Below are 54614 nucleotides of genomic sequence, written 5' to 3' on the forward strand. Positions count from 1 at the left end.
GTGTATCACTGCTGTTTTCTTATTAAACCCAACTCTGCATTTTTAAGCTGCTTCAATTTATTTGAGTGTCAGGAACATATAGTGTCTCCTTTATGTCTCGTTGTCGGTTAGTTTTGAGTGAAACGACCGCCGCGGGAAAGCCATATCCTATGGAGTAACCCCGAAAGAAAAGTAAAAAATTAAAACAACTGTCAATTATGCTGAAAAAATCACTCCCTCTAATCCTGGTTGTACTCACTTTTGCTTGTAAAAAAGATGTAAAACCCAAAAACCCGTATGTTGGCACGAGTTGGACAGCCACAGACGACATCGCCGAATTTTTGTACGGCCCCACCTGCACTACTACTATCGAGTTTATGTCTGGTGATAAATGCCAGCAAATCGATATCCGCAAAACGAAAGGTTTTGGCTCGGGTACTAACACCCAGCAAGGTACTTACTACGTAAAGAATGACTCTGTTTACTGGAAGATTGACAAAACCCAGATTGGTGGAATTGCCGTTGGCGGCGTGCTGAATACCAACATGGGCAAAGTAGCTGGCGGAAAAAGAGTTTATACCCGAGACAAGTAAGGCATTGCCCCTTGTGCATTGACGGCAAATGGGCGAGGGGCAATTATTTTTGCCTGAATGTGCTGCCGGGTAGCTTTTTATGATTATTTACTACATTAAACCGGTAAGCGAATTTTAACTGATTATCAGGTATTATATCTGGTGCATTTGGCTTGCTGCGTGCATGGGCTGTGTTTTTTTATGCGTTCTAAGAACGCCATCTAAGGGGATTAGGTTTTTGAGGGGGAATGGGGGGGGGACATAATCAATGATTTTACTCACAGTTTACAGGTGTAGCAAAGGCCCCAAGCCGCACGCAGTGCGGCTCTACCCGAATCAACTCTACCCGAATCAACTCTACCCGAATCAACTCTACCCGAATCAACTCTACCCGAATCAACTCTACCCGAATCAACTCTACCCGAATCAGCAAATCAATAATCAACTGATAGTTACTTCAAAAAAATCACTCGCATTGCATCTTATTTGCACTTATCTTATTTAGTTTTGTATGTTTCCATAAGTGTTGATTCATGAAAAAAACTACCAGAAAAATCGTGTATATCGTACTTGCGCTTCTAGTGGTTATCCTGCTGGCCGGGGTGGCGCTGGCTTATCTGCCTGCTGAATCTAAGACCAATCATAAGGGTATTTCGCCTGCCGAGGCTGCGTCTTTAAGAAAGGGTTATACGGCCCCGCATGAGCTGCTGACTGCCACCGACGGTGAAACGCTGTTTATGAGGCGATGGAACCCGGATAGCATTGTGCCTGCCAAAAAAGACCTGGCAGTGCTTATTTTTCATGGCATTACGGCGCATAGCGGTGCGTATGACCTGGCCGGAAAAACGCTGGCAGCCGGGGGCTATACCACTTTCGGGCTTGATTACCGCGGGCATGGGTTATCTGGTGGTAACAGAGCCGATGCGCCTAATAAAGACCGATACATTGCTGATTTGGTAGAGGCTATTCAATTTGTAAAAGGGCTGGGGTTTGCTAAGGTGTTGGTAATGGGGCATAGCCTGGGGGTGGTGTCGGCTATTGTTTCGGCCAATGCGGCATCTCAGGAAATGGCAGGTTTAATATTGCTTTCGGCGGCTTATGAGCGCAAAAAAGAGGGCGAGGTAGTGCAGCCGTCGTTACTGCAAAAGGCCCGGATTGTGGCCAGCTCTATTTTACGGCCGTCGCACCAGGCGGTGGAATACTACCGCGAGGGCATGACGGTTGCCCAAGACCCGCTGTATAATTATGCCTACACGCTGCGGTTTGTAACCATGATACCCGTAAAAGAACTGAAAATAGAAAAAGACCTGCACCTGCCGATAATGGTAGGCATTGGCGATAAAGACGAGCTGTTTACGGTAGAAAAAGCCAGAGAGTTTTATGATACCATACCCGGCAAACAGAAAGCATTTGTGGTGCTGAAAGATACGTATCATGCCAAAATTCCGGTTGAGGCATGGGAGAAGTGTGTCAGCTGGCTGGATATGTCGTTCGTGAAGTAGGGACTGGATTTGCGATAGAATTTGGTAGAGCCACATTGCATGTGGCTCCAGGCCTGACTGTTCAGCGGCTCTCAATATTGATTAAATGAATGGCATGTTAATTCATTTATTGTATGATGTTGTCCCCTGAAGACGGATGCAATCCGTCTCTACCAATTTCTTATAAAATATTCTAACCTTACTTTGCCGAATAAATCGCCGTCAAATAGTCTTTTACTGAACCCGGTTTTCTGCCTAATAATGTATCCAAATCGGTTTCGGTTGAATCAAACTCTCCTTGTTTAAAGGCTTCGGCAAAACCTACCGATATGGCCACTACCTCTTCAGGCAAACCTGCGCCGCTTAGCACTTGTTTATAAACGGCCGATTCCGGACTTACGTAGCCTAACTCTTTACCTGCTGCTTCGCCTATGAAACGGGCAATGTCATGAAAAGTAACGGTTTCGGTGTTTGAAATACGGTAATCCTGGTTTTCGTGGCCGGTGCCTGTCAGTACGTTGGCGGTGGCTTCGGCCATGTCGCTTCTTAATGTAAAGGCCACCGGGGTATCGCCGGCAGGGAAAAACACGCCTGTTTCGGTAACATTAGGCCCCAGAAACATGGGCAGGATATCGGCATAAATATTATTGCGAAGAATAGTATAGGTGATGCCGCTCTCTTTCAGTGCATTTTCGGTAAACAAGTGCGATTGCGCCACCAAAGCAATGGGCGATGTTTCGGTTTCGTTTTTACGTATAAAACTGGTGTACACCACATGGCCTACGCCTGCTTCTTTGGCCGCCTTTACTACGTTTTCGTGTTGTTTAATGCGGTTCACTACGTCGCTGCCTGACACAAACAAGAGTTTGTCTACGCCCTTGAAGGCCTCAACCAGAGAGCCGTAGTTGTCATAATCACCGGTTACGATACGCACACCTTTGGCTTTTAAGTCGCCTGCTTTGGCTTCGTCTCTTACCAATGCGGCTATTTCGTTGGCTGGTGTGCCTTTTTTTAAAAGGAAGTCGATAGTTGTGGCACCGAATTGTCCGGTTGCGCCTGTTACTAAAATCATGTTCTTGAAAATTTTCTTTATAAAATAATTATGTTGCTGCAAAAGTATATATATTTGCTATATAAAATATAGTGATATACTTTTGTATAGTGCTATACAAAAGTATAGTAAAGAAAAAAATCAGGAAATGGTACCTACAACAATAATGGATTTTGCCGATGTAAAAGCCTGCCCCGAGCAGTTTGTGCTGGCGCTAAACGACACCCTGAATGTATTGACCGGAAAATGGAAGATGCCTATTCTGGGTTCTTTGCTGTTTGGCATTAAACGATTTACGGAGATTCAGCGGAATATACCCAAAATTACACCCCGTATGCTTTCTAAAGAACTGAAAGAACTGGAGCTGAACGGCATGGTGAAGCGGGTGGTGTATGATGCCACCCCGGTGCTGGTAGAATATGAGTTGACGGAGTCTGCACGTAAGTTGTCAGACGTGATTGACAGTATGCTGATGTGGGGGCTGAACCACCGCCGGGCTACCATGACCAACAACTAGGTGCCGGAAGTTTTTCTTCTGCACTTTGTAGGGTGCTGTATCATTTATATACAAACTTGTAAGTAACCAGGTTGTCTTCGTACACTTCAACGGGGTAGCCATCGGTGCTGTAACTGAATGTACGTTCAAAACTGACTTTCCCGGTGGCCTTAATGACATTGTTAGGGCTTTTGTTGAAGGCGCTTATCCATTGCGGGCGATGGTTGATTTTATAATATGGATTGATTTTGTCGTCATAAGTATAATAAGTTGATGCTCCGCCGGGGTCGGTTTGTTTGATAAGATTGCCCCTGGTATCATACTCATAAGTGGTCACGTAAGCGCTGCCGTTACTGACAACCGCCTGCTTTACTACCTGCCCTTTGGCGTTGTACGTGTATTCGGTAGTTGAGCTGGCTCTCATTACTTTCAGCAACTGCCCGGCGTTGTTATACTCAAATGTTTCTTCTGATTTCATGCCTGCCGCCGGGTCACACAAAGCCATACTACTTGAATACAGACTACGGAGTGTGGTAAGCAGCCGCGATACCCTTCCATTTTTATATTCGTAGGTGTATTCGTCGGTTGGGTTGGTTTCGCAGCCAATAAACAGGTTTTCTTTTACCAGTAAATGGTTATTGTATTCAAATTTCTGGTTGGGTTTGTTGTTGGCTGTAAGCGCTACCAGTTTTTTTTCTCCGGCTAAAGGATTTGGCTCAGCTGAGGGTTTGGCGCAACCAAGAGCCAGTGAAATAACAGAAAAGACAAAAAGCTTTTTCATGGTGGTTACCGAATTTGTATGAATACGTTTATTGCGCTAAACAAATTTAATAAAAACCAATAGAAGTGGCTTGAAAACTTGCGTTTTAGTGATTTATCGGTTGGGAATTTTTACTTGCGAATAACAGGAGGTTGATTTAATTGAGTATTACCACTTCCCCCAAAGCCAACCGATGAAAAATCGGCTGGCTTTGGGTACTCCTCCTTGAAAAAGGAGGGGAACTTGTGGGAGAAATTTAGCGTAGGTTTTGAGGAATGCTACCTCCCCAAACGCTCTAATACTTTTTTGCCACCGTTATTATTGGGGTTGAGTTCAACCGATTTCCGGTACATCCTGATGGCCTCTTCTTTCCGGCCGAGTTTCAGCAGGGCTTCACCCAGGCTGTCATACACATTCCAGCTTTCAGGATACAGATGGGCGTTTAGCTGAAAGAGTGCAAGGGCATCGGCCGTTCGGTCAGATGACATGACGCGATAGGCCCAGTCGTTCAGTTCGTTTTCATCGGGTTTGAAGGTCGGGTCTTTTTTACGGATGTCGGCCACTGTTTCTATGGCTTGGTTGTAGCCACGTTTATTGAGTTCAATTCTTAAGGTAGTAATGGGGTCGGCCGCCGGAATATCAGGGTTGTAGATACCTGCCAGTTCTTCCAGAAAGTTTTCGGGCGATGCACCACCCAGATTAGTAAGTACAATAACGGCCAGGTTATCATCAGGATATACCAGAAAGGCAGAACGGCTACCGCCTGTCATGCCAAAGGCGCGGTGGCGCGGCCGCCATTTGTTAACACCCCAACCCATAGCCCATTGGGTCGGCTGGCCGTTGTTGAAGGTAGCGGGTGTCCAGAGGGCGTTCAGTGTTTCTTTATTTTTAAATAATTTGCCTTGTTGCAGGGCAATTATCCAGTGGGCCATGTCTTCGGCGGTGCTGTTAAGGCCTGAGCCTGTTCTGCGTGCAGGCATAAATTCTACATAATTGTTGGTCAGTCGGGGTTCAGGTAAGGGTATGCCATCTATTGCCTTTTTGAAGCTGTAAGTAGGGGCAAAATGAGGGATGATGTCGCGCGAGTCGCCAAATAGCGTATTCGGCATGCCCACTACATTAAACTGCATTTCCTGAAATACCTGCGCAAATGGCTTGCCTCGTAGCTTGTCTATTACCTTGCCCAGCAGCACATAATTGGTCTGGTTGTAACTGAACTGTGTACCGGTGGGCGAGTCCATCGGCAGGGTTTGGATTTTCTTCCAGCTTGCGGCTTCATTGGCCTGGCCTGCGTTGCTTTCCAGACGAAGGATATCTGGCAGACCCGAAATGTGGGTCAATAACTGCTTAATGGTAATGGGTTGCCAGAGCGCAGGCAGGCTGTCAACAAAGTTAGAGATAGGAGCAGAGAGGCTCAGTTTGCCTTCTTCAACCAATTGCATAATGGCTACACCTGTAAAGGCTTTGGTACAGGAGTTAATGGCAAAGATGGACTGGTTATCTACGGCCACATTATCTTGCAGATTGGCCATGCCATAGGCTTTACTGAACACAATTTTGCCATTCTGCACCACGGCGGCTTGCAGGCCGGGTATTTTCAGGTCTTTCATCTGCCTGAGCAGAAAAGCCTCTGTTTGTTTTTCTTTCGATTGCGCGTTGGCCAACTGGCTGATTAAAAGTAATAAAGTAAGTAGCTTCTTCATGAAAATGTAAGGTGATTTTCATGGGGAAACTCAGGCTGTGGCAAAAGGTTACAGCGTTTTTTAGAATTGTGAAACTTAGTGCGCACTTGGTGTACTTTGTGGCAAAGAAAAATAGCCACGATGTACACCGGGTAACACGATGTTTTACAGTTATTTATTTAGAAACTCACCTGCAAAAACACTTTGGCATTGAAGGGTGTGCCGGGTGTGAAGTGGATTTCTTCTACCGGTTCGGCTTCGTTTTTCAGGCGGCTTTCGGTGGCAAACTGGGTTTCTTTCCAACGGGTGTTGAAGAGGTTTTGTATCGTAACGCCCAGTGTGTATTTGCCTTTGGTGTAGCTGGCCAGGGCATCGGTTACAAAATAGCCTTTGGCTACTATGCTGCCATCTTCATTGGCGGGGCGGTCGGCCACGTAACGGTAGCGCAGGCTTCCGCTGAAACCGCTTTTGTTTTTGATTGTAAGCCCGCCAATGCTGGTAAACTTAACGGCCAGTGGCAGGTAGTTTTGTCCTTCGACTTCGCCCACTGCGCGTGGTTTTGCCCAGTTGGCGTCAAAATCAACAAATAGACTGCGGGTTAGCTGGTAGCGCGCCGATACATCAAAGCCGGTTCTGACTGACTGTCCCGACGGCTCCACTACTCCGGCATCGCCTACGTACACAAATTCCTGCTGCATCCACAAATACCAGTAAGCCGCGTTGATGAGCATTTTCGGGAAGGGCTTCCAGGTAGTGCCGAGGTCTGCACCGTAGGCAGGGGGTAAAATCTCAAGACCATTTTGTGCTACTACGGCACGGGTGTCGTTCGAGTGGAAACCCTTGCCCAAGTTCAGATAAAACTGCAGGTTTTTGTTTTGGGTATAATACAGATTCAACTTGGGCGATACAATAGAGGCACTGGCTTTGGCGGTGGTGTTGTTTTGCAGGTGGTCGAGGTACTGATTATGGAAAAAATCAAATCGGATACCGACAGTTGCCGACAGGCGGTTGCTTAGCTGAATGCTCTCGTCGGCATAAATGCCCAGATTGGCTTCGTTTACGTCGCCCAGTTTGATGGCTTTCAGCAGCCGGGTACGGTTTAAGGTATGCGAAAGCTCAGAATCGTGGGTTATATCGTGGCGGTAATTAAGGCCGGCGTTAAACGTAGCTTGTTTCTGGCCAATGCCATGCGCAATAGAGTAATGGCTGTTGTATCCCCAAAGGTTGCGGGCTTCTTTTTGCTTAATCTGGTCGCCGTTTGTGGGGTCTTCCAGAAAAAAAGTAAAGTTTGAATACAGCTCAAAATTATAGTTTGAATAGAAAAACTGGTTTTTCCAGACATGATTGTGCCTCGTAAGTGTAACCAGTTCTGCATTCAGATTGGTACGGCTGGTTTGGCCTCCCTCGTTCGGGTCAATGGCTCCGAAAAAGCCGATTTGTCCGCTTTCAACCGCCCTGTCGGGTATCTGGCCTGATGCCAGCCATTTGCTCCAGAAGGTGGAAGCCGTCAAGCTGAGGTTGGTATTGGCGCTTAAATGACCGTGATATTTACCCACCAAATTGAGGCGTTTAAAATGTTGCGGGGCTTCAAAATAAGCATCAGAATAATTGTATTCTCCGGCCAGATAGGCGTTCTGGTCGGCCTTTTTCAGTACATTGGCACCACCTACCAATCGGTAAGTATTGAATTGTCCGGCTTCTGCCTTCACGAAATTCTGCTCCAAAACCGACTTGGTGCGGAAATTAGCCCAGCCAGCCGTGCTGAAATTGCCTTTGTCGGCATCATATAAACCTTTTTTGAAATCAACCCCCTCAATGAGTTCGGGGATAATGAAATGCGCATCGGCATAGCCTTGTCCGTGGGCATGAGAAACCATGTTGATAGGCATGCCGTCGACGGTGAGGCGGATGTCGGTACCGTGGTCGAGGTCAAAGCCCCGCAGGAAAATCTGTTCGGCTTTGCCGCCTCCGGCGTGCTGCCCGATAACCACGCCCGGAATAATGCGTAGCACTTCCTGCGAATTATTGATGTTACGGAGGCGGATATCCAGCCCCGAAATAACCTGTTGATGCTGTGGGTTGGTGGCTGATACCTGCACTTCGTTCAGCGATACCTCGGTGTCGGTTAGTATAAAATTTATTACCGTGGCTTCGTCGGCTTTTACTTCGGCGGTGTGGGTCTGGGCGGTGTAGCCAATGAATGACACCTCGAGGGTATAAGTGGCCGGTGACAGATTGTTAATCTGGAAATAGCCTGCTTCGTCGGTTATGACACCGCGACTAAGGCCTGTTAAAACGATGTTGGCTCCGCGAACGGGTTGTCTGGTGCGGGCGTCTGTTACCTTGCCCACAATAGTACCCAAATGGGCAAAGGCGGTTGTAGCCGTTAATAGTTGTAAGAATAGTAGACGTTTAAGGAACTTCATAAGTTGTTTGTGTGATGAAAATGGGGGATGCCATCGGAATACAAAGATAAATACTTATATTGAATCTTGATGGGCTATTGAGTGGGAAAGTAAAAAACCTAACCCCCGACCCTCCCAGTGTGGGTCGCTCCAATAATGAAGAGGGGAGCAAGAAAGTATAAAAAGTCAAAATAATTTTTTAATTCCCTTTTAGGGCGGTCCGACGTTTCGGCTAGGGGCGGCATAATGAAAATTGCATTAGCACAAGCACGCGCCGTGAAGGAGGGCGATAAAGCTATTGTGCATTAGCCAGCTATTGCCAAGTATTACGGCAATCCTTTGTTGATGGTAAATTGTGTGGCGCAGTTGGATGGGAAAGGAGGTGTTTTGGAGGTGGCGGTGTAGCGTTTATTGAATTTGGTAGAGCCGAATTGAATGCGGCTCATCGACGAATTTGGTTATCCCGAATAGTTTCTTGTATGTTCTGCACCTGAAAACATTTTCACTAAATTGACAGTCCTCTGAAGACGCACGCAGTGCGTCTCTACTGGTAGATATCAATACATTTTAAAGCCCGAATATTTTTCCAAAATCATGCTTATAATATAAGCATAAATGTTTATATTTGGTGTAAATTAAATCTGCATGACTGAGAAAGAATACTACCAACTACGGTCGACAACCGGGCGTGACAGGGTATTCAGAACCCCGAAAGCCCTGATTGAAGCCTGCAATGAATATTTCAGATGGTGCTCAGATAATCCGCTGCTGGAAGAGAAGGTTTTTCAGCATCAGGGGCGGCCTGTTTCTGCTGATATCAGGCGTATGCGCCCGTTTACGCTTGAGGGGCTCTGCAATTTTATCGACATCAGCCTGGGTACTTTTAAAACTTATGAAGCACGCCAGGAATTTGCCTCTACCACCGCCCGTATACGGCAGATAATTGATAATCAGCAGTTTGAGGGGGTGGCTTCGGGGCTGCTCAATGCCAATATAATAGCCCGCAAACTGGGCTTGGTTGATAAAAAAGACCATACGTCGGGCGGAGAAACTATAAACAGAGGTTTTTTTGATTTTCTGAAGGAAACATCAGCGAGGGATGAAGATGAATGAAAACTATGAACTGGCCGCCAAGGCCAAAATCATAGAGTGGCGACAGGATTGGTGTTTATTTGCGCGTGAAGCGCTGGGTGTGCATCTGGATACCGAACAGGAGGCCATCCTGCGGTCGGTGCAGGTGAATCCGCGCACCAGTGTGGCTTCGGGTACAGCCCGGGGTAAAGACTTTGTGGCGGCTGTGGCGGCTGTCTGCTTTATGTACCTGACCCCCAAATGGAACGAAAAAGGTGAGCTGATTGCCAACACAAAGGTGGCTATGACAGCCCCCACCGAACGGCAGGTGAAGAACATCTGTGTGCCGGAGGTGGCCCGCTTGTTTAACCGTGCGCGCAGCCGGGGCATTGAGTTGCCCGGCAAGTTGACGGCCTTTGATATACGCACAGACCACGAAGAGTGGTTTCTGACGGCTTTCAGGGCTGACCCTCACCGGCATGAGTCGTGGTCGGGTTTTCATGCGGTTAATACCATGTTTGTGGTTACGGAGGCATCAGGGATTCTGGATGATACTTTTGCGGCCATTGAGGGCAATTTGCAGGGAAACTCACGGATGCTGATTGTGTTTAACCCCAATACCACTATTGGCTATGCTGCCCGCAGCCAGAAAGGCGAACGTTGGGCGAAGTTCAGGCTTAATTCTTTAACTGCCCCCAATGTGGTGCAAAAGCGGGTGATTATACCCGGGCAGGTAGATTACCCCTGGGTAAAAGACAAGATTGAAAACTGGTGCAGCATTATTCAGGAGGGAGATTACAACGAAACACTCGACGATTTTCAGTTTGAGGGGATATGGTACAGGCCGGAAGATAATTTCCGTAAGAAAGTACTGGGGCGGTTTCCGAAAGTAGCGGAAGACAGCCTGATTCCGGAAATATGGATTGAACTGGCACAGAAAAGATGGGCGGAGTATCATCAGTCGCATGGGTTGGAGAGCAATTATCCGGAGCCATTACGTCTGGGCGTTGATGTAGCCGGTATGGGGCGCGACAGCACCGTATTTTGCTACCGTTACGGTCCTATTGTAAAGCAATTTACCATGGCCAACAGCGGCGGCACCGCCGACCACATGGTGGTGGCCGGAAAAATTGTGTCGGTATTACAGCAGGATACCCACGCCCTGAGCCTGATAGATACCATTGGCGAGGGGGCAGGGGTGTATGCACGTATAGCAGAGCTGGGGTTTAAAGCCAGAGCTTTGTCTTGCAAGTATAGCGAGGCCGCCAGTGATGCCAGAGGAGAAAAACTGACCGACCAGACCGGCCAGTACACTTTTGCCAATATGCGGGCGTATTTGTTCTGGGCGGTGCGCGACTGGCTGAACCCAAAGAATAACCAGCAGGCAATGTTGCCGCCGGGTTTCGGGCTGACGGAGGAGGCAACAGAGATACGGTGGAGGTTTCAGAGCAATGGGGCGGTTATCATAGAGCCCAAAGAAGAAATCAGGAAACGCCTCGGCAGAAGCACCGATGCTTTTGATGCCCTGGCCAATACGTTTTATCCGGTGAGGGTGAGCAGGCGGGTGAAGAATCTGGGGAATTTATTTTAATACAGCCCATAGCCGAAACGTCGGACCGCCCTAAAGGGGAATGAAAAACAGAGTATCGGCACCCAGAATGACCATCACACTTCCACAATGCCAAACTTTCGTTCAGGCGATTGGGTGTCTTGCAGATAAAAGGCTGTTGGAGTAGCGCCTGTAAATTCTTTGTAGTCGCGCACCAGATGCTGGTAGTCGTAATAACCGCAGTCGAGCGCAATACTCAGCCAATCTTTATCGGGGTAGGCGTTTTTCATCCGGAAGGCTTTGTCGAACCGGATGATGCGGGCAAAGTACTTGGGGTTAATGCCCATGCGTTCGTTGAAGTTGCGTTCCAGTTGTTTGGCGCTGAGGCAGGCTTCTTTGGCCAGTTTGTCCAGCGTGTAACCAGCCGGGTTTTCAAGCATCACCAAACCCAGCTTATCGATAGGGCGCAGCTGGTAGGTGGATTTGATAAGCAAAGACATGAGGTAATTTTCAACAGCCGGAATCATGGCAGGATAATGGCTGATATTGGCCAGTTGTTCGTTCAGTCTGCCCAATTCAGCGCCCAGAACGGCTTCAGCGTCCAGGTATTGATTGGTAAGATGGAAACTTGGAATACCCGTGAGGCGGTAAAACCCACCCGGTTGAAAAACCACCTGTATCAGCAGAAATTCTTGTCCGACCTGCCTTTGGCTAACCACGCTTTGCTGGCCTATAATCGCCGATTTTACCGATGGTAAGGGCTTGCCGTTGGCATAGGTTACCTGCTCGGGGTCTCGCGGATAAAACGCCAGTGTTATTTCGGGGCGCGGAGGGTAAGCCTTTACCGGAGCCGTATCGGTAAATGAAAAATTCAGAAACCGATACACCCTTACGTGCTGCCTCAGCGCAAACCCCGGCAGTATGTCATAAAAAAATGGCATGGCTTGCAAACATGGGTATGTTAACAAAGATAAGCATTTTTTATAAAGAAATGGGCGGGCCCAGTACTTTCATGCCGTGTTCGTGGTGCAATTTGTCTATGGCCTCGCGGGTGGGTGGCCCCTGGGCGGCAGATACTTTTTTAAAAAATTCTTCCAGTTTACCGGCAGGGTTCAGGAAGTAAATCATTTTGCCTTTGTCGGTCAGTTGCAGCCAGGTGTGAGGTATATTTCGGGGCAGAAAAATGGTGTCACCCGCTTTCAGGGTTGAGCGTTCGTCGCCCACCTGGAAGAGGTATTCGCCCTCTATCACATAAAAGGTTTCATCCTGATAGAGATGCACATGCAATGAGGGCCCGGTTTTCTGGTAGCCTGTGTATTCAAATACCGAAAGCTCGCCGTCGGTGTCTTTGGCAGATATTTTAACATCGTTGGGGTTTACGCCTTTAAATGGCGTGGGCTGGTTGAAGCGGTCTTTACCGGCCTGCACTGTAAAACTTTTGGCGGCGCGGTCTTTAATGGTTGAAGGAACGGCCATCAAAGGCATAGATGCCAGAGAAGTACGGATGAAGTTTCTGCGTTGCATATCAGATGCTGTTTTAGGTTCAATATACCAGCAAAGATGGTTGGTTGAAACGAATGGTTAGTGGTAAGAAATGGACATTTTACCAAAGCCTGTTGAAAGATTAGAAATATTGCCACTATGAACACAACTAACACAAAGTATCACAATTTTAAATCGTGAAACATGGTGTATCCTTAGCGTACCTTGTGGCTGTAGTTTCTCACAATTTTATTCTCATAAATATGCTTATATTATAAGTACAAAATAGTATATTTACTAAAAAAACACAACTAAATGAAAGTATTTGAAATTGCTGAGACTGACGACATTGAAGCGTTGGTGAAGTTCTTGAAAGGCGCTGTGAGCCAACCCGATATTGAGAAACTGAAAGCGCAGTATCAGGTGGCTGAACACCCGGTATTTGATTTGCACAAACGCCCCGACCGCAGGGTGCTGAAAGAAGACGGCAGCTTTGACCGCTGGGATTCGGTGAATAGGCTCGGGCTGCCTATCCAGAAAAAAATTGTGGGGGCATCGGTGGCATTTCTGTTCGGGAATCCGGTAAAACTGGTTTGTCAGACTAAAAATGAGGCCGAGGCACAGGCGCTTGGTCTGGTAAAAAAAGTGCTGCAGGCCAATAAGATGGATAGTTTTAACCGCAAAATTGCCCGCGATTTGCTGAGAGCTACGGCCGTGGCCGAGGTTTGGTTTATAAGCGGCGAAAGCACCGACCGCAAGCATAATGACTACGGCTTTGAAACGCCTTACCGGATAAAGGTGCTGAAACTAAGCCCCTGGGACGGCGACGCGCTTTACCCTTGCTTTAATAGCTATGGCGATCTGGTGGCGTTTTCGCGTGCGTATAGCCTTTACCGTGAGAATAAGGAAGTGGTGTTTTTTGAGGTGTTTACCGACGAAGAATATAAACGCTTTGAAAAGACCGGCGACGGCTGGCTGGAAAGGGAGTCGGCGGTGAATAGCATCGGGAAGATTCCGGTTGTTTTTGCGCAGGAAGAACAGGCCGACTGGGCAGATGTGCAAACGGCTATTGAGCGGTTAGAGCATTTGCTCAGCAATTTTGCCGATACCAACGACTACCACGGTAACCCCAAGATTTTTATTGAGGGCGAAATTGAGGGCTTTGTGAAAAAAGGAGAATCGGGGGCGATTATACAGGGCGAGAAGGGCTCTAAGGCCTCATACCTGAGCTGGGACCACGCGCCGGAGTCTATCAGACTGGAGATTGAAACGCTCTTTAAGGTGATTTATTCTTTCACCCAAACACCGGATATTTCGTTCGATACTTTGAAAGACTTAAAACAGGGGATATCGGGCGTGGCTTTGGAAATGCTGTTTATGGATGCCCACCTGAAAGTGCAGGAAAAACGCGAGATTTTTGATGAATATCTGCAACGCCGCCTGAGCCTGGTAAAAGCACATATTGCCTGGCTGAAACCTGAACTGAAAACTACGCTGGGGGCAATGGATATCCGTCCGGAGATTACGCCTTACCTGATAAATGACCTGGACAGCCTGGTGCGGAACATGAAAAGCGCCGTGGGCGGCAAGGCTATTCTATCGCAGAAAACGGCCATCGAGAAATCGGGCCTTGTGGCTAATGCAGAGTTGGAATGGGAGCGGATTAAGAGTGAGGAAGGGGTAGGGAAGTAAAACAACCCCACACCCCAACCCCTCTCCGTGCGATGGTCGCCCGCTGGCGTGGGGTTTTCTTCTACCGCACCCTTTCCCTTTCTTCGTCAATCGTATTCCTGTTAATGCTCTTGGTGTTTTTACCGAAACTGCGGGAGTAGGTCAGGCGGATGACTCTGTAAAAGGCGGTTTCGTCTTTGTAGTTAGATTGGCTTCTGATGTTAAAAGCAATGGGCGCAACGCTGCCGATGTGGGTGTAAATGGAAAAAGTCTGGAAGAGGTCGGGTAGTGATAGTTGAAATGTACCTTTGTCGCCTTTCAGTTTTTTGGCAATACCCAGATTTACCACGCCGAAGCCTTTCAACTTGTTGGCTCCGTCAAGAAAGGCAAAGTTCTGCCAGCCCGAGAGTTCAACTTCAAAGTTTAGGGGCAGGCTGATGGTCTGCGAGAAGTTCAGGTTCTGGTACACATACGTTTCTGTGGCGGGGCGCAAGGTGTACGATATTTTGTATCGGCGCAGGGCGGTGATGCTGCCGAGGTTTAATTTCCATCCTTTAGTTAACTGTATCGGTGCGTTCAGGTTGAGGGTGATACTTTTCTGGTAATCAAGGTTTTGGGGTGATGACACGCCGATGTCGTTCTGTGGGTTGGCTGTAATCTGGTAACGCAGTATCGGGTGCAAATAGTACTGAAAAGTTAGTCCGGCGCTGTAGCCTTTGTAGCTGTATTCCGCCTTCAGCGCATCGGTGAGGGTTGGTTTTAGTAGCGGATTCCCCGAAAAAACAAAGGTGGCATCGTTATAAAACAGGTTAGAGATTAAATCGGTATAGGCAGGGCGGCTGATGCGCCTGCTGTAATTAAAGCTGAGGTTGGTATGTGCATTGGGCGCGTAAGTGTATAGTACAGACGGGAAAAACTGCGCAATAGTAAAGGCCTCATGGCTGGTGCTGATGTCGCGCTGCCAGTATTCATACCGTATGCCTGCCTGCAGGTTTGCCTTCGGGTTGAGCGTAAAACGGCTTTGCGCATAGGCGGCCAGAATCTGCTCGTTGCCGTGAATATTACTTTGGGTGCGGGGGTCAATTTCCCAGGCATCGCTCACTTTGCGTTCTACGTTGCTATCGTTGGCGTTGCGGGCATAACTGGCTTTCAGCCCTGTTTCCAGCCTTATTTTGGGTGAAACATCAAGCATATAATCAGCCTTGAAAACCCCTACCTGAATGGTTGAGTGGCTTTGGCCCCGGTTACCATAGTTGAAAATAGGGTTAGTGGGGGGGATGTCGGTTCCGGATTCGTTGTAATACCGGTACGTAACCAGCGTAGGGCTGTTGTTCCGGTAGCCGATATAACTGGCATCAATGTTCAATTGCGCGCGTGCTGAAAACTTGTGGTTGATGTAGACCGACGAAATGAGATTCTGCAACTGAGACGTGCCGTCTGATAGCCCTGTTGAACCCAGAAAACTGCTGTCGGGCATGATTCTGTCGCCCAGAATGGCTACCCGGTTATGACTTTTGGAAGCCGAAAAGGTGAGCTCGGCACCGATGGTGGTATGTGCGGCAGGGCGGTATTCGGCAGCCAGATTCAGGTTATGCGATTGCTGGTTGCGGTCGGTTAATCCCCCGAACTCAGTACTATTTAAGCCGCCCATAAACGGAAAGTCTGCTGTGCCATGCCCGCGGTAGCCCGAGTAACTATGGTTATGCCCAAACGCATAAGCCGCATTAAGACTGGCTTTTTTGAAACCGCGCGACAGGCTAAGGGCTGTTTGCGCTTTCTCGCGGTAGCCGTATCCGGCAGTGGCCGACAGGTTGATGCGTGTGCCTTCGTTTTCATTCTTTTTGAATACGATGTTGATGATACCCGCGCCGCCGTCGGCATCATATTGAGCCGCTGGCGAGGTTATCAGCTCTATTTTTTCGATGTTGTCGGCAGGGGTGCTTTCCAGCAGCGCCATGAGTTCGTCCATGGCCATCTGGATACGCCGGCCATTGAATAAGACGGTTACACCGGCTTGTCCGTTCAGGCTGAACTGGTTATTGCGGCGGTCGGATATCACACCGGGTAGCCGTTCTAACACCTGCAAGGCATTGCTGCCTTTGGTCATGAGGCTGCTTTGGATGTTGATCATCTTGCCGATGGGCGTATGCTGAATCAGTTCTTTGCGTGCCGATATCGTTACTTCGTTGAGGGTGTTGTTTTCGTCTGCCAATTGAATAACAGGCATGGCCAATGGGGTATCAGCGAAACTGAAACCGGGCGATTGATAGGTATGATAGCCGATACTGCTGATACGCAGGAAGAACGTACCCTTTTGGGTGGGGTTCAGGCGGAAGCCTCCGTTTTCGTCAGTTGTGGTGCCGCTTATGATGGTTGAGTCCTGCGCCGAAAGCAATAACACGTTGGCAAACGGAACGGCTTCGGCTTTGGTGTTGAGTACCCTGCCCGTGATTTGTGCCAGCAGCGGATAAGACAGAAGGCCTGATAGGGTCAGCAATAGCGTTTTCATAATGTCTTGAATTTTATTCAAGTTTAGAAAACTGCTGCCCAGGATTTATTGGGAATTGACGAACTGCAGGTGGAGGTTGATGAAATGTAGCCCCCAGCCGATATGGATGGCCACCCTGAAGGGGGGGTAAAAGGCAAAGTCTAAAGTCTTAGATTGTGCTACTTTGAGTACTTAGCGTACATTGTGGCTATAACATTTTGCCGCTAGGTACACTAAGGTAACACGATGTTTCAGTATTAGTATTTGCGGCGAACTGGAAGTTCGCGCCACATGGGCAAATATTCAGCAACCGCAAAATAAAAATAACTTGTATGGTTGGGGTTGCGTATAGATATTTAGGTAATTATGTTCTCTTCGCTATGTAACTCATGCTTTGCAATGAAAACTCAAACCACCTGCCTTGTATTTGCATTTTTCTTTTTGTGGTCGGCTGCTCTTTTTGGTCAGCAACCTGTAAATGCTAATACCAAAAAGATTCTGGAGATTAAAGATTGGAAGTCTTTTTCGCAGAAATATCCGACCTTGCTGGATACTTCCAGATTCATCGCATTCGCGTATGTAAAAAATGAGGCAGACGATATTGTCAGTATCCAAAGGCAGGATACGGTGGTATCGAAGAAAGCCGTGCAGGAAATTTTAAAATATAATCAGAACAAAGGCAAGTATGAACTCGGGTTTACGCTGATTGAAAAAAGCAGTGTTTTGCAGGATGGGAAGCTAAGCTACGACAAGGTATTGCAGGAAATTAAAGCCCAGACCATGACGGTGTATCAGGATGTGCCGGCAATCAGGCCTCCGAACTATGTGCCGTCGCCTGTAACGCCGGTTGCTAATGATGCCAGTCAGCTTGATGCAAAATTGAATGAGCTGAAAACCAGAATTGATAGTTTATGGAAGAAAGTTTACCCGACCAGAAATCCATCTGAATGGCGGAATCTCGAAAACCAGTTGTGTATAACCAAAGCAGAAAGGGTTAAATACCGAACAAACATGATTGGATTACTGACCAAATTAAAAGATGGCCAATGAAAACTACCTTTTTCTTTTTTGCTTTCCTGTGTGTAATGGGGTTGCAAAGCTGCTTTGCTCAGGATACCACAGTTAAATCATTAGAGGCACTTTACAAGCAGTATGTGGCATCAAAGCCTGATTCTGTTTTAGAGCCTGCGGCATTAGATTCGCTAGATTCTGCTATTAAGGTGGCTACCAAAAAACTTCAATTTGAGTCACTGAAGGTCGCGCATGATCATTATGTCCAGCAATTGGCCTATACACAGAAGGTGTTTGATTTTCAGGCGTTGTCGTCCAGGATTATCTTTACCTTTGTGCTGCTGATTGTATTCTGCGGCCTGGCATTTGCTGCCATACAGTTTTATAAGTCGATGAAAGTGGTTAATAAGGAAGACCCAACCAATGTTGAGATTTCGCTCAGCGGGGTAAAGGTAAGTTCTTCTATACTTGGGGTTATTATACTGGTAATATCGCTGGCGTTTTTTTATTTGTACCTCATTTATGTGTATCCGATAAAACAGGTAGATACCGAGCCGAAGGGGCGCCCGCAGGAGGTGAAAAAATAAGGGCTACCCGAGCCGCACAAAGGGCTACTTTTCATCCATATCATTGGTTTCTATTTCAGACGTTTCGTGCCCGGGCGGGGTTTTGGGGTCTGTTTGCGTATAGCTAAAACCGTCAGCGACGGGCTTGGGGGCTTCGTCGGGCAGGTCTTCGTCTTCCAGATTTTCATCGGCCAGTTGTTCTTCATCTGCTATGGCTCCGCTGTTGTAAGAAGTGCCATACCCGGGATTCAGAAAAAAGTTTAGAAATCTGAATTGATACATCAGCGCCGGAGCCAGGGCCAAAAATTGTTGACTTTTCATGGTTGGGTTAATTGATTAAAGTCTGAGACAAAAAACTATACCAGCGGTTTAGTGTTTCAGGGTATCGGGCGGCAGCAATGTGGCGAGTAGCAATACAGTTTATGTTTATCTGTAAAATATCTGTACTTTTGCGGCAGTAGTTTTCTTCTATAAACAGTAAAAAGAACAGAATATGTCTGAGTTTCCGCCTTGTCCGAAATGTAAATGTGAGTATGTGTATCCGAGCGATGGTCTGCTGATATGCCCTGAATGTTTTTATGAGTGGAACCCTGAAGAGGCAGAAGTTGAAGAGGGCGCAGCAAAAATACTGGATGCCAACGGCAACGAGCTGAAAGACGGCGACACCGTAGTAATAGTAAAAGACCTACCCGTAAAAGGAGCGCCTAAAGCCTTAAAAGCCGGCACGAAAGTAAAGAATATACGCCTTACCGACGGCGACCATAACATTGACTGCAAGATTGACGGCTTTGGCGCCATGAGCCTGAAGTCGGAGTTTGTGCGCAAGGCGTAGGCTTTGGCACACCTGAAAGAATGAACGGGCTGACTCAGAACCTTCTGTGTTTTTTTGAGCCAGCCCCAGACAGGTTCAGATAAACACCTGCCACAACGGCGGCAGTTATCAGGATGGATGCGCCGATTAAGTCTAAAACCTTAGTTTTATAAAGTAATATACTTAGCAAAAGCAAAAGCGAAGGGATGATTCTGATTGGGGTTTTCATAGCTGGATTTTATAAATTTGGTTATTTAAAGGTAATTAGGGTGTTTTTTTACGAAAAGCTATTGATTTCAATTTCTTAGTGGTGCGATTAATGGCGTGCTTTCAAGCATTATTTCGTTTTTAATAAAAACAGTTTCAATTCCTGCATGGTGCGATTAATGGGATATATGATTTTCATTATTGCCGCCAGTGTATTTAGTTTCAATTCCTACATGGTGCGATTAAAAGCGTGACCCTCCAAATGCTCCTATTAAGGATTTAACATTATAATATATATAATAGGCGCTAAATTTTAGCGCCTATTCTTAAATATTTCTTAAATACATAAATGACTGAGGAGGTGTTTTTATATGCAAATCATCTTTTAAACATAATGGCTTGTCATACTTTGTTATTGATTTTATTTTGATTGCATAACCATTTTTTTTGTTTGTAAAATAGAGGTCAAAAAAATCTTTTGTGATTCCTGCGAACTCTTCAGTTCTTTTCCACAAGTCTTCCGGTTCATTAAATAGAATATTCTCAATTTCAAACTCACCTATTACCTTCTGCATAGGTGAAGATGCATAAACAACAATTCGGGTTACATTTTTATTTTTGAAAATTGCCTTGCGAAATTCAAACTTCTTTGTTCCTGCAAAGATTTTGTTTGCATACTCTGGTTTAATTGATAATAAGACTTTCATTTACCCCTCCTGCTTTTAAAGTTTTAAAAAATTGCTCGTTAGGTATTTCAAAAAAACTCCATCTAATATCTGAGTTATAATTAAGATTAGTTATGAGAGTGCCTCTTGTAATCCTTTTTTGAAATGCAGCATTATATGTCATTTTTATTACAAATAAACTAGTTTTTTTAAACCAGTTCAATAATTCAGACTCTTTAAAAACACTATAAGGTCTACAATAGTTTAAAAATTCCTGTGTGCTTTTAAAATCTGATTTTCTCTTGACCTCTTCAACAGAGCAGACTGAAGTTACTACTGATCTATAAAATGCTGATCCCTGACCATCTGAAGTCCTATAAATTAAGATTGAATCCCCATTTTTTAAGGCACTTACATCCATAAAGCAAATATATACCTTATGAATGCTATTTGTATGAGATACATCCTCTATTTCCGAAAAACTCTCATTATTAAGAATTGAATCTGGGAATAACCTTGTGTGATATTCTGGATAAATAGATAGTAAATATTTCTTTGAATCTCGCCTGAATCTAGGATAATCTAGTAAAACACTATTCTGATAATTATTAAGGTCTTTAAGGAATACTAACTCTGTACCATTATGAGTAGTTTTAGTAGCGGCTTGCTGAAAACCATACTTTTCAAAGAGATTTACTAAGGCCTTATGTTTATCAAATATTGTAACATATATTTCGGCAATGGCATTGGTCAAGGTGAAGTCAAGAATTTTCTTTATGAATCTTTCACCCAATCTCGTTCCATGAGGATTAACTTTGAATGTGCCAACTTTAACCCTTCTCTTTTTATTAAGGACAGGTTCAACATCGACAACTGGATCATCTTCTACTTTTAAATAGAGAAATGCTTCTAGTTGGCCATTGTCTGTTAGTATATATGCCTCGGAGCCATCTTTAGATTTTTTTAGAAACCAAGCTTCAAATTCCGAATAATCAGATTTGAGACTATCAAAAAAAGGGTCATTTAGATTGATTTGTGAAAAAGGTTTAATTTGGATTTGATTTTCCATAATACAACAGCAAACTTGTCTAGTTTTATGATTTTGCAATTTTTGTAATTATTTTAATATTTTATAATAAATTGTTGTTTTTATTTTTCGGTTATAATTTCATGCGCATAACATGATATTCAAGATTTTTAATTATCCCCGCCTGCATTTCATCATTTATTTAATACCGTACGTCAATGAGGGTTTGGGGGGTGGGAGATTATCTGTATCTTAGTTGTGCTTATCGTTAAGGCTTTATTGATGCAAAACTGGTTTTTCAGATATAAACTCCATCATATTCCGTTCTGGATAGGGTATCATCTGCTCTGGATGCTCATTAATGTGGGTAACCTGCACGACGCCTTCGCGTATCTTTTTCTGGGGCCGCTACCGGTTAAGTTTCTGGGTTATATTGTTTTTCAGGCACTCGGAGCCTATTTTAATCTGTATTATCTTATCCCGCGGTTTTTGTACGTGGGGGCTTACCGCACTTATATTGCGCTGGTTATTGTTACTATTCTGGTTTGTTCGGCACTGATTACGGGCGGGTATTATCTGGCTCCGTATTTCTCGGGTCTCAGTTTTTATCAGATGTTTGGTCGCCCGCCATCCGACTACCCGTTTATTTTCGCTATCAATGCGCTGCCGTCAACAGCGGCCAGCATGACTTTGGCCATGAGTGTAAAGCTGGGCAAAAACTGGCTGGAAGCCGAGAAGAAAAGGCTCACGCTTGAAAAAGATAACCTGGAAACAGAACTGAAATACCTGAAATCGCAGATTAACCCGCACTTTTTGTTCAATACCATTAATTCTATTTTTGTGCTGATACACAAAAACCCCGACGCGGCGTCGGAGTCGCTCGCTTCGTTTTCAGATATGCTGCGGTATCAGCTTTATGAATGCAACGACGAGGAGATTCCGCTCAGCAAAGAGCTGCATTTTGTAGAGAATTTTATTGAACTGGAGTCGCTGAGGCTGAACGAGAACCAGACCGATCTGCAGTTTGAGATTAACCACGCATCGGCGCAGGGCATTTGCATTGCTCCGTTTATGTTGCTGCCTTTTGTTGAGAACGCCTTCAAGCATGTGTCGAAGGGCAAAGGGCGGCCACATTTTATCAGGATGTGCCTGGCAGTAAAGGGGCATCAGACCCTTGAAATGCAGATTGAAAACAGCAGAAATGATGCGCCTGCCACTGCACATGGGATAGGCTTAAAGAATGTGGAACGGCGGCTGAATCTGGTGTATCCGCATCGGCATAAATTATGGATTGCTACTGACAAACAAACGTATCAGGTAAACCTGACCATAGATTTGAAATGAAACTCAGGTGTGTCATTGTTGACGACGAACCACTGGCAGGCGAAGGCCTGCTGAAATACATTGAGGTAATTGATTACCTTGAGGCTGTGGCTGTGGCCGAGAATCCGCTGGAGCTGAACAAAATACTGGAAAATGAGACCATAGACCTGATTTTTATGGATATTCAGATGCCCTACATGACGGGGCTGGACTTCCTGAAAATTAAACCTAAGCTACCTATGGTGATTATTACTACTGCCTACCCCAACTATGCGCTGGAGGGGTTTCAGTTTGATGCCGTTGATTACCTGCTGAAACCCATTACTTTTAACCGTTTCTACAAGGCTACCAACAAGGCGCGTGAACTGCATGAGTTGAAGAACAGAAAGGCCGGAAACCACACCGTAAGCGCCGAGCCGGACTACCTGTTTATTAAGTGCGAAAGTAAGTATGAGAAGATACTGATTGACGAGATTCTGTTTGTGCAGGCGCTGCAAAATTATGTGATGATATACACCAGCCGGGGTAAGTACATGACACTGCTGCCCCTGAAAGCGGTGGAGGAATACCTGGACCCACACAGGTTTTTGCGGGTGCATAAGTCTTATCTGGTGGCGAGGGCCAAAATAGCGAGCATTGAAAACAACGACCTGACGATTGGGGGGCATCTGATACCTGTAAGCCGCACCATGCGCGAGCAGGTGATTGAGCTGGTGGTGAAGAGGAGGCTTTTGAGTAAATAACGAATTAGTGAATTGGTGAATGAGTGAGTTAGCGGGCGGCGTTCCGTTGAATTAGTGGGCGGCGTTGCGGTGAATTAGTGGGCGGCGTTCCGCTGAATTAGTGAATGAATGAGCGGGCGGCGTTACGGTGAATGAGCGGCTACTGTTGCGTTGAATGGCTGGGCAGATTTGTTTTTATTGAGATACTATGTGTTTATAGTGTACATGGTGGCTATCCGTTCTTTTGCCACTATGTACACTATGTGCCTGATGTTGCACAATTGTTTTTATGCTTCTGCCAGAGCCTTCTTTAAAGTTCTATGTTTTGCTTTGAATGATATGGGGTGAATCAGAGTTTGTATCGAAGCCCCAGGTTGATAAGGCCATTGTAGCCCACTGAGGTTTCGCCGTAGACCGAGAGATTACCGCCTATTTCAATACCCACCGGCACTACGTTGAATGCAAAAAAAGTATGGTTGTCTTTGGTGTTCTGGAATTTCTGCGACGCAAACGAAATACCTGCCCCAACGCCAGAGTACAGGCGCAACAATGATTTGTTATACCAGTGGTAGTCTATCCGCGGAATAAAGCTGAGGTAACTGCCACGGCTGTCGCCCAGAAACTCGTTATTGCTGGTGTTGTACACTTTTTTCGAGAAACGCTCGCTCACTACATCAATACCCAGTTTTACCCGGCCTGTGCCTGCGGTTTTTACGCCCAGCACCAGAGCGCCTGTAAAGCTGGCGTCTTCGTAGCGTACGGTGCCGCCGGTAACAGTGGTACTTAGGATATCGCTCAGGCCTTCGGCAAACTGCGGCATGGTCAGCAGTCCGTAACCGGCGGTAATGGTAAATCTGGGTTTAGATTCCTGCGCAACTGCACCCGCAAAAGTGCCTAATACAAGGCAAAGTAGAATGATGTTTTTTTTCATGGTATATTTAATTGATAAAGTCGTGTAAGGTTTCCCTATGCCGTTATAACTAGCACAAGGCCGATATTGTTCGGGCTGAATACAAATATTGAAGGCGTTAATAGGTGCCTCAACCTGTTCCCTTTGCTAAGTTGAATATTCTTTCGATATTTGCTTTGCTTCAAAATCTGAAAAAGAAACGATATGCCTGATACAATTAACTGGGGGATTATCGGCTGCGGAGACGTAACCGAAGTAAAGAGCGGGCCTGCCTTTAACAAGGTGCCGGCCTCTGCCCTGATAGCCGTAATGCGGCGCGATGCCGCCCGGGCTGAAGATTACGCCCATAGGCACGGCGTGCCCAAGTGGTATGCCGACGCACATGCGCTGATAACCGACCCGGCCATCAACGCCATTTATGTGGCCACGCCGCCATCAAGCCACGAGCTATACGCGCTGGCGGCCATAGCAGCAGGCAAGCCCGTGTATGTAGAAAAACCAATGGCCGACGATTACGCCGCCGCCCTGCGAATAGCCCATGCCGCCCAAAAGGCAGGCGTAAAACTGGTGGTGGCGCATTACAGGCGTGCGCAGCAGCGTTTCAGGAAAGTGAAGGAACTATTGGCCGGGCAAGCCATTGGCGATGTGCGGCTGGTGAGGCTGGAGCTGGCCAAGCCGCCGCTGACTGAACACGAACTGGCCGACCCCCGGAATGCCTGGCGTGTAGACCCCGTAACGGCCGGAGGCGGGCTGTTTCATGACCTGGCTCCGCACCAGCTTGATTTGATGTATTATTTCTTTGGCGAGGTGGAACGTGTAACCGGACTGGCGACGAATCAGGGGGGCTTGTATCATGCCGACGACATGGTGGTGAGCAATGTGCTGTTTAAAAACGGAGTGGTTTTTAATGGTACCTGGTGTTTTAATGCCGCACAGGCTGTTGATTATTGCGAGATTCAAGGTAGTAAGGGCAAAATCAGTTTTGCGGTTTTTGGTACCGATAGCATTACCATAGAAACCGGCGGTAATACAGAAACCATTCATTTTGATGCCCTTGCGCACGTACAGCAACCCATGATAGCCGCAACGGTGCAATATTTTTTAGGCAAAGGCCTGAATCCGTGCAGTGGCTTTGAGGGAGCAGAGGTGATGCGGATGATAGAAAATAGTTGTGGGGTGAGCTTGTAGTTGGCGGTAAGATTAGAAGCCGGTTGCTATAGCTACTTTTTCCATGATTCAGGATAGACGGTAAACTTCAACAGTATAACCCGGGGTAGGGTATTGGCGCGCATGGTTGACTGGTAGTTATTGCCCTGCTCTATGGTTATTTGCTGTTTTGTATTAAAAATGTTTACGGTTGCCAGAGATACTTTTAAAGCATTGTTTTTTAACAAGAACTTACCTACTTCTGCATCTGCCAATAACTGGGTGCTTGTGGTGCCGCTTTGGTTGATGTTCAGCCTTAAACCACTGTCAACAAACCATTTATTGCCTATGTCGGCTTCGCTTTTTAGATTTACTGTATGATTAATGATGCCGTTGTTACTGATAATCCTGAACTGAGACTCCCAGTTGGCTTTCAGATTAAATGTGCTTTTCAGTTTTAGTGTTGTATTTACATTCAGATACGCCAGGTTTAGTTGCAACGGCGAAAGCGCTTCGCGGGTTTTTATCAGGGAGTTTATCTGATACATGCCGCCCATGAAGAACCATGAGAATTTACTTTTAAGTTTTATCTGATACGCGCTGAAATTCAGGTTCCAGTTGCTTACAGGGGCCGGGGCATTGATGAAGCCCGAAGTAAATATATTCAAATCCGGCTGGTAAAAGTTTTCATTTATGACAGCCCCACTAAGGCGCTTATAGTTGAAGTTGAGGTTAAACTGATGCCCGTTTCTTGTCTGTAGGTGGGTATTGAGTTCAAATGTTTTCTGCTGATAGGGATTCAGATACAAGTTGCCCACAGTAATCTGGTTCAGATTGCTGCTATCCGGGGGGGTAATCAATGCGATTGCTCCGGGTAAAAGAGGCTCCTGAGCGAATCTTGCCGAAAGTTTTCCTGACGGAAAGCGGTACTCTATTTTAGTGAACGGATTAAACAAAAAAGAGGGACTGTCTGTAAAACAGTCTTTTAGGGTTTGCCTGTGTATATGCCAGTAAGCGTAGGCCAGCCCGCTGATGATGTCAATCTTTGCGCGTTTGTATAAGACATAGATGCCGGTTTCAATAATTTGGTTATTGACAGAATTGGCGGCAGGCACCGGCGGATTGCCCTCAATTGGCCAGGAAGTATGTTGGCGGATGGAATAGTTCTCAAACATGCCTTTTAGTTTACCTTCTATCAGAAACTGGCTGGACAGCGGTACAGACTGTACCAGCTGAACGGTTTGGGTGGTATTATTCTGTCTTTTGTTGATTATCTGGTTTTGGTGCAATCGGGCAGCGGGGTTCTGCAGTGAATTGTCAAAATGGTTTGAATCTGCCTGAAACTGGTTGTCGAGCCTAAAGTATAGTGAACTTACAAAGCCACCCCGGCGGCCTTTCTGCACCAGGCTCAGTTGAGATATGTGGTTCAGTGCATTGATATCTTTCTGACTTCGGGAGATAATTAAAGTGTTGGCAGGTACGTTTGAAAAACCGGTAATTGTGGTGTCAGTTACCGACCTGCTTTGGTTTTGATGGTTTAACTGGCTGGAAACGCGCATACTGGTTCTTTCGTTTATATTCCATTTCAGATTAATATTGGCGTTTATGTTTCCGATCCGGCTTGTATCTTGCATTTGGCTATTGATTGTCTGAGAGACGTTGGTGTAAAACTGCTGTTGCGTAGAGGCCTCCCGGAAAGTCTGGCGGTTGAAATGACCAAAAATGAATCCATCAAAGGCCAGCTTCTTTTGTTCATGAGTGAAGTTGAGGCCGGTATCAAAGTATTTGTTGATGCCCCTGAACCGTGGCTCCAGTTTCTCTGTATTGTTTTCTATGGTGCGCGGTTCATAAAGCCCTATAACCGAGCTACTGGCATTTAAAGTGTTTCTGAAAGTGTTGAGGGATATCCTGTCCATAACTTTGGTATCAATACCTGTTTCATTAATTGAGTTGGCCGTTGAAAAGGCATTGATAAACCCATTCTTTGTGATTTTGTTGACACTTGCCCTGCCGATAAAGTTTCGGTTTTCTCCTGTTCCGGCTTCAATATCGCCATAAATGCCATCTTTTTTGTTGGCTTTCAGTTTGATGTTGAGCAGATTTTGTTTTTGTCCGTTGGCTAGTGTTTTTTGTATAAACTCCATTCGCTCAATCATGTCTGCTCTGATACTTTCAAGCGTCAGTTTCGATATTCCTCCAAAAATCCGCTTTCCGTCAATGGTTATTTCCTGCACGTCTTCACCTAAAATGCTTACGCTTCCAAAAGAAGAATTCAGACCATTGATTCTATCAAAAAGTGTAGCCGCTGCGGCATGGGGGCGGGCGTCGGTATCGGCAATGTTTACAAAAAGGGTGTCGCCGCGGCGTTCAAAACGGTCTTTTTTTTCTTTTACAACCACCTCTTTCAGCTGGATGCTTTTTTCTTCAAGATTGATGTTAAACCGGTGGTTGTTCTTGAGCGTATCTGCTAACCAGGCTTCTGTTATGGCCGCGCAGCAGTCTGACTGCACCAATAGCTTGTAGGTGCTATGGGCGGCCACGGTGATATCGGTGCAGGGGGAATGGACGGTTTGTTGAGAGACCATTTTTTCTGCGATACCCGAAACCCGGATAAGCCTGATGGTGTAATTTTTTGTGTTGGCGGTTGCACTGACACAGACACGGACGTGCCTGCTGCTCTGACCCGATGAAGTAATGAAAGTTACACAGCACAGCAAGGTTGCCAGGCAAAAAGAACGCATAAAGGGTGGTTCAGAGGTTTTTGGATATTACCACATATTAAACCTTTGTGGTTGGGTTTTTATTTTGCAGGGATAGAAAAAAAACTGAATTAGATAAAACATAACCGGATTTTTTCCTTTTTTTGTAACAAAGATAATACCATGAAAAAAATATTTATTTTGCTGGTGCTCACCATCCATCATGCTTTTGCTCAAAGTAATGACTATTCCGGTTTTAATAACAAAACCATTGCATCCATTTTCTACAAAGAAGCTTCACATGTTGATACTGAACCTACAACAGTTGTTGATGAAAAAAACAACATGACTATCATTACCAATTATTCGAAGGGTGTCAATCGTTTTTCTGTTACCAGAAACCTGGCGTTTAAGGGCAATGATGCGCCAATACTGAAGTTTAAAGTTATGCGCGTGCAGGATAAAAACAGCCGATACAGCATAGATACCCATGCACCGTTTGGGAGTGATGAGATTTCTAAAATGGCGGTTGAAAATTATCTTCCATTGGTTAAAAAAAGTATTACAATAAAGCTGAAAGAGAGCAATGAACTTACCAAAGCTGAAGGAGAAATAATTGAGCTTTCAAGGGTTGATTTACCCGAACTCAACTCACCGGGTGCTTTGTCGGGGGTTTTGTTGAATAGGCCGGAAGGTACCACTAGCTGGACAGACAGTATTGCCGTTCGAGAAGGATATTATGTAAACAGCTACGTGGTTCTGGACGAAGCCAAAAAGCAGTATAAATTAAAAGGATACTTTGTGCCTGTTAAAAAATCAGCGGATGCTTCCAGGAAAAAGAACGATGACGATTACAATAATTTGGTGCCGGGCAAGGGCATACAAGCTGAAAGTGAAATAGTAGAAGTAAAGTATGAAGGGGTTATGGGCATGTCTGAAAAATACCCAATGCTTATTCAGAATATTGAATTAGATGTTTATTCGGCCATCAATTTAACAATTATGGGTCGGATCGAAAGCAATCGAACCAATAATAAAATCAGATTAATCAATAAGGTGGAAGAGTAGTGACGGGTGATTTTTTAATTAGTTTAGTGTACTTTTTGCCACGATGCACACAAAAGGCACAATTCCATTGCGGCAATGTTTCACAATTTTTCATTATACGCTGCGAACTGAAAGTTCTTCGCACCGGCCACATAATGTCACCTCACTTCTATCACTTCAATTGTCACTTTTTTATTGCTAAAGGGTTTGTCGGGTTCAATTTTAGAGTCGTACAGGTGGCCAATGCGGCAGCCGATTTCGTCGCGGGTGTGGTAGGCGTAGATGCTCTTTAGCTGGTGGTAGTATTCTGCCTTTTCGATGCGCCTGAATGTGAGGCGATAGATGATGTCTTTGCGGTGTTTCATGTGTGGAATCCGTGATGGTTTTGCGACTAACACGGTTTTGTGTTATTGGATGTGCTTATATTATAAGTACAAAAATAATGTTTTTATCTTTGTTATGAACACAACATAATCATTAAATTTTTCACACAATCCACACCTTATGTTATTAAAGGGGAAAATTCTGCAAGCGCTGAAAACCAGATACAAGCACCTGGGGTTTGGCGAAAAAACTTTTGACGCTGTTGCCACCATGCTGGAAACCACGGTAACAGACGAAAGCGAAATTGACACCGCAACCGGAGGGGTAGAGGCGCTGCTCAAGGCTTTTCAGGGCGATGCCGACAAGCGGGTAACCGATGCCATTGCCAAACAAAAAGGACCCAGAGAGGGCAACGAAAACGGCTTTACAAGGCCCGACAATGATGATGTGCCTGCCTGGGCGCAGGGGTTGATGGAGGCCAACAGAGCACTGACAGACAAAGTAAGCGCGCTGGAAAACGGCAAAACCACTGAGTTGCGGAGGGCAACACTTGAGACGCTGCTGAAAGACACGCCGGAGTCGTTCAGACAAATGAAACTGCGCGATTTTGGGCGGATGAATTTCAGAGACGAAAGCGAGTTTGAAGCCTATAAAACTGAACTGGAAGCAGGGCTGGAAGAGGTGAAACCGCTGTTTGGCGACCAAGGGTTGGGTAAGATTCCACAGCCTATACCCGGCCGCACCACCAGAAACGGGGTGTCGGTTGATACGCAGGCCTACATTGATGCCAGAAAAGCCGAGAAAGAAGGCAAAGGGCCAATGCCCGGCAAGCCGGTTTTAGGTTTGGCGCCAGCTGAGGCAGGCAGTGCTGGGGGTATGGGCAAGCAGGTTTTTCATTCTTAATTTCAAAATCTCATGATGCAAAACTTTCAAGAGAGCGAGCTGGCCGATAAGCTGGCGTTCGCTACCAAGCTGGAAGATATCAGCGGAGGTATTACCATTGCAGCTGCCGATTTTACCGACGGCGCGGTTGTTCAGGCCGGGTCGGTGGTGGGTAAAGACAACAACGGTTTATACCACGTGCTGAAAACTGCCAAACTGCATACGGCTGCGGGAAACTCAGCCACCAATTATCTGGTGTTTAAGGGACATGGCTTCAAAGTCGGTGACTTCGTAGCTGCCCTGACGGGCGCCAAGGCGTATGCCATTACAGCTATAGACACCTCAAATGCCGACTACGACACCCTTACCGTAGCTACTACCCTAGGTGTGGCTGTGGCGCAATATGGGGGTGTTTTTCAGGCAGCGGCCGAGGCTAGCACCAACACATCAGCCTTTAAAGTAACGCCGTTTGCGGTTACCGGCCATGCCATTAAGCTGAAAGCAGGCGAAACCAATGCGGTAGATGCCTGGCTGAGAGCTACGCTTTTTGAAGCCAACGCTCCGGTGGCTACTGCCCAGATGAAAGCGGCTCTGCCGCAGATTTTGTGGGTGTAGAAGGGACAGATAAGTCAATAAAAAGGAAAGGGTTTAACCCCACGCCAACGGGCGACCGTCCTAGCCCTCCCTACGCGGGTCGCCCCAACAGTGGGGATGGGACTTAAATTAAGCCCTTCCCCATTGTTGGGGCGTCCGTCGCGCGGAAGGGTTGGGATGGGGTTTTAATCTAATAATTATTTTTTCATTCAAAATTGATTCAGTAAATGATAAAATCATTGATAAACGGACTGAGCGAGAAGGATATGCAGGCAGTGGCTAATGAATATGCCTTAACGGACTTTTATTTTCCGACGCTTTTTCCGCTCAAATTCGTCACCTCTCTGAAGTGGGAGTCGCTGGAAGGAGAGTTCGGTGCACCGGTGGCGGGTGATGTGATTTCGTGGGATACACGTGCGCCTCGTAAAAGACGTGAGGTGGTTTCTAAACTGAGCGGCAGTATCCCGAAAATCGGGGTGGCTCGTGAAAAAACCGAGTCGCAGATGAACGAATACAACACGCTGAAACGCTACGAAGACGATGCCGCCAAAAAAGAATTGTTGAACTGGATTTGGGAAGACCAGCTCTTTGTGTTCAACGGTGTAAATGCGCGGCTGGAATGGCTGGCTTTAAGAGCGGCATCCACAGGCAAAGTGGTGTTGACTAATACTAACAACGATGGTCTGGTAACAGAAGCCAATGTTGATTTTCTGATTCCGGCGGCTAACAAGTCGGGCGTGTCGGTGAGCATCACGGTGGCCAATGCCGAAACGTCTAAACCTATCACCAAGATAAGAGACGTAGTTAAGGCGGCTAAAGCCAAAGGCAAAAAGCTGAACTACATCTTTACGGATCAGGACATGATTGATGCCATTCTGGTATCGGCTGAAACCATTGCCTTTGTGGCTCCGTGGGCTAATCAGACGCCCGCACCTACGCAGGTTACGCTGCTTTCAACCTTAAATATGGCTTTGAAAGCGCAGGGGCTACCGGTGATTGGTCTGGTGGAAAGTTTCATCGACATCGAAATCAAAGGCGTACGCACACAGGTGAACCCCTGGGAAGCGGGAGTACTGCTGTTCTCTGAAACCCCTGTGCTGGGCAACACTGCCCATACGCGCCTGGCAGATGAAGACGTGGAGAGTTCAACGGCTTTGAAAATCAAACGAGAACACGTGCTGATTAAACGCTTTGCCAGCGAAGAACCACTGGTAGAAACCTGCCTGGGTATTGCCAATGCGTTTCCGGTGCTGAACAGCGCCAGCGCTAAATGGCTGGTAGATGGTTTGAACCCGACGTGGTCTAAATAAACGATACGCCGATGCTGGTAGCAGACTACATAAGAAGTAAGCTCGGGAGGTTTGGGTTCATCATTGACCACAATGAAATTGAAGCCCTGCTGCTGAAAAACGGCATAGGCTCAGATGAAACGTATACGCTGGATAGTGTAGATAGAACCGAGCAGGCGTTGTATGGTTTTATTCCCGAATTGCTGGTGGTCTCGTCGGTCTCTGAAGGGGGCTATAGCATCAGCTACGACAAGGAGGGCATTCAGGATTATTACGCATTGCTGTGCCATAACCTGGGGCGCGAAAACAAAGTGCAGAAAGCAGCACAACCAAAAATTAAAAACAAATCTGATTTGTGGTGATGTCAATCCAGTATCCATACGTATTACACAGGCTCCATGTGCCGGTGGCTACACAAGATGCCCGGGGCAATTTTGTGACGGACGAACCAGCCTGGATAGTAGTGAGCCCCTGCCGTAACGAAGCGGGCAGGCAAAGGAAGTTCAGCAAGGAAGATGGCAGCTATTTACAGGCCACGCACCTGATTCACTGCCCGAAGGGCGTACCGCCTTTGCAGGCCGGCGAGCGCGTAAGGGTGTTGGAGAGCGACGGCACCATACGATTGGAGGGCGAGGTGATTTTTGCAAGCAAAGACCGTTTTCATACAAGATTATGGCTCTGAAATCCACTTTCAGCCATGCCGACATCAGGAAGGAGCTGGAGGCGGGCATTAAACAGGTAAAGGAGGCGTTTCTGCAGATATTGAGGCAGGCGGGTGAGGAGAGTGTGCAGATAGCGCGCGCCAATGCCCACACAATTGATGCTTCGGGCAGGCTGGCGGCTTCTATTGGTTACGTGATAGTGGCAGATGGGATGGTGGTAGCCAAAGATTTTTTGCCCATGCCCGATGCGCCTGCCAGCGCCCCTGATGGCACAGAGGCCGAACCACCGGTGAACGAAGCACAACAAGGCGAAAGCCTGGCTTATGAACTGGCGGCCCAATATGGCAAAGGCTATGCGCTGATTGTGGTTTCGGGGTCGGAATATGCGGTCCAGGCCGAGTCGATGTCGAAAGACGTACTGACCAGCGCTGAAATATATGTAGGGAAAACGGTGACGGATGCGCTTGAAAAGCTCAGGAAAGGGAAAGTTTAATCGTCAGAAAAATGAGAACAACAGCCGATCAGGACAACATATTGTATGAGTTAATCAGTAGCTCGCCGCTCAGAACCTTTATCAGAGGTGGCGTTTACAAGGGCGAACGCCCGCTGGACTCGCCCGGCGAAGACGTGGTGATCAGCAGTATGTTGGTAGGAGACGGAACCCTGCAGGCAGGTGTGGCCAACGTGAATATTTATGTACCCAAGGTTTACCAGAACATCAACGGCAAAAAGCAGACACTGAAAGATACCAAAAGGGTAGACGAGGTGCTGGCGGTAGCGCGTGGCGTTTTGCGGGAGGCCTACGGGAGCTATTATTCGCTGTGGACATCGCGGCAGGGAGATTACGATGAGCCTGAGATGAAACAAACCAGGCTCCATTTCAGAATTGAATTCAGATTAATGGATACAAATTAAAAATTACAAAAATAAAATGGGAAAATTAGTAACAATTGGCTTAGCCAAAATAGAAGTAGGCGAGATAGGAACTAACGGAGTAATGGGTACTTCACTTGAAACTATCGGCCATACTGCCGAAGGTAGCTGCACGATTGAAACGGCAGATCCTGAGATAACCGAGTTTTTTGTCGAAGAGTTGGATGAGCCTATTCATACGGCAGCCAAAATGGCCGTTACCACAATTACTTTCCAACTGGCCTCACCGGATTTGGAACAGTGTAAGGCTGTTTTTGGTGGCGACCTTAATCCTGAGACAGGAACGCCAACTTCATGGGATTATCCTTCAGGATTGGTAACTATTGAAAAATCGGTGAAGATTACGCCTAAAGAGGGTTTGATTTTCTCGATTCCGAGAGCCAAAATTACGGCCAAGTTCACCGGTCAGTTTGGTCGCTCTGAAACCTTGAAGGTTGAAGTAGTGATTACTGTACTGAAACCAACCGGCAATGTTGCACCAATGATTTTGTCTTTGGTTTAATAGTATAGATAAACCCCACCCCAGCGGGAACCCCACACCCTAAATCCCTCTCCGAGCGACGGTCGCCGCAACAATAGGGAGAGGAACTTGACTCCCTCCCATTGTTGGGGAGACCCGCGTAGGGAGGGCAGGGACGGTCGCCCGTTGGCGTGGGGTTTTTACCATAAAACTCACCCGATTATGTTTGAAAACCTGAATTTTGACCCTCGCAGAGCAGAAATGCATGAGGCCGATGTGCTGATAAACCGCGGTGTGCAGTTTACGGTGCCGAAGCGCAGCATTTTAAGATATTTTTCGAAGCAGAAGCTTCGTACATTTACCATAGAGCAGCCTTACCTGGGTACGCTCGATACACTGAGCCATTTGTTTTTGAGCATTGAGTTTAATGAAGAAATGCTGTCGGAAAACGCATTGGCTGAGGCCAAACGTATAACGGCCGAGTCGGCTAAGAAATGTGCGATGGCCGTGGCGGTATCGGTGCTGAATTCGAAATGGAAGATACGATTGTTTGCCGGTTTGCTGGCTAATTATTTTCTGTGGCACATACAGCCATCCAAACTTATACAGTTGACGATATACATTAACCAGATTAATAATCTGGGGGATTTTATCAGCTCTATCAGATTGATGTCCGCGACCCGGACGACAGCTCCTCATCGGATAGAGACAGCCGCACCAGCGGACTGAACAGTCCGTTTGGCTCACGAGGAGCTATCTGCAGTCATTTTCACTGGCCTTATGAGTATTTGGTTTGGGGTATCCGCTGGGGCATAGTGCAACGCATGCTGGCCGACGCACCGCAGTATAACTACGATACTGACGACAAAGGCAAGCCCAAAAGCCTGAAACACGCCAAAAAGCTAACCAACAAAAACGCCCAGGAAATGATGGATTATTTTAATAGTCTGAATGGGGGTGGGTAATAAAAGCCGCGGGACGCGGCTTTTTTGGTTCTATTCAATGCCGTTCTGGGAAAGGTGTGTACCCCGCATGGATGGATATTTAGGCGAGCAGAGTTTATGGAATAAATGTATAATATTAAAGGTGTCACTTTAAACAGGTAGATGCCGTTAAATAATATTTTTAGTATTTCTAGGATTATTTTAATATATCGCAATTTGATTAAAAAAAGCTTTAAATAATAACTTATATATTCCTTAAAACATTTATTGTAGAATTTATGACAATTGATACTTCTATAATCAGAATTGGAGACCTGAATGATGAATTAGCAACTTATTTTAAAGATAAGATTGACTTTACGAAATATGAACTCGGTATTTTGAGAAATAGTATCAAACATTATCTAGATAAATTACGAGATGATTTATGGTTGTATATTGAGTATCCGTATACTGACAGAGTTTTTAGAGATAGTTATTATCATTATTTTTCTTCAAAATCTACTGAATATCATAGACATTGTATAAGGATTGCTTTATTTGGAGATGAAATTAGTGAATTGGATTTTAGAACGGCCTCAACTAATAAAGTACAGGACATTTATTTAGGTTTTTTCGTGATTAGACCTCTTTTAGCACCAATAGGAAGAAATGTTATTTCTCCTAAAGCATTAAAGGTGGTAAATTTTTCATGTTGTACGACTAAATTTTCTACCTTAATTAATGGTAAGAAATTGGAGGTTTTAGGATTCCCTCACTTATCTCAGGATTCTGAAACACATAGTTGCGCAGAAAGTACTATCTGGGCTACAATGGAATATTTTAGTCATAGATACCCGGAGTACCGTCCAGTTTTACCTTCTGAAATTATAGGCACGCTAAAGAAAATATCATACGAGCGCCAAATTCCTTCAAATGGATTAAGTCTTGAGCACATTTCATTTGCTCTTAAAGAATATGGTTTTGGAACTAAGATTTATACTCGCAACGAATATAGTGAAAGCGATTTACGAATGATTTTGAGCACGTATATTGAAAGTGGTATCCCTGTAACAATTGGGATTCAATCTAAAACTATAGGTCATGCGATTATTGCAATTGGTCGTGAAAATATTAATAGTGCGATGATAAACGGCATCAGTCAAACTCCTTTGTCTGATAGTCTTAATATCTTTGATTTTAGTACTACAAATAAGCAACTCGTATTTTTTGATGATAATTTCGGGCCGTACCAAAAAGCACACCCAAAGAAGCCAACAGAACATTATCAAAGTGACGAATGGAAAGAATGTCGTATCTTCTGCTTTGTAGCACCTCTTCATCCAAAGATATATCTTGAAGCATACGCCGTTAAGAAAGCTATTTATAGTATTCTAAAAAATTATAGTTCAAAACTTGAAATTTCAGACGGTAACCTAATAAGGTATTTTCTGACCTCTAGTAGATCATATAAGAATAGTGTTTCAAGTAACTCTACGTATTCTGATAATCTTAAAGAAATTATTTTAAGTATAGCATTGCCAAAATTTATTTGGATTTGTGAGCTGTCTACTAAGGACTCATACATTAATGATAAATGTCATGGACTTATACTGATAGATGCTACAGAACCTAATGCAATAGATACAAAACCAATTATATTCTTTCTTTATAATGATAAATTTATTAATTTTGCACCCAAATTTAGTGAGAGTGAAGATATAATTTTATACTATTTAAGTAAAGTAGAGTGTTTTTCACCATACAAAAATAACTTAAATACCTATAATTAGACTCATATCAACTCTTTAAATATTATTACAATGACTAATAAATTTCGCGAAACAATAGAAAAAATTAGCAAAGAAAAGAATCCAACGCCTTTGAATTCAGAGGAGGATTTTAAAGCTAGAAGACAAGTTAGCGAGGATATGGCACAAGCAAAACGTGAGTATGCAGTAAAGAGTTTTAATTCTCAAGTGTCTGCATCAAAAGTAATTTTGAACTCGCGATAATTAATTGTCTTAGAAAAATGGAGAGAGCATAGAATAGCTAAATTCTATGCTCTTTTTTTTTGCTACTTCAATCTGGCAGGTTTTAGTTTAAGCAAATGCTTTCAATTTTTGTTTTGAACCAAAAAATGGCTTAATTTTGCTTTACTTCAAGGTCCTGCCGAGAAGTGCCGTAGAATGGGCAATCCTGTGTAGGGGTTGCTCATTTGATTTTTGAAAGGTTGAAAGCTGATAAAGTATAATCTTAATTGGGCAGTTGGCTTTCAAAGCCTGCTGGTTTATTATAATTGAAAGCCTTTAGAATCCCCTCATAAGTACACCCTTGAGACTTTGTCTAGATATGCGGCATCGTTCAAATGCAATTTTTCGCCAAACCCCCAGCCGGTAGCTTTCAATCCAGCACTAATTACCTGCTTCGTACACCGGGTCGTTGATGAGCGTTAGCTGGAAGTATTGTTTGTTAGGGGCTGAGTAAAAGAAAAGCTCTTCTTCGGCGCAAAATTCAACCAGCGCCTCATAGTTTAGCAGCGTAAATGACGTATAAAATACATGCAGCATGTCGCCGTCATGGTTAATGCCTTCAAAATGGTTCAGGAAACTGTTGGCACTTAGCTTGTCTAGCACGTTATCTACCTGGTGGGCTGTCATTTTTGCTTGGTTTAATGGCTGCAAAGATAGCCATAATAACTAAACCAAAGTAGTAATCAGTATCTTTAGCGCAGTAGCAGGGGTTTGGCCGTGTCAGCCAGCGGTAGGGCTGTTGCTGGTTTTTGGTTGGCAGGGTTGCCGGGGGTACTTTAGGCCATGCGAAGGGCAGGGGTAAATATAAAAGACCATCGCCCCGGCAGGGATGATGGTCTCAGCGATAAGCCTGTCAGGATGGTGTGTTTGCACCTACTGCCATTTGCCGAAATGAAAGTTTTGGCCGGTCTTTCAGCGTATGGTTTTCAGCAGGTGCGCCGCTAGTCAGGATAATGTAGCTGTCGGGTCCAGTTTCAGCAAAGCTGTGGCGTTGATTCTGGCGGCTACTTCAATTTTCTGAAAGCCAGGTTTAGACCAGTTTTTTCTTGTTTCCGGCTTTTGGGGTGCCAATCCATTTTTCTGAATTTTTGTCATTTTATTTGGTGTTTAAGATAGACTTTATTGCATCATACTGGTTGGTGGCATACCCTGCCTTTCAAAATCTTGTTGCCCGCTGTTGAGTTGGTAATCAACTGCCTATTGGACCCGCCGGGTCTAGTTTCAGCAAAGCTGCTGCACTGATTCTGGCTGATACTTCAATTTTCTGAAATGATGGGTTTGCCCATTCTTTTTTTGCTCCGGTTTGGCTGGCAATGACTGCCTGCCTTTTTTCTGACTTCTTTATCATTTTTTAAGTAATTAACTGTTTGACGGGTCTTTGCCTGCGGTTCAGGGCTATTGGTTCTTTTTTACTGGTACTTTAACCCATACAATTGGCTAAAGCCTTTTCATGAGTGAATGGGGGTGGCCAAATTGAAACCTAAAAGGCTTGCCGTGTTAATTTTGGTAGCTACTTCAATTTTTTGTAAACCGGGTTTTGTCCAGGTTTTTTTTGCTTCGGGTTGGTTGGCAACGCTTGGCATTGGGCGGTTGTTTGCATTGTTTTTCATGTGCAGCTTTGTTTTGCGTTTATTTTAGGTTGAAATGTAAGACATACAGTCGCACCAAAGCGCGCCTGTGTTTGAATATGCTTATTAGATGTAAAAGGCAGATGATTGTATCATGAACCAAACGGTTCGCCCGCTTTCATTAACCGGGTAAAAACGGAGGTATTCAACTCAATTTTTTCTATTGCCGGGGTTGCCCATCGTTTTTTGGTAGTTTGGGTGTCTTTTTTTACCCGTTGATGGTTGGTTTTAATAGGCGGTGTTTGCATTGTGGTTATTTAGGTATTTGAAACAAAAATAGATTATTCATTAATTTTAACAAAAAATAGTGCAGATTATTTTTGTTAAAATACCATTTCTGAGTTTAGGGGTTTTGTTGCCTGCCGGGTAGTAAACAGGCAAATACCCGGTTATATGGGGTTTAGCAAGCGCTACCGCCTGTATGCCCGGGTATTTTTTTAAACGGTTATCTGGGTAATTGTATCAGGATGGCCCTGACGGAGGCCCTCCGGGGCCGGGGCCGGGCTGCAATAGCCACAGGCTTCTGAAGGCTACTTCAATTTTCTCGAACCTGGGTGTGGACCATTTCTTTTTTAAAACGGCATCAGGTTTTTCAGTACAGCGTGTTTGATCATTTAATTGCTCGTTTTTTAACATAAAATTGCTGGTTTAATTGTGTTATTAAAAGGGTATTTATAAGGGCTTAAAATGGGTAACAAACTATTCAGACAGCCACAAACAAACAACCGACCACAGGCATCGGCATGGTTAACTGACGGCTGGCATTAGCAGATTATACTGGTGTATTCGTTAAGAGACTCAATAGAAAGAAAAAACAGAAGCGTTTTAATCTACAGCATGGTTATGGCATTTCGGTTTGTCAGGTTTTTATCGTTGAAATTGACTGATTGAAATACCCTACCAAAATTATAGGTTTTAGTGATAAATAAAAATTATTTGCAATAAATTTTATAATGAGGTATTTAAGCGCTATTACCCAATCATGTTTCCATATTGAATATACGAGGGTTTTTTACCGGAAATGTGGACTTAGGTACCAATTGCTGCGCTGACGGCAGGCTTTAACCGGTGGCAGATAATGGAAGAAGAGGCGTACATACGGCAGATGCGGTTTAGGCATCTGTAGAAGCCATTTAATAAAATCAGGCCCCGGTGCAGATTAAAATGTGACAATATTTGACATTTATTTTTGCTACTTAAATAAAAATGCTATAAATTTGAGACTTATAGTCACAGCAAAAGTTGTTTTGGATAGGGGCTGCTCTTTGAGTAGCTCTTTATTTTTTTATATACCCCCACAAACGCTGGGTTCTTCCGGCACCTGATTCGCGCCCGGTTTTGTTGGTTTTATCTGTTTTATGTCAGAAAGCCATTTCAAAAACCCCTAATTTTTTGCAGTTCGGCGATGATTTCAGTTCATTCAACTATTTTTTTTCCGGCAGCGTATGTTTACAAACTAACTTGCATCAAAAGTCACAGCAAAAGTTATTTTAGATAGGGACTGCTCTTTGAGCAGTCTTTATTTTTTCAGGCAGGTCTCCATCATCTATCAGGTGTCTGGTCTTCAACAACTGCAGTATTGCACCCGGTTCAGCTTTAGCAGTTGGGCCGTGCAGCTTACATTTTTCTTAGTTTAATGTTTCTGTACCAAACAGTGCTGCCCCAGTCTTGCAGGCCAATGCGGCCGTTGTAGTTACCTTTGCCTATGGGCGCTTTGGCAAGGCCGCTTTTGGCAATCTTCTCTTTCCATTCGGGGCTGTTCAGGTCGTGTTCCTGCACGGTAAAGCCATTTTGCAAAACAGTTAGCTTGCCTTTGCGCATTATAAAATGAATGCTGTTCCATTCGCCTTGCGGGTTGCTTTCGCGCAGGCGGGCGTTGGCCACACCAAAGAAATCGCTGGCACGATGGGTGTTTTCCGGCGAGCCCTCATAAATCTTGTCGTCAATCACCTGAAGTTCAAGGCCGGTGTCGTGCATGTTTTTATATTGAGGGGCTTCTTTCACAAAAAAGAAAAGGCCGCTGTTGGCAAATTTGCTTACTTTCCATTCGGCTTTCAGTTCAAAATCGCCGGTTATTTCTTCGTCAATCACAATATCGCCGCCGTTTTTGGCTTTGTTTCCGGCGCGTTCGGGTACGTTCAGTTTAATGGCGCCCTGGTCAATTACCCAGGCAGAGCCTGGCTGCCCGCCACCGTAGGCGTGCCAGCCTTTCAGGTCGCGGCCGTTAAAGAGCAGTTTCCAGCCGACTTTTTTTTCTTCGGGGCTAAGCACAGTTTGTGCAATAGATTGCAGCGCAAGGCCGCACAAAAGAGCAATCATTGTTAAATGTTTCATTGTGGTATAAGGTTGAAGTCTGAAACAAATATAGCTTTTTTTATGAATGCAGCCTGAAACGTTTTTTGCTAATCGGCTCGCTAAACCCCCTCAGCCGGGTGATGCGAGCGCATTCTGAAAATAATTTAAGGTTTTTTGGTGGTTTCGGAATGAAAATGAATAAATTTATGGAATAATTACGCGTTTTTTGTTGAAAGCCTTAAATTTGCGCCGTTAAAATAAATTGCTAATTGAGATGAATTTCAGAGATTTAAAAGGTGCCTCAGTAGAAGAGCGCACGTTTATATATAAACAATATGAACTTACTTTTCCTGTAGACGAACGAAGAAACGAAGCTCAGTTTCATCAGCTTTTTGAAAACGAACATACCCGGATTTTGAGTATCGACTCTAACGATAAATCGATGGGCTATTTTGTAACCTGGCCTTTTGAAGATTTTTTGTTTGTTGAGTTTTTTGAGATTTATGCCATTTTCAGAAATACCGGCTTGGGAGCCAGAGCATTGCAGGCATTAAGAAATACCTATCACGTAATTGTGCTGGAGACCGAACCACCCGAACTGGGCACCGTGGCCAGAAAACGCATTGCGTTTTATGAAAACAGTGGTTTCAAAGTGGTAGACGAGCAGTATCGGCAACCTGCCTACGACCAAACCAAAAACAGCATACACATGTATCTGATGGCCACCGGAATAGTAGATTTAACCGTTGCTAAAACGGAAATCTACCGCCGGGTTTATGGCGTAGTTATGTAATAGGCGGGGTAGTGCTTAGCATGGCCTGCCTGCCGGTATAGCCTGTTGTATCTTGCTGATTTACCAATTCAATGCCTTTTGGTGGCTTTTGTTAGTTTACCTTCTCATAAAAATAAGAAATCCGGCTGGTTTTGTCGTCATAAGTAAAAATGTTTTTTTGCCGGTTGTGGTTGTAGAAACTCAGCAGGCCGAAGTCGCCCGAGCAAGCCGCCGTATGAAAAAACAAAGCCCCCATAATAATAAAAACCTGTAGTGGTGTGGCTACAATTAACAGCCCCAGCAGCACAACGCTTATCACCACAAACGGCGCCAGCGCCACTATGGTAAACTCTTTTCTGCTGGCCACAAACTTGTCTGCAACGGCCATAAAGTAGAACTTCCGCAGGTACATATCAAATGAAGTATGCGTTGCACCTACGCTGCGGTATGCCAGCGCGTGTATGTACTCATGCACAGGTATCAGCAAAAAAGTAAAAGCAATGCCCATGGCCAGGTAGTTGAGGGCGTTCCACCATTTGGCGCCGGGCTGTGTGCCATACCGCCATACCAGCAACGCAATGGCTGCCAAAATAAGCAGGTTAACGGCATAGTAAAACCTGGAAGCCCAGGTGGGTTGCTTCAGGTATTTCTGCACAAAGGGGATGAGTTCCTGATGGTCGAGCTTTTCAAGCAAGACATATTGCTCTGTTGAAAGTTCTTCAGGGGTGAGGCGCATGGCGGGGTATTTTTATTTAAAAATAAGCAATTTTTCGTATATGCCAAAGCGTTTAGGGAAATTATAATAAGTTGAATGTACTGAACGTATAAATAGTTTTGGCATTTCAATATATATTGAAAATTTAGAAATATTAATTCTGTACGTCTGTTATATCCGTCTTTACAAGCTGTCTTAAAATGAGCTGTCGCAGGCGTTCTTCATGCGTATCGCCCCACTGGCCAATGGCGCCAATGAGGGGTATCAGGCTATTGCCGAAGTCGGTCAGGCTGTATTCTACCTTTGGCGGCACCACCGGATATATCACCTTTGTTACCAGCTCGTGTTCTTCCAGTTCTTTCAGTTGCATATTCAGAACCCGCCGCGAAGCATCCGGAATTTTGCGTTGCAACTGGCTGGGGCGCAGAAACCCCTGATGAATAAACCACAGCAAACGCATTTTCCATTTGCCATAAAGCACTTCGCCTATCAGGTCGAGGCCGCAATTGAGGTTCGGTAAGGTCTTTCTTTCGTACATAGTACAAATGTATGTTTTAGTGCCTGTATGCGCAACAGGGGATAAATTTATCCGTATCTGAATCGTATTTCCGTACTTGTCCAAACTGTTTTTATGCCCCAATTTTGCGTTATCAACAACAATGAAAATGGAACAATTTAATTTCAATAATGAGTTGCAAGGCAAGATTGCGCTGGTAACCGGCGGAACCAAAGGCACGGGCCGGGCCATTGCAGAGCGGTTATTACAAGCCGGCGCAACGGTGATTATTGCCGCCAGAAATGCACCGGAAAAAGAAAACAGCCGTTTGCATTTCATTCCTGCTGATTTAAGTAAGGCAGAAGGAGCAGAAAAAGTAGTTAGTGAAGTACTATCGACTTATGGAAGGCTGGACATTCTTGTGAACAACCTTGGTTCTTCAGAAACACCTGCCGGGGGCTTTGCCGCATTAACTGATGAAGATTGGGAGCAAACCCTGCAGGCGAATTTGCTTGCACCTGTACGACTGGACAGAGGATTTTTACCACCAATGATAGCCCAAAAAAGCGGTGTTATAATTCACATAGGTTCTATTCAGGGTAAACTACCCTTACATGATGCTACTTTGCCTTACGCAGCTGCAAAAGCAGGATTAATCAATTATAGTAAAAGTCTATCAAATGAAGTTACACCCAAAGGTGTTCGTGTGCTGACTGTTTCTCCGGGATGGATCAGAACGGATAATGTCAGGGTATGGTTGGAAAGAATCGCCCAGAGTTCAAATATTTCTGTGGAGGAAGCGCAACAAAGTGTTATGAATGCCCTGGGCGGGATACCCTTCGGAAGGCCCGCAGAACCCGAAGAAGTAGCCGAACTGGTAGGGTTTCTGGTTTCACCACGAGCTTCTTATTTGACCGGAACTGAATATGTGATTGATGGTGGGACAGTACCGACGGTTTAGCGGTTTTTTTACTTTCAGGCGCATAGTATAATTCTGAAGAAAAAATCCACATTTTTTTTCTTCCTCTGTTGTTACTTTTTGCGGAAAAAGTAATCCAGACGGGCAGTCCAAAAACCCGCATCATTTAAACTCGTACGATTAAAAATCCGAAAATTTCATTTCACTTTCTCTTGATTCATCGCTCGATTTTTAATCGGTGACTAGCCGTCCGCCTCAAACAGAAAATGATGTTTTAGGGACTTTAATTTTTAGTTGTTATTTTTTACTCAATGAAACTCAGCGTAATACTTCGTGAAACCCAGTGGTTAAAATCTTAACAATACTTAATAAAAACAAAACAATGAATTTACCAGATGTACTAGCGGCTTTGTTGAAAGCCCAGAACGATTTCGATAGCACAGCTTATGCCCGCTGTTTTGCAAACAATGCTTTGGTGTATGACGAAGGCCGCACCCACCAGGGCTTTGAACAAATAAAAGCCTGGAACGAGCAAACCAATGCCGAATACGCCACCATTCTGGAGCCGATTGATTATACCACTACGCCAAAAGGAGGTATTCTGACAACCCTGGGCTCGGGAACTTTCCCCGGTAGTCCGATTGTGTTTAAATATCATTTTGAATGGGCCGGCGAAAAGATTTTGTCATTGAAGATTACCGGGTGATTTGTGTTCTGTAGCCATTCGTAGAGCCGCATTGAATGCGGCTTCAGGGGCCTTTGAATACAGTAAATAGGGTTTATGGCGAATATTATATTCTGCGATAAGCCGCAAGCATTGCACCTCTACCAAAATTTACTATTATAAATGATAGGGGACTATGTTATTTTTTCAGTGAGAATATAGGCAGAGAATGCGTAATTATAAATCATTACCTTTACAAAAAAACATACACATGCTTTACCGTATTTTGTATCATTTCTGCTGGCTTGTTGTTTCTTTGGTGGTGGCAGCCATAGTGGCTATGGCTTTTTATACCTTTCAGGCCGCCGGGGTATCGCGTAGTTTCCGGGTGGTGTTCGGAGTGTTGGAGGTGCTGCATGGGGTGTTACTCTGGCGAGGGCAATTCAACAGCAAAACAAGAGCTTTATTACTTCATAATCTCAATTTTGGTTTGCTGGCGCTGGTAAGTGGCTTTGTGGTGTATTTGTATGCCAATGTGGGGTCGTTCAGAAACGACGGCGACAACAGCATGGAGTTCAGGTACTTCTCTTATTTTTTTGATAACATCTTTCTGGTTAATCTGATAGTTTTTATTGCTAATTTCTGGACGCTTTGCCGCTGGTTGCTGGTAAGGGGGCTGCCTGGCACGTCTCTACCTGACTGAAAAAGGGCATCACACCGCTGGCTTAGGCCTTGTGTTTTAAAATACGCATTCAATTCTGTTCCATTGCAAAAAAAACATTTTTGAAATCCGGAATTTATTTTGTTAACTTCGTAAGGTATCCCGGAGACAGGTATCTTACGATATCAACAAGGACGATAGTACGCATAGCGCCAAACTTTAATTTCCTGAAGAGATGTACCTTTTTGCCTGAACGGGCAGGAAAAATGCTAATCATTAGGTCTTGAAACACTATCATCGGTTCCGGTTTGGGAACACCGTTCCTCTTACAGGCTTAAACCGGCGGGTTTAAGCCTTTTTTTGTACCTGCCAGATACCTTCTTTAAAATAATTAAGCGCGCCATGCCCTTTCTCAATCGAGGGTAGGCGTGGCACGCTGGTGGATGCTGCGAATCTGGAGATTCGCGCCACAAGTAGTAATTAATAAACTACCAGTATTACGCGTTGGTACCGTATCAAAGCCGGGCTTCCACTATCTTTCCCTTCTACAATAATATGTATGGTATCTCCGGTTTTGGTGGTTTGTGGTATGTCTATGGTGGCCGTATTGTTGGCTGCTGGCTGTATGGTTACTTTTTCGGGCGATGTACCTGCCTCGGCATATTGCCAGTACGTAAACGCCACCGAATGTCCGTCGGGGTCGGTGGCTGCTGCGCTGATGCTCAGTTTTTCACCGGCTTTTACTCTTCTGATGTTACCGTCTTTTACCGAAATTCTTGGGGCATGGTTGGCTTCTTTATAAGGTTTTATACACCAGTCTGCACGGGCTGCAAAATCCAGTTGCAGGGCATCAATCCAACGGGTTTGCGGAAAAGAGGCATCCTGCTTACCAGTAAAATGATTATAGTCTGTCAAAGTGCGGGCGTCTTCCCAACGGAACGGATTCTCTTTAGACTGCACCAACCGGCCACCCCAGCCGCCGTATTCGGGGTTGTTGCGGTTCATCAGGCCCACATCCAGCAACTGGAAATAAGCAGGAGAATCACCCTCCGAAATAAAATCATATTGGGTCATTTTATTCTTGGTCATGTCTTCCATCGTGCCTTGGGTATGCTCGGGGTCTCCGGCAATTTTTTGTCCGTCGCCCCATGAATAGTATTTAGCCAACAAAGGCCCATGGTTATGAATGATGTTCCGGCTCATAAATTCTCCGCGCAGATACGGCTGCAATGCGGCAGGCACTACCTGCGGCCAGGGATAAGCCAGACACCAGAACTGGTTGGCATTATAAAACACACGTATCTGCGGCCAGTTGGGCGCTATGTATTTGCGGTAGGTGGCGTCCTGGTCAAGCACGGCGTAGATAATCGCTTTTTTTGATACCTTGTTGTATATCTTCTGCCAGTCGGGTTTGTTTTTGTTTTCTTCTTCTATCGATTTCAACGCGCGCGCTATGGTATTGGTGCCACCCCAAACCTGCAGATAAACGGGTTGCGGGTTAGCATCCAGCAGTACTTTTTTTATCAGTTCCGAACCCTCCGTTACTTTGTCCATTTCTCCTTCAAAATCTATGTTGCCTACTTTTACCAGTTTTTTTAGGGCTGTGGCGGTGGGGTAGCCTGTCGCATGTTTGGCCAGATTCGGCTGTACTTTGCCGTATTCATCAAGCAGCTCTTCCATCCAGGTAGTGCCGGGCCAGCGCAATTCGGTGCGCTCGCCATAGCGTTCGGCAGTTAACTGCATCTCAGACCTGAACCGCGTGCCTTTGCCGTCTCCTTTGTAGTGCCACTGCGAACTGCTGTAAACGAGGCCTTCCAGCTTTAATTCATTGGCATAGAGTAGCATCCTGATGAACGAGTCCACGTCGTCCAGTTCGCCGTCGGTGGTTACTATGGTGCGGGGTTTTTGTGCCATGGCCAACACACTGGTCAGCAGCATCAGTAAGAGGTATATGGTTTTTGTTTTCATGAGGAGCGAAAAGGTGAATGAGGAAATGAGTGATTGAGTGAATGAGTGATTGAGCGGCCGGCGTTCCGGGGAATGAGCGATTGAGTGAATGAGTGATTGAGTGAATGAGTGATTTCATGAATTAGCGGGCGGCGTTCCGGGGAATGAGCTTTGGGCTTTGGTCTGGGTTTTATTCCTGCTGATACAGTGGTTTTGTTTAGGTTACAAATATACATTTTTATCATATACGGGGGTTATGGCATTTTTTGGGCGCTTAACGCAAGGCCAAACTTCATTTTACATTTGGTTTACTTCTTTTTACAGGCTTTTAACAGTTGCCGGAATAACAACAGGTAGATTTGCTGATATAACGGCCACCGGAAAAGCAGCGGCAATTTAAACCTGGCAGGGCTTATGGTTAAACCAGAACTGCCATTGCCGGCTACTTTGGGCTGGTTATCATCAAAATTGGTTTTACCTTTAAATTTATAAAATTATGAAAAAATTGTTTGTGTTTATTCCGGTAATTATGCTGGGTTTATTTCTTCTCAATTCTTTTGTGCGGAAAGATAAGGAGGGAACCAGAACAGGTAAACCGGCGGGTGTTGCCAGCATTGTTTTTAAATCTACCGATGGCGGCCAAACCTGGCACGACATCAGCAAAGGGCTGCCTGAAAATTTGCAGAAAGAAGGGGTGCGGGGAGAAAGCCTGATTGCCAACGACAACGGGCTGTTTTTACGTGCCGGTGACGGGCTTTATTATAATGAAGCCAATTCGGCTAACACAGACTGGACAAAAGAGGGTTTCCCCGGTAAGCAACGGTATCTGACACCGGGCAACAACAAGATGTTTGCCTTTGATTTCAGGGGCCAGTTCATGCGGAAAATAAACGGAACCAACAATTGGGCACCCATTTATACCAATTTTCAGGAACAAGCCGTGAGCATAGATAAAACCATCGACTGGATGTACAACAGTTATAAAGAGCGCCAGGTAAATACCGTTTTTGAAACGGCCGGAGGCACTGTTTTTATTGGCGCCAGCAACCACCTTTTCAGATCAGCCGACTATGGTAAAACCTGGAAACGCGTGCATACCGGGGGTGGGCTGATGAAACTGGCAGAGCAGAACGGGGTGCTTCTGGCTACGTATAAAGAAGGGGTGCTGAGGTCGACTGACAATGGACTGAACTGGGCGCCCGTGTTGGGTGAAGGGGGCGTTGGCATTGCCGTTGAACCCATAACAGGCGGGTTTGCGGCTATTGTTACCAGCAAAGAGGCCCGCATCAACCGCTTGTATATTTCAACAGATAAAGCCCAGACCTGGCATGCAGTGGGCGGAGACCAACTGCCATCCAATGAAAGGTTGTTTATGAGAAAAATAGGTCTGCTTCCTGCCTCATCTGCTATTTTATCTATCAAACAAATGGGTAGATTTTTAATATGCGGGCGGGCAGATGGTATCTACCGCTCGGCCGACATGGGCAAAACCTGGCAGCCACTGGCGGTGCCTCTAACGGGCAATTACGGCTTCCAGGTTTCTGTTTCGGGTAATACATTGTATGTGATGCCCTTCAAGGGCTGCTAGGCAAGGCCAGACCCGGCTCCTCTGCTTTAAAATCATTCATTAATGCTCAATTGTGTTTCCGAACTATGAAAAACAAGCTATTATTTGGGTGTCTGGTTTTTATGGGTGCCTGGGGGTGCCTGGCTTGCGGCCAAACTGCCCATGATGAATCCGGCGGCAATGCGGGCAGCTATGGGGCCTCTGCACAAAAGTATATAATTGATACCAAAGCAAGTTATGTAGCCTGGCGCGGCTCCTTGCTGCTAGACACCGGGGAAGACTACGCCGGGTATGTGTATCCGTCGGGTGGAGAAATGATAACAGATAATGGCCAACTGGTGGGTGGCAAAGTGGTAATAGACATGGAATCAATGGTCTATAAAGACAGGCAGCATAAAAACAGCCCGGTGTTTCACTTAAAGTCGGCCGATTATTTTGATGTCGAGAAATTCCCCACCGCTGCATTTGTTATTACGGGCGTAAAGCCTGCACCCGGAAAAACGCTGGAAGTAAAAGGTAAACTGACCATTAAGGGTGTTACGCGCACGGTTAGTTTTCCGGCAAAAATGACATTAGCCGACGGAGTTTTAAAGGCGGATGGCCAACTGGTGATTGACCGCACCGAATGGGGTATCAGGTATAATTCAGGCAGGTTTTATGATGTCGCCGCCGACCAGGTGGTAGCTGATGGCATTGAATTAATTTTGCAAGTTGTGGCCAGAAAATAAACATCTTCAGGTATTTTAACGGGGCTTATTGCAATCAGCACGGCAATAAGCCCTGCTGGTTTTATAATCTACCGGGCGGTGCCTGCCAATTCATCTAATATCGCCCGGTGAGGCATGACATTTACAGCGCCCTTCGTAGGAATCATGTTTTTCCAGACCCAGTTGTAATGCTCAATTACCTGCACTGCTTTTAAATGGGGCCTTTCGCCCGTAGTGTGGCCATCTTCAACCACTGTTATTTTATAATCGCGTGTTAATGCCGATTGCACCGTTGATTCTACGCAGAAGTCTGTAGCGCAGCCCGAAATTATCAGCTCATCAACCAGGTATTGATCCAGTTGCGGTTGAAGTTCAGACCTGTAAAAAACATCATTTGCGTATTTGTTAATCAGAATATCACCGGCCTCCACTTTTAAGTCGTCCAGCAATTCCCATTCTGTTGTATGGGGTACAAAGTTGCCGGAGTGGCTTCCATCGTGCTGAATAAAAAATACAGGCAAACCATAGGTACGAAACGCCTCAGCCATTAAATTTATTCTTTGAACTACGCCATCGGTGTCGTGCCGCGGGGTTAATGCAGTAAACGAACCTTTCTGCATATCAATCACCAGTAAGGCTTTTCTGTTTTTCATCGGTTGTTAATTACAAAGATAAAATGTAAGTAGTTTTTGGAAAAATACCAACAAAAAAGCCCCTAAATTAAGGGGCTTTTTGCTACAAGCGTATGAAAGATTCATGTAGAATCTAACGTCTTTAGTGGTATTTACATACCCGCAATATCTTTTTTTCATGGCTATACAAAATACTGATTACTGATGAAAAATGATTTCATCTTTTTTGTTTTTATGGATTGACATACGTGACAGTTTTTGGCTGGTGCGGAGTAGTCAATAACTTTTTCATTTATATTTGTCGCAGCCGATGACACTATGGCTTGGGTAAAGCCGGAAAAGAATAAGTGTCATTTCTACAAATATAATAGAAACAACCTTAAAAAAATATTAAATATTATTAAATTATTACCCGCTAAGGTAATTTATAAAACCTTTTGCCGGAAAAATGAGTGATAAACCCCCTAATATTTGTGATAAAGTGGGTTTGTCATTTGTTTTTGTTAACAAATCATGATTCTTTTTCTTTTGTAGAAACTCCAAAAAAATGTTGCGTGCAGGTATAAAATTTAAAAAAATAGACTGGGTAAGAGAACTGCTGTTTTTCTGGGGTTTCTTTATACTGATGTCTATCAGCCGCTGGAACTTCCTGTCGTCGGTTGAAGAAATCACCATTGGTTTTCTGCATTTTCTGATGCTGTATGCCTTGGCTGTTTTTTACCGCATATTTGTTTTTCCTTTTTTTAAAAGCGGGCAGCTTAACCGGTTTCTGGCGGTGTCGGTGGTGGTGTTGCTGGCTGGCAGTACGGTATTGTATCTGGCCGACTACCTCTGGTTTTTTCGCGAGTTTCATCAGACTCAGAATCCGGTAAAAATGGGGCTGCTTTATCTGGCTACTACCTCCGGCAGTATTATAACCATGGAGGCCGTTTTTTTGCTTGAGTATTTTTACCGCCAGCAAATCAGAAGCAGTAATCAACTGCTGCAACTGAGCGAAGCCCAGACCAAATTGCTGCAGGCGCAGCTTAATCCGCATTTTTTGTTTAATACACTTAATAATCTGTACGGTATCAGCATAAAAGAGCCTACGCGGATGCCCGATATGATCATGCAGTTGTCGCAACTGATGCGGTATCAGGTAGAGTCGGCCTCAAAGAAACAGGTAAATCTAAACGACGAGCTTGCGTACCTCACCAGTTATATTCAGCTTGAAAAAGAGCGCATCGGCCAACGCTGCACGCTTAATTATGTTTACCCTGCACCTACCGGCGCACCGCATTATATAGTGCCTTTGCTGCTGCTGCCGCTGATAGAAAACGCCTTTAAACATAGCAGCGGCGCCATTAAGAATTGCTTTGTGAGCATTACTATTACCCTTGCCGGGCAGGAGCTGGTGCTTGACATCCTCAATTCTATACCGGCGCGCAGGCCCCGGCTGGTTTCTACCGGGGTGGGCATACCCAATACCCTGAAGCGCCTGGAAGCCTTTTATGCCGGGCGGTTCAGGCTTGATATGCACGAAACCGAGTGCCAGTATCATACTTTGCTTAGCCTTCAACTAACCCCTGACGTACATGACTGACCCGGTATTGCCCAAAACACTGAAGTGTATTATTGTTGACGACGAACGCGGCGCGCATCTGGTATTGCAGCATTATGTGGCGCAGGTAGACAGGCTTGAGCTGGCCGGTAGTTGCGAAAACGCCATTGAGGCCATTAACCTGATGCACCAGACACCCGTAGACCTGGTTTTTCTGGATATTAACATGCCCCAGATGAGCGGGCTTGAGATGCTGAGCACCCTGAAACAAAAACCGCTGGTTATTTTTACGACGGCTTATTCTGACTACGCCCTTGAAAGTTATAGCTACGATGTGGTTGATTATTTGCTGAAGCCTATTCAGCTTGCGCGCTTTCTGAAAGCCGTAGACAAGGCCTTTTATTTGTTTGGCCTGCCCGACAGGGCTACTCAGACATTACCCGCGGCTGTGCCTGAGGCCTCTATAGTGTTAAAGGTAGACGGCGATTGGATGCGGATTGAAACCGACCACATTAAGTATGCCCAAAGCTGGGGTAATTATGTGAAGATTTTTACCGATACCCAGATATACCTGACAGCCCTTACCTTAACCGAGCTGGACCAGCGCCTGCCAGCCGGACAGTTTGTGCGGGTGCATAAGTCTTACCTGGTGGCGGTGAGGCGCGTTACGCGCATCAGTGGTAATGCCTTGTTTATTCATGACGTTTCGTTGCCCATCGGGCTTACCTACCGCCGCGAGCTGATAGAACATTTTAAATAAAGCGTAGGCCAGGCCTGAAAAAAGGCAGGAAGGCAAAACCATTAGCAGAAAGAATAAAAACTTAAAAATTGTTCGGAATTGAAATTTTTAAGGCTGATTATTGTTATATTTGTATATGACTTCCCCTATCAATAGCGCTATGAAAGTTGTTGCCCCTTATACCAGAGCAGACTTAGATAAAATAGGTAACTCTATGATTTATATGGCGCAGCGCATACAGCCACTCTCAAAAACAAAGCTGCTTAAATTGCTTTATCTGCTTGAGGAGTCGTCGGTGAAAAAATATGGAATGCCATTTCTTAATTTAAGTTTTCAGGTCTGGAAGTTCGGCCCCGTTGCCAAAGATATTTTCATTGATTTATCGTCTGGCTCTGAGCCTACGCTATTTGATAGCTACATCGGCAATACTGTTGTAAATGGCACAACTACAATAAGCGCGCGTAAGGGGTTTGTGGATGATGAGTTTTCAGACAATGAAATTGAATTGCTGGATTTTATAACTGAAAAATTTAAAAACGTAAGTGCAGAAGAACTGGTAAAACTAACCCATCGTGAGCATGGGCTTTGGCACAAGGCAGCCAAAGATAACGGTGTGCTTGAATACTTTGAAAACGATTCATTGAATAGTACAGCAATTGAAATAGATTTTTCTCAATTACTGTTAAGTGACCAACAAAAATATACGCGCTATTTTGAACAAACCGAATTTGTTGAAGTCAGCCGTTCCTTAAAATTCTGATTGCTGTGTTTCAGGAAGGTCTTATTTTATATTACAATGATTTCCGTTTTAAAAACGGAAGCGATTCAAAGAACAAATATTTTATTGTTCTGAAACGAATCGATTCGATGCTTATTCTGGCTACTTTACCTTCCAGTAAAGATTTTGTGCCGTCTGTCTGGCAAGATTATGACCATCATACCTGTATTGAGTTGGCAGAGTTTAACTTCAATTGCTTTTTTATTAAGCCGCAATCTGCTGTAACTACCACTGGCTGGGGCTTCCCCTTACCAACATTTTTGTATGGCAGCCAGATTGATGCGTATGAAGAAGCCATTCTGTATGACATTTATCCGGTTGAAGGTATTGATTATGACATTATCGGGCAGTTAAAGCCTGAGTTGCTAAGCCTCATAAAAGATTGTTTTCGCTCTTCTGCCAGCGTTAAGCGTAAGTTCAGAAGAATACTTTAATTGCTTCCGTTGCAGCAAATGCAAGGCCAGGCCTAAAAAAAGGCCGTTTAAAAGGTAAGTTGGTGTAAATTGCCCGGGTGGGGCTGAAAGGTGTGGAAGGATTAACCGAAGAGGATTGACACTGAAATTGGTTGGGACAACGCAATGCAAACCGGAATTTTTTAATTTGAATACACCGAAACTGCGGTAAACACCCGCGGCTTCATTTAAGTTGCAGCCTGTCTATGATTGTTTTTAGGTAGGTATTTTCTTGTTTTAGTTGTTCAATGATTTGTTCATATAGCCGTTTTTCAGAATCTGCCAGCCCGGGGTTCGTGCCTGGTATTTCATTCTCTGCGGCGCCCTGTCTGTTTTTAACATTAAACACCATGTTTTCGTTAAAATTCAGGATGTCTTCCAGTTGAATATCCAGTATTTCCGCTATTTTTCTGAGTTTCTGAAACGATACCTCCGACTCATCTCTTTCTATTTTACCATACCCTGTGGCAGTCATGTTCAATGCTTTAGCTACATATTCTTGCGTGTAATTCCTTAACTCACGCAATTTCCTTAGCCTGTTTCCTATCAACATACTTTAAGTTTTAATATAGTTGGTCATTCTAAGGCTATCTTGCTTTACAGGCCGGTAAAATATCCGCCGTAAAATACTAGCACATAGTTACTCGATGTTTCAGCAATCCGTCTACTGGCTTGCCGGTAAAAAAAATCAGAATAGCTTCATGTTATAAAGAATAGCACCAGACAACCCATACAAATTACCTGCCAGTTTGATTTCTGTTCTGGGTAAAACTGTAATGAATCAGCAAAATTAAAATACAGGAAAAATTCAAAAAGGCACAGAGGTAAAGAGAATTTTCAAGCCCCATCAGATTTAGCCTTAATACCTGCGAAAAAAACAGGCTGGTTACGGAACCTGTTATGAACCACAGATACAGTGTTTTTGGGGTAGACGCATCGGCATCTTCAAAAATTCTGGACAGCAAAGCAATAGAGGTACTCATTAATAAAGGCAGCAACGCTAATGAAATGATATAAAGCAGGCTGGCCTCAAACAACCGGAGCAATGGTAAAAGGATGGCAGACACCGCACCACTGCACATAATATTTTTGCTAAACACAGCAAAAGTAATAAAGAAAATTTCAAAAATGGTAATCATCAGCAATAAAGAGTGGTTTCCGATGCTAAAAAGCACCCGTTT

General features: G+C 45.1%; 64 protein-coding genes (1 of these 64 only partly in view). 36 read left to right on the plus strand and 28 right to left on the minus strand.

Going from position 1 to position 54614, the window contains the following annotated elements:
• Nucleotides 1-197 precede the first annotated feature (197 nt).
• The gene (locus C0V77_RS11365; RefSeq protein ID WP_101726477.1) at nucleotides 198-572 is read left to right on the plus strand and encodes a hypothetical protein; all 375 of its coding nucleotides are present in this window, start codon (nucleotides 198-200) and stop codon (nucleotides 570-572) included.
• A 253-nt stretch (nucleotides 573-825) separates the two neighbouring features.
• Here the strand turns inward: C0V77_RS11365 and C0V77_RS23120 are convergent, their stop codons facing one another.
• Nucleotides 826-996 carry a hypothetical protein gene (locus tag C0V77_RS23120; protein ID WP_158237940.1) on the minus strand — a complete coding sequence of 57 codons (171 nt, stop codon included), beginning with the start codon at nucleotides 994-996 and terminating at the stop codon, nucleotides 826-828.
• An 88-nt stretch (nucleotides 997-1084) separates the two neighbouring features.
• Between C0V77_RS23120 and C0V77_RS11370 the strand changes: the two genes are divergently transcribed.
• Nucleotides 1085-2053, plus strand: a complete 969-nt coding sequence (locus C0V77_RS11370) for an alpha/beta hydrolase (RefSeq protein ID WP_101726478.1) — start codon at nucleotides 1085-1087, stop codon at nucleotides 2051-2053.
• Nucleotides 2054-2231: 178 nt separating this feature from the next.
• Here the strand turns inward: C0V77_RS11370 and C0V77_RS11375 are convergent, their stop codons facing one another.
• On the minus strand, nucleotides 2232-3104 hold the full coding sequence (locus C0V77_RS11375) for an SDR family oxidoreductase (RefSeq protein ID WP_101726479.1): 873 nt from the start codon (nucleotides 3102-3104) through the stop codon (nucleotides 2232-2234).
• Between the two features lie 127 nt (nucleotides 3105-3231).
• On the opposite strand from C0V77_RS11375, the gene C0V77_RS11380 reads away from it, so the two are divergent.
• The gene (locus tag C0V77_RS11380) at nucleotides 3232-3600 is read left to right on the plus strand and encodes a helix-turn-helix domain-containing protein (protein ID WP_101726620.1); all 369 of its coding nucleotides are present in this window, start codon (nucleotides 3232-3234) and stop codon (nucleotides 3598-3600) included.
• A gap of 40 nt (nucleotides 3601-3640) precedes the next feature.
• Here C0V77_RS11380 and C0V77_RS11385 read toward each other — a convergent pair whose 3' ends face one another.
• The 3 genes from C0V77_RS11385 to C0V77_RS11395 form a co-directional block, all read right to left on the minus strand.
• Nucleotides 3641-4360 carry an RHS repeat domain-containing protein gene (locus C0V77_RS11385; protein ID WP_101726480.1) on the minus strand — a complete coding sequence of 240 codons (720 nt, stop codon included), beginning with the start codon at nucleotides 4358-4360 and terminating at the stop codon, nucleotides 3641-3643.
• Nucleotides 4361-4617: 257 nt separating this feature from the next.
• Nucleotides 4618-6042 carry a serine hydrolase gene (locus C0V77_RS11390; RefSeq protein ID WP_101726481.1) on the minus strand — a complete coding sequence of 475 codons (1425 nt, stop codon included), beginning with the start codon at nucleotides 6040-6042 and terminating at the stop codon, nucleotides 4618-4620.
• A gap of 158 nt (nucleotides 6043-6200) precedes the next feature.
• Nucleotides 6201-8447: a TonB-dependent receptor gene (locus tag C0V77_RS11395; RefSeq protein WP_101726482.1), complete on the minus strand. Its 2247-nt coding sequence runs from the start codon at nucleotides 8445-8447 to the stop codon at nucleotides 6201-6203.
• Nucleotides 8448-9071: 624 nt separating this feature from the next.
• Between C0V77_RS11395 and C0V77_RS11400 the strand changes: the two genes are divergently transcribed.
• Nucleotides 9072-9539, plus strand: a complete 468-nt coding sequence (locus C0V77_RS11400; RefSeq protein WP_101726483.1) for a DNA-packaging protein — start codon at nucleotides 9072-9074, stop codon at nucleotides 9537-9539.
• Nucleotides 9526-11088, plus strand: a complete 1563-nt coding sequence (locus tag C0V77_RS11405; protein ID WP_216824432.1) for a hypothetical protein — start codon at nucleotides 9526-9528, stop codon at nucleotides 11086-11088. The genes C0V77_RS11400 and C0V77_RS11405 overlap by 14 nt, the downstream gene beginning before the upstream one ends.
• 74 nt (nucleotides 11089-11162) lie before the next feature.
• On the opposite strand, the gene C0V77_RS11410 is transcribed toward C0V77_RS11405, so the two are convergent.
• A complete protein-coding gene (locus C0V77_RS11410; protein ID WP_101726484.1) occupies nucleotides 11163-11987 on the minus strand; it encodes an AraC family transcriptional regulator in 825 nt (274 codons plus the stop codon).
• 40 nt (nucleotides 11988-12027) lie between these two features.
• Nucleotides 12028-12570, minus strand: a complete 543-nt coding sequence (locus tag C0V77_RS11415) for a cupin domain-containing protein (protein ID WP_101726485.1) — start codon at nucleotides 12568-12570, stop codon at nucleotides 12028-12030.
• A 273-nt stretch (nucleotides 12571-12843) separates the two neighbouring features.
• On the opposite strand from C0V77_RS11415, the gene C0V77_RS11420 reads away from it, so the two are divergent.
• Nucleotides 12844-14220 (plus strand): phage portal protein, encoded by a 1377-nt coding sequence (locus tag C0V77_RS11420; protein WP_101726486.1) that lies wholly within the window; start codon nucleotides 12844-12846, stop codon nucleotides 14218-14220.
• Nucleotides 14221-14281: 61 nt separating this feature from the next.
• Here C0V77_RS11420 and C0V77_RS11425 read toward each other — a convergent pair whose 3' ends face one another.
• A complete protein-coding gene (locus C0V77_RS11425; RefSeq protein WP_101726487.1) occupies nucleotides 14282-16708 on the minus strand; it encodes a TonB-dependent receptor domain-containing protein in 2427 nt (808 codons plus the stop codon).
• 378 nt (nucleotides 16709-17086) lie between these two features.
• Here C0V77_RS11425 and C0V77_RS11430 point away from each other — a divergent pair, with 378 nt between their 5' ends.
• Both C0V77_RS11430 and C0V77_RS11435 read left to right on the plus strand, forming a co-directional pair.
• Complete coding sequence (locus tag C0V77_RS11430; protein WP_101726488.1) at nucleotides 17087-17737, plus strand: hypothetical protein; 651 nt, start codon at nucleotides 17087-17089, stop codon at nucleotides 17735-17737.
• Nucleotides 17734-18285, plus strand: a complete 552-nt coding sequence (locus C0V77_RS11435) for a hypothetical protein (RefSeq protein ID WP_101726489.1) — start codon at nucleotides 17734-17736, stop codon at nucleotides 18283-18285. The genes C0V77_RS11430 and C0V77_RS11435 overlap by 4 nt, the downstream gene beginning before the upstream one ends.
• A 24-nt stretch (nucleotides 18286-18309) precedes the next feature.
• Here the strand turns inward: C0V77_RS11435 and C0V77_RS11440 are convergent, their stop codons facing one another.
• A complete protein-coding gene (locus C0V77_RS11440) occupies nucleotides 18310-18585 on the minus strand; it encodes a hypothetical protein (RefSeq protein WP_101726490.1) in 276 nt (91 codons plus the stop codon).
• A gap of 172 nt (nucleotides 18586-18757) precedes the next feature.
• Here C0V77_RS11440 and C0V77_RS11445 point away from each other — a divergent pair, with 172 nt between their 5' ends.
• Nucleotides 18758-19096 carry a zinc ribbon domain-containing protein YjdM gene (locus C0V77_RS11445; RefSeq protein ID WP_101726491.1) on the plus strand — a complete coding sequence of 113 codons (339 nt, stop codon included), beginning with the start codon at nucleotides 18758-18760 and terminating at the stop codon, nucleotides 19094-19096.
• Between the two features lie 34 nt (nucleotides 19097-19130).
• Here the strand turns inward: C0V77_RS11445 and C0V77_RS23125 are convergent, their stop codons facing one another.
• The 3 genes from C0V77_RS23125 to C0V77_RS11455 all read right to left on the minus strand — a co-directional run bounded on the left by C0V77_RS23125 (nucleotide 19131) and on the right by C0V77_RS11455 (nucleotide 21016).
• Nucleotides 19131-19304: a hypothetical protein gene (locus C0V77_RS23125; protein WP_158237941.1), complete on the minus strand. Its 174-nt coding sequence runs from the start codon at nucleotides 19302-19304 to the stop codon at nucleotides 19131-19133.
• 304 nt (nucleotides 19305-19608) lie between these two features.
• Entirely contained in the window at nucleotides 19609-19989 is a 381-nt protein-coding gene (locus tag C0V77_RS11450; RefSeq protein WP_101726492.1) for an ASCH domain-containing protein, read from the minus strand.
• Nucleotides 19967-21016 carry an N-acetyltransferase gene (locus tag C0V77_RS11455; protein ID WP_173830542.1) on the minus strand — a complete coding sequence of 350 codons (1050 nt, stop codon included), beginning with the start codon at nucleotides 21014-21016 and terminating at the stop codon, nucleotides 19967-19969. Before C0V77_RS11455 ends, C0V77_RS11450 begins: the two co-directional genes overlap by 23 nt.
• A 240-nt stretch (nucleotides 21017-21256) precedes the next feature.
• Between C0V77_RS11455 and C0V77_RS11460 the strand changes: the two genes are divergently transcribed.
• Entirely contained in the window at nucleotides 21257-22318 is a 1062-nt protein-coding gene (locus C0V77_RS11460) for a sensor histidine kinase (protein ID WP_101726493.1), read from the plus strand.
• Entirely contained in the window at nucleotides 22315-23040 is a 726-nt protein-coding gene (locus C0V77_RS11465; protein ID WP_101726494.1) for a LytTR family DNA-binding domain-containing protein, read from the plus strand. Before C0V77_RS11460 ends, C0V77_RS11465 begins: the two co-directional genes overlap by 4 nt.
• Before the next feature lie 328 nt (nucleotides 23041-23368).
• On the opposite strand, the gene C0V77_RS11470 is transcribed toward C0V77_RS11465, so the two are convergent.
• Nucleotides 23369-23950 carry a hypothetical protein gene (locus C0V77_RS11470; protein WP_101726495.1) on the minus strand — a complete coding sequence of 194 codons (582 nt, stop codon included), beginning with the start codon at nucleotides 23948-23950 and terminating at the stop codon, nucleotides 23369-23371.
• A 183-nt stretch (nucleotides 23951-24133) separates the two neighbouring features.
• Between C0V77_RS11470 and C0V77_RS11475 the strand changes: the two genes are divergently transcribed.
• Nucleotides 24134-25117 (plus strand): Gfo/Idh/MocA family protein, encoded by a 984-nt coding sequence (locus C0V77_RS11475; RefSeq protein ID WP_101726496.1) that lies wholly within the window; start codon nucleotides 24134-24136, stop codon nucleotides 25115-25117.
• Nucleotides 25118-25149: 32 nt separating this feature from the next.
• Here C0V77_RS11475 and C0V77_RS11480 read toward each other — a convergent pair whose 3' ends face one another.
• On the minus strand, nucleotides 25150-27816 hold the full coding sequence (locus C0V77_RS11480) for a hypothetical protein (RefSeq protein WP_143706071.1): 2667 nt from the start codon (nucleotides 27814-27816) through the stop codon (nucleotides 25150-25152).
• 141 nt (nucleotides 27817-27957) lie between these two features.
• Between C0V77_RS11480 and C0V77_RS11485 the strand changes: the two genes are divergently transcribed.
• The gene (locus C0V77_RS11485) at nucleotides 27958-28842 is read left to right on the plus strand and encodes a hypothetical protein (protein WP_101726498.1); all 885 of its coding nucleotides are present in this window, start codon (nucleotides 27958-27960) and stop codon (nucleotides 28840-28842) included.
• Nucleotides 28843-28979: 137 nt separating this feature from the next.
• Here the strand turns inward: C0V77_RS11485 and C0V77_RS11490 are convergent, their stop codons facing one another.
• Entirely contained in the window at nucleotides 28980-29186 is a 207-nt protein-coding gene (locus C0V77_RS11490; RefSeq protein ID WP_101726499.1) for a hypothetical protein, read from the minus strand.
• Nucleotides 29187-29325: 139 nt separating this feature from the next.
• Between C0V77_RS11490 and C0V77_RS11495 the strand changes: the two genes are divergently transcribed.
• The 12 genes from C0V77_RS11495 to C0V77_RS11545 all read left to right on the plus strand — a co-directional run bounded on the left by C0V77_RS11495 (nucleotide 29326) and on the right by C0V77_RS11545 (nucleotide 36903).
• Nucleotides 29326-30048 carry a hypothetical protein gene (locus tag C0V77_RS11495; RefSeq protein WP_101726500.1) on the plus strand — a complete coding sequence of 241 codons (723 nt, stop codon included), beginning with the start codon at nucleotides 29326-29328 and terminating at the stop codon, nucleotides 30046-30048.
• A 12-nt stretch (nucleotides 30049-30060) separates the two neighbouring features.
• A complete protein-coding gene (locus tag C0V77_RS11500) occupies nucleotides 30061-30642 on the plus strand; it encodes a hypothetical protein (RefSeq protein ID WP_143706072.1) in 582 nt (193 codons plus the stop codon).
• Nucleotides 30643-30848: 206 nt separating this feature from the next.
• Nucleotides 30849-31931, plus strand: a complete 1083-nt coding sequence (locus tag C0V77_RS11505; protein ID WP_101726502.1) for a major capsid protein — start codon at nucleotides 30849-30851, stop codon at nucleotides 31929-31931.
• Nucleotides 31932-31942: 11 nt separating this feature from the next.
• Nucleotides 31943-32272, plus strand: a complete 330-nt coding sequence (locus C0V77_RS11510) for a DUF6706 family protein (protein WP_101726503.1) — start codon at nucleotides 31943-31945, stop codon at nucleotides 32270-32272.
• A complete protein-coding gene (locus C0V77_RS11515; protein ID WP_101726504.1) occupies nucleotides 32272-32592 on the plus strand; it encodes a hypothetical protein in 321 nt (106 codons plus the stop codon). Before C0V77_RS11510 ends, C0V77_RS11515 begins: the two co-directional genes overlap by 1 nt.
• Nucleotides 32583-33065, plus strand: a complete 483-nt coding sequence (locus tag C0V77_RS11520) for a hypothetical protein (RefSeq protein ID WP_101726505.1) — start codon at nucleotides 32583-32585, stop codon at nucleotides 33063-33065. The genes C0V77_RS11515 and C0V77_RS11520 overlap by 10 nt, the downstream gene beginning before the upstream one ends.
• An 11-nt stretch (nucleotides 33066-33076) precedes the next feature.
• Nucleotides 33077-33487, plus strand: a complete 411-nt coding sequence (locus C0V77_RS11525) for a hypothetical protein (RefSeq protein WP_101726506.1) — start codon at nucleotides 33077-33079, stop codon at nucleotides 33485-33487.
• A 16-nt stretch (nucleotides 33488-33503) separates the two neighbouring features.
• Nucleotides 33504-34007 (plus strand): hypothetical protein, encoded by a 504-nt coding sequence (locus C0V77_RS11530; protein WP_101726507.1) that lies wholly within the window; start codon nucleotides 33504-33506, stop codon nucleotides 34005-34007.
• Between the two features lie 180 nt (nucleotides 34008-34187).
• The gene (locus tag C0V77_RS11535; protein WP_101726508.1) at nucleotides 34188-34694 is read left to right on the plus strand and encodes a hypothetical protein; all 507 of its coding nucleotides are present in this window, start codon (nucleotides 34188-34190) and stop codon (nucleotides 34692-34694) included.
• 59 nt (nucleotides 34695-34753) lie between these two features.
• Nucleotides 34754-34930, plus strand: coding sequence for a hypothetical protein (locus tag C0V77_RS23130; protein ID WP_158237942.1), 177 nt, complete (start codon nucleotides 34754-34756; stop codon nucleotides 34928-34930).
• Nucleotides 34931-35187: 257 nt separating this feature from the next.
• Nucleotides 35188-36681: a hypothetical protein gene (locus C0V77_RS11540; protein ID WP_101726509.1), complete on the plus strand. Its 1494-nt coding sequence runs from the start codon at nucleotides 35188-35190 to the stop codon at nucleotides 36679-36681.
• Between the two features lie 30 nt (nucleotides 36682-36711).
• Nucleotides 36712-36903, plus strand: a complete 192-nt coding sequence (locus tag C0V77_RS11545; protein ID WP_101726510.1) for a hypothetical protein — start codon at nucleotides 36712-36714, stop codon at nucleotides 36901-36903.
• 399 nt (nucleotides 36904-37302) lie between these two features.
• Here C0V77_RS11545 and C0V77_RS11550 read toward each other — a convergent pair whose 3' ends face one another.
• On the minus strand, nucleotides 37303-37548 hold the full coding sequence (locus tag C0V77_RS11550) for a hypothetical protein (RefSeq protein ID WP_101726511.1): 246 nt from the start codon (nucleotides 37546-37548) through the stop codon (nucleotides 37303-37305).
• Between the two features lie 156 nt (nucleotides 37549-37704).
• Here C0V77_RS11550 and C0V77_RS23135 point away from each other — a divergent pair, with 156 nt between their 5' ends.
• Nucleotides 37705-37866, plus strand: coding sequence for a hypothetical protein (locus C0V77_RS23135; protein WP_158237943.1), 162 nt, complete (start codon nucleotides 37705-37707; stop codon nucleotides 37864-37866).
• Here C0V77_RS23135 and C0V77_RS23140 read toward each other — a convergent pair whose 3' ends face one another.
• The 6 genes from C0V77_RS23140 to C0V77_RS11555 all read right to left on the minus strand — a co-directional run bounded on the left by C0V77_RS23140 (nucleotide 37867) and on the right by C0V77_RS11555 (nucleotide 40883).
• On the minus strand, nucleotides 37867-38016 hold the full coding sequence (locus C0V77_RS23140; RefSeq protein ID WP_158237944.1) for a hypothetical protein: 150 nt from the start codon (nucleotides 38014-38016) through the stop codon (nucleotides 37867-37869).
• 94 nt (nucleotides 38017-38110) lie between these two features.
• A complete protein-coding gene (locus C0V77_RS23145; RefSeq protein WP_158237945.1) occupies nucleotides 38111-38269 on the minus strand; it encodes a hypothetical protein in 159 nt (52 codons plus the stop codon).
• A 100-nt stretch (nucleotides 38270-38369) separates the two neighbouring features.
• Nucleotides 38370-38531: a hypothetical protein gene (locus tag C0V77_RS23150; RefSeq protein ID WP_158237946.1), complete on the minus strand. Its 162-nt coding sequence runs from the start codon at nucleotides 38529-38531 to the stop codon at nucleotides 38370-38372.
• A gap of 110 nt (nucleotides 38532-38641) precedes the next feature.
• Nucleotides 38642-38797, minus strand: coding sequence for a hypothetical protein (locus tag C0V77_RS23155; protein ID WP_158237947.1), 156 nt, complete (start codon nucleotides 38795-38797; stop codon nucleotides 38642-38644).
• A gap of 214 nt (nucleotides 38798-39011) precedes the next feature.
• Nucleotides 39012-39185 carry a hypothetical protein gene (locus tag C0V77_RS23160; protein ID WP_158237948.1) on the minus strand — a complete coding sequence of 58 codons (174 nt, stop codon included), beginning with the start codon at nucleotides 39183-39185 and terminating at the stop codon, nucleotides 39012-39014.
• Nucleotides 39186-40166: 981 nt separating this feature from the next.
• A complete protein-coding gene (locus tag C0V77_RS11555; protein WP_101726512.1) occupies nucleotides 40167-40883 on the minus strand; it encodes a DUF1080 domain-containing protein in 717 nt (238 codons plus the stop codon).
• A 235-nt stretch (nucleotides 40884-41118) separates the two neighbouring features.
• Here C0V77_RS11555 and C0V77_RS11560 point away from each other — a divergent pair, with 235 nt between their 5' ends.
• Complete coding sequence (locus tag C0V77_RS11560; protein ID WP_101726513.1) at nucleotides 41119-41637, plus strand: N-acetyltransferase; 519 nt, start codon at nucleotides 41119-41121, stop codon at nucleotides 41635-41637.
• 91 nt (nucleotides 41638-41728) lie between these two features.
• Here the strand turns inward: C0V77_RS11560 and C0V77_RS11565 are convergent, their stop codons facing one another.
• Both C0V77_RS11565 and C0V77_RS11570 read right to left on the minus strand, forming a co-directional pair.
• On the minus strand, nucleotides 41729-42352 hold the full coding sequence (locus tag C0V77_RS11565; protein WP_101726514.1) for a DUF3267 domain-containing protein: 624 nt from the start codon (nucleotides 42350-42352) through the stop codon (nucleotides 41729-41731).
• 133 nt (nucleotides 42353-42485) lie between these two features.
• Nucleotides 42486-42869, minus strand: a complete 384-nt coding sequence (locus C0V77_RS11570; protein WP_101726515.1) for a helix-turn-helix domain-containing protein — start codon at nucleotides 42867-42869, stop codon at nucleotides 42486-42488.
• Between the two features lie 127 nt (nucleotides 42870-42996).
• On the opposite strand from C0V77_RS11570, the gene C0V77_RS11575 reads away from it, so the two are divergent.
• The 3 genes from C0V77_RS11575 (at nucleotide 42997) to C0V77_RS11585 (ending at nucleotide 45113) form a co-directional block, all read left to right on the plus strand.
• Nucleotides 42997-43788 carry an SDR family oxidoreductase gene (locus C0V77_RS11575; protein ID WP_101726623.1) on the plus strand — a complete coding sequence of 264 codons (792 nt, stop codon included), beginning with the start codon at nucleotides 42997-42999 and terminating at the stop codon, nucleotides 43786-43788.
• A gap of 340 nt (nucleotides 43789-44128) precedes the next feature.
• Complete coding sequence (locus C0V77_RS11580) at nucleotides 44129-44452, plus strand: nuclear transport factor 2 family protein (RefSeq protein WP_101726516.1); 324 nt, start codon at nucleotides 44129-44131, stop codon at nucleotides 44450-44452.
• 229 nt (nucleotides 44453-44681) lie between these two features.
• On the plus strand, nucleotides 44682-45113 hold the full coding sequence (locus C0V77_RS11585) for a hypothetical protein (RefSeq protein WP_143706073.1): 432 nt from the start codon (nucleotides 44682-44684) through the stop codon (nucleotides 45111-45113).
• A 438-nt stretch (nucleotides 45114-45551) separates the two neighbouring features.
• Here C0V77_RS11585 and C0V77_RS11590 read toward each other — a convergent pair whose 3' ends face one another.
• Nucleotides 45552-47039: a DUF1593 domain-containing protein gene (locus C0V77_RS11590; RefSeq protein WP_101726518.1), complete on the minus strand. Its 1488-nt coding sequence runs from the start codon at nucleotides 47037-47039 to the stop codon at nucleotides 45552-45554.
• A 475-nt stretch (nucleotides 47040-47514) separates the two neighbouring features.
• Here C0V77_RS11590 and C0V77_RS11595 point away from each other — a divergent pair, with 475 nt between their 5' ends.
• A complete protein-coding gene (locus tag C0V77_RS11595) occupies nucleotides 47515-48606 on the plus strand; it encodes a glycosyl hydrolase (RefSeq protein ID WP_101726519.1) in 1092 nt (363 codons plus the stop codon).
• 65 nt (nucleotides 48607-48671) lie between these two features.
• Nucleotides 48672-49313, plus strand: a complete 642-nt coding sequence (locus C0V77_RS11600) for a YceI family protein (protein WP_101726520.1) — start codon at nucleotides 48672-48674, stop codon at nucleotides 49311-49313.
• Nucleotides 49314-49381: 68 nt separating this feature from the next.
• Here the strand turns inward: C0V77_RS11600 and C0V77_RS11605 are convergent, their stop codons facing one another.
• Nucleotides 49382-49945, minus strand: coding sequence for an isochorismatase family protein (locus C0V77_RS11605; RefSeq protein ID WP_101726521.1), 564 nt, complete (start codon nucleotides 49943-49945; stop codon nucleotides 49382-49384).
• A 526-nt stretch (nucleotides 49946-50471) separates the two neighbouring features.
• Between C0V77_RS11605 and C0V77_RS11610 the strand changes: the two genes are divergently transcribed.
• From C0V77_RS11610 to C0V77_RS11625, 4 genes are all read left to right on the plus strand, one after another.
• Nucleotides 50472-51506 (plus strand): sensor histidine kinase, encoded by a 1035-nt coding sequence (locus C0V77_RS11610; RefSeq protein WP_101726522.1) that lies wholly within the window; start codon nucleotides 50472-50474, stop codon nucleotides 51504-51506.
• Nucleotides 51499-52224 carry a LytTR family DNA-binding domain-containing protein gene (locus tag C0V77_RS11615; RefSeq protein WP_229236269.1) on the plus strand — a complete coding sequence of 242 codons (726 nt, stop codon included), beginning with the start codon at nucleotides 51499-51501 and terminating at the stop codon, nucleotides 52222-52224. Before C0V77_RS11610 ends, C0V77_RS11615 begins: the two co-directional genes overlap by 8 nt.
• A 139-nt stretch (nucleotides 52225-52363) precedes the next feature.
• Complete coding sequence (locus C0V77_RS11620) at nucleotides 52364-52963, plus strand: Panacea domain-containing protein (protein ID WP_101726523.1); 600 nt, start codon at nucleotides 52364-52366, stop codon at nucleotides 52961-52963.
• Nucleotides 52964-52968: 5 nt separating this feature from the next.
• Nucleotides 52969-53415, plus strand: coding sequence for a hypothetical protein (locus C0V77_RS11625; RefSeq protein ID WP_101726524.1), 447 nt, complete (start codon nucleotides 52969-52971; stop codon nucleotides 53413-53415).
• Between the two features lie 202 nt (nucleotides 53416-53617).
• Here C0V77_RS11625 and C0V77_RS11630 read toward each other — a convergent pair whose 3' ends face one another.
• Nucleotides 53618-53986 (minus strand): helix-turn-helix domain-containing protein, encoded by a 369-nt coding sequence (locus C0V77_RS11630; protein WP_101726525.1) that lies wholly within the window; start codon nucleotides 53984-53986, stop codon nucleotides 53618-53620.
• A 184-nt stretch (nucleotides 53987-54170) separates the two neighbouring features.
• Nucleotides 54171-54614, minus strand: partial view of a hypothetical protein gene (locus tag C0V77_RS11635; RefSeq protein ID WP_101726526.1) — the 3' portion only. It continues 198 nt past the right edge of the window; 444 of the gene's 642 nt are visible here — the last part of the coding sequence; the start codon falls outside the window, past its right edge; its stop codon occupies nucleotides 54171-54173.

This window comes from Emticicia sp. TH156 (genome assembly GCF_002855535.1).
Taxonomy (GTDB): Bacteria; Bacteroidota; Bacteroidia; order Cytophagales; family Spirosomataceae; genus Emticicia; species Emticicia fluvialis.

Coding starts and splice junctions, on each gene's coding strand:
- C0V77_RS23150 (WP_158237946.1), bottom strand. CDS start 38,531: ATGAAAAACAATGCAAACAACCGCCCAATGCCAAGCGTTGCCAACCAA.
- C0V77_RS11410 (WP_101726484.1), bottom strand. CDS start 11,987: ATGCCATTTTTTTATGACATACTGCCGGGGTTTGCGCTGAGGCAGCAC.
- C0V77_RS11395 (WP_101726482.1), bottom strand. CDS start 8,447: ATGAAGTTCCTTAAACGTCTACTATTCTTACAACTATTAACGGCTACA.
- C0V77_RS11610 (WP_101726522.1), top strand. CDS start 50,472: ATGTTGCGTGCAGGTATAAAATTTAAAAAAATAGACTGGGTAAGAGAA.
- C0V77_RS23125 (WP_158237941.1), bottom strand. CDS start 19,304: ATGAAAACCCCAATCAGAATCATCCCTTCGCTTTTGCTTTTGCTAAGT.
- C0V77_RS11550 (WP_101726511.1), bottom strand. CDS start 37,548: ATGACAGCCCACCAGGTAGATAACGTGCTAGACAAGCTAAGTGCCAAC.
- C0V77_RS11570 (WP_101726515.1), bottom strand. CDS start 42,869: ATGTACGAAAGAAAGACCTTACCGAACCTCAATTGCGGCCTCGACCTG.
- C0V77_RS11440 (WP_101726490.1), bottom strand. CDS start 18,585: ATGAAAAGTCAACAATTTTTGGCCCTGGCTCCGGCGCTGATGTATCAA.
- C0V77_RS11445 (WP_101726491.1), top strand. CDS start 18,758: ATGTCTGAGTTTCCGCCTTGTCCGAAATGTAAATGTGAGTATGTGTAT.
- C0V77_RS11530 (WP_101726507.1), top strand. CDS start 33,504: ATGGGAAAATTAGTAACAATTGGCTTAGCCAAAATAGAAGTAGGCGAG.
- C0V77_RS11630 (WP_101726525.1), bottom strand. CDS start 53,986: ATGTTGATAGGAAACAGGCTAAGGAAATTGCGTGAGTTAAGGAATTAC.
- C0V77_RS11620 (WP_101726523.1), top strand. CDS start 52,364: ATGAAAGTTGTTGCCCCTTATACCAGAGCAGACTTAGATAAAATAGGT.
- C0V77_RS23155 (WP_158237947.1), bottom strand. CDS start 38,797: ATGCAAACACCGCCTATTAAAACCAACCATCAACGGGTAAAAAAAGAC.
- C0V77_RS11425 (WP_101726487.1), bottom strand. CDS start 16,708: ATGAAAACGCTATTGCTGACCCTATCAGGCCTTCTGTCTTATCCGCTG.
- C0V77_RS11510 (WP_101726503.1), top strand. CDS start 31,943: ATGCTGGTAGCAGACTACATAAGAAGTAAGCTCGGGAGGTTTGGGTTC.
- C0V77_RS11365 (WP_101726477.1), top strand. CDS start 198: ATGCTGAAAAAATCACTCCCTCTAATCCTGGTTGTACTCACTTTTGCT.
- C0V77_RS11585 (WP_143706073.1), top strand. CDS start 44,682: ATGCTTTACCGTATTTTGTATCATTTCTGCTGGCTTGTTGTTTCTTTG.
- C0V77_RS11480 (WP_143706071.1), bottom strand. CDS start 27,816: ATGCGTTCTTTTTGCCTGGCAACCTTGCTGTGCTGTGTAACTTTCATT.
- C0V77_RS23160 (WP_158237948.1), bottom strand. CDS start 39,185: ATGTTAAAAAACGAGCAATTAAATGATCAAACACGCTGTACTGAAAAA.
- C0V77_RS11525 (WP_101726506.1), top strand. CDS start 33,077: ATGAGAACAACAGCCGATCAGGACAACATATTGTATGAGTTAATCAGT.
- C0V77_RS11385 (WP_101726480.1), bottom strand. CDS start 4,360: ATGAAAAAGCTTTTTGTCTTTTCTGTTATTTCACTGGCTCTTGGTTGC.
- C0V77_RS11455 (WP_173830542.1), bottom strand. CDS start 21,016: ATGGAAAATCAAATCCAAATTAAACCTTTTTCACAAATCAATCTAAAT.
- C0V77_RS11505 (WP_101726502.1), top strand. CDS start 30,849: ATGATAAAATCATTGATAAACGGACTGAGCGAGAAGGATATGCAGGCA.
- C0V77_RS11595 (WP_101726519.1), top strand. CDS start 47,515: ATGAAAAAATTGTTTGTGTTTATTCCGGTAATTATGCTGGGTTTATTT.
- C0V77_RS11465 (WP_101726494.1), top strand. CDS start 22,315: ATGAAACTCAGGTGTGTCATTGTTGACGACGAACCACTGGCAGGCGAA.
- C0V77_RS11495 (WP_101726500.1), top strand. CDS start 29,326: ATGTTATTAAAGGGGAAAATTCTGCAAGCGCTGAAAACCAGATACAAG.
- C0V77_RS23140 (WP_158237944.1), bottom strand. CDS start 38,016: ATGACAAAAATTCAGAAAAATGGATTGGCACCCCAAAAGCCGGAAACA.
- C0V77_RS11405 (WP_216824432.1), top strand. CDS start 9,526: ATGAAGATGAATGAAAACTATGAACTGGCCGCCAAGGCCAAAATCATA.
- C0V77_RS11555 (WP_101726512.1), bottom strand. CDS start 40,883: ATGAAACATTTAACAATGATTGCTCTTTTGTGCGGCCTTGCGCTGCAA.
- C0V77_RS11615 (WP_229236269.1), top strand. CDS start 51,499: ATGACTGACCCGGTATTGCCCAAAACACTGAAGTGTATTATTGTTGAC.
- C0V77_RS11600 (WP_101726520.1), top strand. CDS start 48,672: ATGAAAAACAAGCTATTATTTGGGTGTCTGGTTTTTATGGGTGCCTGG.
- C0V77_RS23145 (WP_158237945.1), bottom strand. CDS start 38,269: ATGATAAAGAAGTCAGAAAAAAGGCAGGCAGTCATTGCCAGCCAAACC.
- C0V77_RS11430 (WP_101726488.1), top strand. CDS start 17,087: ATGAAAACTCAAACCACCTGCCTTGTATTTGCATTTTTCTTTTTGTGG.
- C0V77_RS11605 (WP_101726521.1), bottom strand. CDS start 49,945: ATGAAAAACAGAAAAGCCTTACTGGTGATTGATATGCAGAAAGGTTCG.
- C0V77_RS11420 (WP_101726486.1), top strand. CDS start 12,844: ATGAAAGTATTTGAAATTGCTGAGACTGACGACATTGAAGCGTTGGTG.
- C0V77_RS11400 (WP_101726483.1), top strand. CDS start 9,072: ATGACTGAGAAAGAATACTACCAACTACGGTCGACAACCGGGCGTGAC.
- C0V77_RS11560 (WP_101726513.1), top strand. CDS start 41,119: ATGAATTTCAGAGATTTAAAAGGTGCCTCAGTAGAAGAGCGCACGTTT.
- C0V77_RS11545 (WP_101726510.1), top strand. CDS start 36,712: ATGACTAATAAATTTCGCGAAACAATAGAAAAAATTAGCAAAGAAAAG.
- C0V77_RS11500 (WP_143706072.1), top strand. CDS start 30,061: ATGATGCAAAACTTTCAAGAGAGCGAGCTGGCCGATAAGCTGGCGTTC.
- C0V77_RS11475 (WP_101726496.1), top strand. CDS start 24,134: ATGCCTGATACAATTAACTGGGGGATTATCGGCTGCGGAGACGTAACC.
- C0V77_RS11435 (WP_101726489.1), top strand. CDS start 17,734: ATGAAAACTACCTTTTTCTTTTTTGCTTTCCTGTGTGTAATGGGGTTG.
- C0V77_RS11590 (WP_101726518.1), bottom strand. CDS start 47,039: ATGAAAACAAAAACCATATACCTCTTACTGATGCTGCTGACCAGTGTG.
- C0V77_RS11460 (WP_101726493.1), top strand. CDS start 21,257: ATGCAAAACTGGTTTTTCAGATATAAACTCCATCATATTCCGTTCTGG.
- C0V77_RS11415 (WP_101726485.1), bottom strand. CDS start 12,570: ATGCAACGCAGAAACTTCATCCGTACTTCTCTGGCATCTATGCCTTTG.
- C0V77_RS11470 (WP_101726495.1), bottom strand. CDS start 23,950: ATGAAAAAAAACATCATTCTACTTTGCCTTGTATTAGGCACTTTTGCG.
- C0V77_RS11565 (WP_101726514.1), bottom strand. CDS start 42,352: ATGCGCCTCACCCCTGAAGAACTTTCAACAGAGCAATATGTCTTGCTT.
- C0V77_RS11580 (WP_101726516.1), top strand. CDS start 44,129: ATGAATTTACCAGATGTACTAGCGGCTTTGTTGAAAGCCCAGAACGAT.
- C0V77_RS11520 (WP_101726505.1), top strand. CDS start 32,583: ATGGCTCTGAAATCCACTTTCAGCCATGCCGACATCAGGAAGGAGCTG.
- C0V77_RS11575 (WP_101726623.1), top strand. CDS start 42,997: ATGGAACAATTTAATTTCAATAATGAGTTGCAAGGCAAGATTGCGCTG.
- C0V77_RS11380 (WP_101726620.1), top strand. CDS start 3,232: ATGGTACCTACAACAATAATGGATTTTGCCGATGTAAAAGCCTGCCCC.
- C0V77_RS23135 (WP_158237943.1), top strand. CDS start 37,705: ATGCGAAGGGCAGGGGTAAATATAAAAGACCATCGCCCCGGCAGGGAT.
- C0V77_RS11390 (WP_101726481.1), bottom strand. CDS start 6,042: ATGAAGAAGCTACTTACTTTATTACTTTTAATCAGCCAGTTGGCCAAC.
- C0V77_RS11515 (WP_101726504.1), top strand. CDS start 32,272: ATGTCAATCCAGTATCCATACGTATTACACAGGCTCCATGTGCCGGTG.
- C0V77_RS11535 (WP_101726508.1), top strand. CDS start 34,188: ATGTTTGAAAACCTGAATTTTGACCCTCGCAGAGCAGAAATGCATGAG.
- C0V77_RS11490 (WP_101726499.1), bottom strand. CDS start 29,186: ATGAAACACCGCAAAGACATCATCTATCGCCTCACATTCAGGCGCATC.
- C0V77_RS11450 (WP_101726492.1), bottom strand. CDS start 19,989: ATGAAAGTCTTATTATCAATTAAACCAGAGTATGCAAACAAAATCTTT.
- C0V77_RS11540 (WP_101726509.1), top strand. CDS start 35,188: ATGACAATTGATACTTCTATAATCAGAATTGGAGACCTGAATGATGAA.
- C0V77_RS11485 (WP_101726498.1), top strand. CDS start 27,958: ATGAAAAAAATATTTATTTTGCTGGTGCTCACCATCCATCATGCTTTT.
- C0V77_RS11370 (WP_101726478.1), top strand. CDS start 1,085: ATGAAAAAAACTACCAGAAAAATCGTGTATATCGTACTTGCGCTTCTA.
- C0V77_RS11375 (WP_101726479.1), bottom strand. CDS start 3,104: ATGATTTTAGTAACAGGCGCAACCGGACAATTCGGTGCCACAACTATC.